The 57,671-nt window shown below is 36.7% G+C and carries 49 protein-coding genes and 6 tRNA genes (1 of these 55 running past the window's edge); 11 read left to right on the top strand and 44 right to left on the bottom strand.

The features are described 5' to 3' along the window. Positions 1 to 1,589: the 3' portion of a T9SS type A sorting domain-containing protein gene (locus tag E0946_RS03020; protein ID WP_133200992.1), read on the top strand. 301 nt of this gene lie to the left of the window's left edge; the window shows 1,589 of its 1,890 coding nt (coding positions 302-1,890); its start codon lies off the left edge, out of view; the stop codon is at positions 1,587 to 1,589. Between the two features lie 257 nt (positions 1,590 to 1,846). Here E0946_RS03020 and E0946_RS07440 read toward each other — a convergent pair whose 3' ends face one another. From E0946_RS07440 to E0946_RS02985, 8 genes are all read right to left on the bottom strand, one after another. Continuing rightward, the gene (locus tag E0946_RS07440) at positions 1,847 to 1,972 is read right to left on the bottom strand and encodes a hypothetical protein (RefSeq protein ID WP_277997828.1); all 126 of its coding nucleotides are present in this window, start codon (positions 1,970 to 1,972) and stop codon (positions 1,847 to 1,849) included. Between the two features lie 101 nt (positions 1,973 to 2,073). After that, positions 2,074 to 2,817, bottom strand: coding sequence for a glycosyltransferase (locus tag E0946_RS07375; protein ID WP_243713728.1), 744 nt, complete (start codon positions 2,815 to 2,817; stop codon positions 2,074 to 2,076). Continuing rightward, positions 2,807 to 4,018 (bottom strand): glycosyltransferase family 4 protein, encoded by a 1,212-nt coding sequence (locus E0946_RS03010; protein WP_133200991.1) that lies wholly within the window; start codon positions 4,016 to 4,018, stop codon positions 2,807 to 2,809. Before E0946_RS03010 ends, E0946_RS07375 begins: the two co-directional genes overlap by 11 nt. 139 nt (positions 4,019 to 4,157) lie before the next feature. Then, the gene (locus E0946_RS03005) at positions 4,158 to 5,072 is read right to left on the bottom strand and encodes a cation diffusion facilitator family transporter (RefSeq protein ID WP_133200990.1); all 915 of its coding nucleotides are present in this window, start codon (positions 5,070 to 5,072) and stop codon (positions 4,158 to 4,160) included. Next, complete coding sequence (locus E0946_RS03000) at positions 5,065 to 6,105, bottom strand: hypothetical protein (RefSeq protein WP_133200989.1); 1,041 nt, start codon at positions 6,103 to 6,105, stop codon at positions 5,065 to 5,067. The genes E0946_RS03005 and E0946_RS03000 overlap by 8 nt, the downstream gene beginning before the upstream one ends. Before the next feature lie 2 nt (positions 6,106 to 6,107). Further along, complete coding sequence (gene kamA, locus E0946_RS02995; protein WP_133200988.1) at positions 6,108 to 7,355, bottom strand: lysine 2,3-aminomutase; 1,248 nt, start codon at positions 7,353 to 7,355, stop codon at positions 6,108 to 6,110. A gap of 13 nt (positions 7,356 to 7,368) precedes the next feature. Beyond that, entirely contained in the window at positions 7,369 to 8,430 is a 1,062-nt protein-coding gene (gene kdd, locus E0946_RS02990) for an L-erythro-3,5-diaminohexanoate dehydrogenase (protein WP_133200987.1), read from the bottom strand. 99 nt (positions 8,431 to 8,529) lie between these two features. Further along, positions 8,530 to 9,045, bottom strand: coding sequence for a hypothetical protein (locus E0946_RS02985; protein WP_133200986.1), 516 nt, complete (start codon positions 9,043 to 9,045; stop codon positions 8,530 to 8,532). Between the two features lie 188 nt (positions 9,046 to 9,233). Between E0946_RS02985 and E0946_RS02980 the strand changes: the two genes are divergently transcribed. From E0946_RS02980 to E0946_RS02970, 3 genes are read left to right on the top strand one after another with little or no spacing between them, the layout of a single operon-like run. After that, positions 9,234 to 12,671 (top strand): DNA polymerase III subunit alpha, encoded by a 3,438-nt coding sequence (locus E0946_RS02980; RefSeq protein WP_133200985.1) that lies wholly within the window; start codon positions 9,234 to 9,236, stop codon positions 12,669 to 12,671. Beyond that, positions 12,655 to 13,770: a GWxTD domain-containing protein gene (locus tag E0946_RS02975; RefSeq protein ID WP_133200984.1), complete on the top strand. Its 1,116-nt coding sequence runs from the start codon at positions 12,655 to 12,657 to the stop codon at positions 13,768 to 13,770. The genes E0946_RS02980 and E0946_RS02975 overlap by 17 nt, the downstream gene beginning before the upstream one ends. A 19-nt stretch (positions 13,771 to 13,789) precedes the next feature. After that, a complete protein-coding gene (locus E0946_RS02970; RefSeq protein WP_207930816.1) occupies positions 13,790 to 15,091 on the top strand; it encodes a GWxTD domain-containing protein in 1,302 nt (433 codons plus the stop codon). A gap of 386 nt (positions 15,092 to 15,477) precedes the next feature. Here E0946_RS02970 and E0946_RS02965 read toward each other — a convergent pair. After that, positions 15,478 to 15,555: transfer RNA gene (locus E0946_RS02965), tRNA-Pro, on the bottom strand. A 139-nt stretch (positions 15,556 to 15,694) separates the two neighbouring features. On the opposite strand from E0946_RS02965, the gene E0946_RS02960 reads away from it, so the two are divergent. Continuing rightward, positions 15,695 to 16,369, top strand: coding sequence for a metal-dependent hydrolase (locus E0946_RS02960; protein ID WP_133200982.1), 675 nt, complete (start codon positions 15,695 to 15,697; stop codon positions 16,367 to 16,369). A 94-nt stretch (positions 16,370 to 16,463) separates the two neighbouring features. Here E0946_RS02960 and E0946_RS02955 read toward each other — a convergent pair whose 3' ends face one another. The 33 genes from E0946_RS02955 to E0946_RS02795 form a co-directional block, all read right to left on the bottom strand. Further along, positions 16,464 to 16,733: a hypothetical protein gene (locus E0946_RS02955; protein ID WP_133200981.1), complete on the bottom strand. Its 270-nt coding sequence runs from the start codon at positions 16,731 to 16,733 to the stop codon at positions 16,464 to 16,466. 12 nt (positions 16,734 to 16,745) lie between these two features. Then, on the bottom strand, positions 16,746 to 17,588 hold the full coding sequence (locus tag E0946_RS02950; RefSeq protein ID WP_133200980.1) for a PorV/PorQ family protein: 843 nt from the start codon (positions 17,586 to 17,588) through the stop codon (positions 16,746 to 16,748). Between the two features lie 18 nt (positions 17,589 to 17,606). Next, entirely contained in the window at positions 17,607 to 19,046 is a 1,440-nt protein-coding gene (locus tag E0946_RS02945) for a hypothetical protein (protein ID WP_133200979.1), read from the bottom strand. After that, the gene (lspA, locus tag E0946_RS02940) at positions 19,046 to 19,615 is read right to left on the bottom strand and encodes a signal peptidase II (protein ID WP_133200978.1); all 570 of its coding nucleotides are present in this window, start codon (positions 19,613 to 19,615) and stop codon (positions 19,046 to 19,048) included. The genes E0946_RS02945 and lspA overlap by 1 nt, the downstream gene beginning before the upstream one ends. A 3-nt stretch (positions 19,616 to 19,618) precedes the next feature. Then, complete coding sequence (locus E0946_RS02935) at positions 19,619 to 20,020, bottom strand: TraR/DksA family transcriptional regulator (protein WP_133200977.1); 402 nt, start codon at positions 20,018 to 20,020, stop codon at positions 19,619 to 19,621. 76 nt (positions 20,021 to 20,096) lie between these two features. After that, positions 20,097 to 20,918 carry a purine-nucleoside phosphorylase gene (locus E0946_RS02930; protein ID WP_133200976.1) on the bottom strand — a complete coding sequence of 274 codons (822 nt, stop codon included), beginning with the start codon at positions 20,916 to 20,918 and terminating at the stop codon, positions 20,097 to 20,099. Then, on the bottom strand, positions 20,918 to 21,499 hold the full coding sequence (locus tag E0946_RS02925) for a DivIVA domain-containing protein (protein ID WP_133200975.1): 582 nt from the start codon (positions 21,497 to 21,499) through the stop codon (positions 20,918 to 20,920). The genes E0946_RS02930 and E0946_RS02925 overlap by 1 nt, the downstream gene beginning before the upstream one ends. 16 nt (positions 21,500 to 21,515) lie before the next feature. After that, complete coding sequence (locus E0946_RS02920; protein WP_243713723.1) at positions 21,516 to 21,782, bottom strand: YggT family protein; 267 nt, start codon at positions 21,780 to 21,782, stop codon at positions 21,516 to 21,518. After that, positions 21,782 to 22,345 carry a thymidine kinase gene (locus tag E0946_RS02915; RefSeq protein WP_133200974.1) on the bottom strand — a complete coding sequence of 188 codons (564 nt, stop codon included), beginning with the start codon at positions 22,343 to 22,345 and terminating at the stop codon, positions 21,782 to 21,784. Before E0946_RS02915 ends, E0946_RS02920 begins: the two co-directional genes overlap by 1 nt. A gap of 50 nt (positions 22,346 to 22,395) precedes the next feature. Next, a complete protein-coding gene (locus E0946_RS02910; RefSeq protein ID WP_133200973.1) occupies positions 22,396 to 23,163 on the bottom strand; it encodes a TrmH family RNA methyltransferase in 768 nt (255 codons plus the stop codon). Between the two features lie 338 nt (positions 23,164 to 23,501). After that, complete coding sequence (gene buk, locus E0946_RS02905) at positions 23,502 to 24,578, bottom strand: butyrate kinase (RefSeq protein WP_133200972.1); 1,077 nt, start codon at positions 24,576 to 24,578, stop codon at positions 23,502 to 23,504. A gap of 681 nt (positions 24,579 to 25,259) precedes the next feature. Further along, complete coding sequence (locus tag E0946_RS02900) at positions 25,260 to 27,542, bottom strand: C10 family peptidase (RefSeq protein WP_133200971.1); 2,283 nt, start codon at positions 27,540 to 27,542, stop codon at positions 25,260 to 25,262. A gap of 175 nt (positions 27,543 to 27,717) precedes the next feature. Next, positions 27,718 to 28,188 (bottom strand): 30S ribosomal protein S7, encoded by a 471-nt coding sequence (gene rpsG, locus E0946_RS02895; RefSeq protein WP_133200970.1) that lies wholly within the window; start codon positions 28,186 to 28,188, stop codon positions 27,718 to 27,720. 18 nt (positions 28,189 to 28,206) lie between these two features. Continuing rightward, complete coding sequence (gene rpsL, locus E0946_RS02890; RefSeq protein WP_133200969.1) at positions 28,207 to 28,584, bottom strand: 30S ribosomal protein S12; 378 nt, start codon at positions 28,582 to 28,584, stop codon at positions 28,207 to 28,209. A 29-nt stretch (positions 28,585 to 28,613) separates the two neighbouring features. Continuing rightward, positions 28,614 to 33,092 carry a DNA-directed RNA polymerase subunit beta' gene (gene rpoC / locus E0946_RS02885; protein ID WP_133200968.1) on the bottom strand — a complete coding sequence of 1,493 codons (4,479 nt, stop codon included), beginning with the start codon at positions 33,090 to 33,092 and terminating at the stop codon, positions 28,614 to 28,616. A gap of 2 nt (positions 33,093 to 33,094) precedes the next feature. Continuing rightward, entirely contained in the window at positions 33,095 to 36,883 is a 3,789-nt protein-coding gene (rpoB, locus tag E0946_RS02880; RefSeq protein WP_133200967.1) for a DNA-directed RNA polymerase subunit beta, read from the bottom strand. Positions 36,884 to 37,070: 187 nt separating this feature from the next. Further along, complete coding sequence (gene rplL, locus E0946_RS02875; RefSeq protein WP_133200966.1) at positions 37,071 to 37,448, bottom strand: 50S ribosomal protein L7/L12; 378 nt, start codon at positions 37,446 to 37,448, stop codon at positions 37,071 to 37,073. A 24-nt stretch (positions 37,449 to 37,472) separates the two neighbouring features. Beyond that, positions 37,473 to 38,003, bottom strand: a complete 531-nt coding sequence (rplJ, locus tag E0946_RS02870; protein WP_133200965.1) for a 50S ribosomal protein L10 — start codon at positions 38,001 to 38,003, stop codon at positions 37,473 to 37,475. Between the two features lie 10 nt (positions 38,004 to 38,013). Beyond that, positions 38,014 to 38,718, bottom strand: coding sequence for a 50S ribosomal protein L1 (gene rplA / locus E0946_RS02865; RefSeq protein WP_133200964.1), 705 nt, complete (start codon positions 38,716 to 38,718; stop codon positions 38,014 to 38,016). Between the two features lie 42 nt (positions 38,719 to 38,760). Continuing rightward, a complete protein-coding gene (rplK, locus tag E0946_RS02860; protein WP_133200963.1) occupies positions 38,761 to 39,192 on the bottom strand; it encodes a 50S ribosomal protein L11 in 432 nt (143 codons plus the stop codon). Between the two features lie 15 nt (positions 39,193 to 39,207). Then, positions 39,208 to 39,744: a transcription termination/antitermination protein NusG gene (gene nusG / locus E0946_RS02855; protein WP_133200962.1), complete on the bottom strand. Its 537-nt coding sequence runs from the start codon at positions 39,742 to 39,744 to the stop codon at positions 39,208 to 39,210. Between the two features lie 19 nt (positions 39,745 to 39,763). Continuing rightward, positions 39,764 to 39,955, bottom strand: coding sequence for a preprotein translocase subunit SecE (gene secE, locus E0946_RS02850; RefSeq protein WP_243713721.1), 192 nt, complete (start codon positions 39,953 to 39,955; stop codon positions 39,764 to 39,766). A 35-nt stretch (positions 39,956 to 39,990) separates the two neighbouring features. Continuing rightward, a tRNA-Trp gene (locus E0946_RS02845) sits at positions 39,991 to 40,066 on the bottom strand. A 19-nt stretch (positions 40,067 to 40,085) separates the two neighbouring features. Then, positions 40,086 to 40,232, bottom strand: a complete 147-nt coding sequence (rpmG, locus tag E0946_RS02840) for a 50S ribosomal protein L33 (RefSeq protein WP_133200961.1) — start codon at positions 40,230 to 40,232, stop codon at positions 40,086 to 40,088. Positions 40,233 to 40,248: 16 nt separating this feature from the next. Continuing rightward, positions 40,249 to 41,433, bottom strand: coding sequence for an elongation factor Tu (tuf, locus tag E0946_RS02835; protein ID WP_133200960.1), 1,185 nt, complete (start codon positions 41,431 to 41,433; stop codon positions 40,249 to 40,251). 50 nt (positions 41,434 to 41,483) lie between these two features. Beyond that, a tRNA-Thr gene (locus tag E0946_RS02830) sits at positions 41,484 to 41,559 on the bottom strand. A 9-nt stretch (positions 41,560 to 41,568) separates the two neighbouring features. After that, a tRNA-Gly gene (locus tag E0946_RS02825) sits at positions 41,569 to 41,645 on the bottom strand. 6 nt (positions 41,646 to 41,651) lie between these two features. After that, positions 41,652 to 41,737, bottom strand: a tRNA-Tyr gene (locus tag E0946_RS02820). 8 nt (positions 41,738 to 41,745) lie between these two features. Then, positions 41,746 to 41,820, bottom strand: a tRNA-Thr gene (locus tag E0946_RS02815). Positions 41,821 to 41,950: 130 nt separating this feature from the next. Next, the gene (locus E0946_RS02810) at positions 41,951 to 42,730 is read right to left on the bottom strand and encodes a TSUP family transporter (RefSeq protein WP_133200959.1); all 780 of its coding nucleotides are present in this window, start codon (positions 42,728 to 42,730) and stop codon (positions 41,951 to 41,953) included. A gap of 21 nt (positions 42,731 to 42,751) precedes the next feature. Continuing rightward, complete coding sequence (locus E0946_RS02805; RefSeq protein WP_133200958.1) at positions 42,752 to 46,027, bottom strand: hypothetical protein; 3,276 nt, start codon at positions 46,025 to 46,027, stop codon at positions 42,752 to 42,754. A 3-nt stretch (positions 46,028 to 46,030) separates the two neighbouring features. Further along, a complete protein-coding gene (locus E0946_RS02800; protein WP_133200957.1) occupies positions 46,031 to 46,480 on the bottom strand; it encodes a LexA family protein in 450 nt (149 codons plus the stop codon). Positions 46,481 to 46,558: 78 nt separating this feature from the next. Then, positions 46,559 to 47,740: a tetratricopeptide repeat protein gene (locus E0946_RS02795; protein WP_133200956.1), complete on the bottom strand. Its 1,182-nt coding sequence runs from the start codon at positions 47,738 to 47,740 to the stop codon at positions 46,559 to 46,561. 166 nt (positions 47,741 to 47,906) lie between these two features. Here E0946_RS02795 and E0946_RS02790 point away from each other — a divergent pair, with 166 nt between their 5' ends. The 6 genes from E0946_RS02790 to E0946_RS07320 all read left to right on the top strand — a co-directional run bounded on the left by E0946_RS02790 (position 47,907) and on the right by E0946_RS07320 (position 53,556). Beyond that, on the top strand, positions 47,907 to 48,836 hold the full coding sequence (locus E0946_RS02790; RefSeq protein WP_207930815.1) for a hypothetical protein: 930 nt from the start codon (positions 47,907 to 47,909) through the stop codon (positions 48,834 to 48,836). Next, entirely contained in the window at positions 48,811 to 49,965 is a 1,155-nt protein-coding gene (locus E0946_RS02785; protein WP_133200954.1) for a divergent polysaccharide deacetylase family protein, read from the top strand. Before E0946_RS02790 ends, E0946_RS02785 begins: the two co-directional genes overlap by 26 nt. A gap of 7 nt (positions 49,966 to 49,972) precedes the next feature. Continuing rightward, positions 49,973 to 50,788, top strand: a complete 816-nt coding sequence (locus E0946_RS02780) for an undecaprenyl-diphosphate phosphatase (protein WP_133200953.1) — start codon at positions 49,973 to 49,975, stop codon at positions 50,786 to 50,788. Next, positions 50,788 to 51,789, top strand: a complete 1,002-nt coding sequence (gene holA / locus E0946_RS02775) for a DNA polymerase III subunit delta (protein WP_133200952.1) — start codon at positions 50,788 to 50,790, stop codon at positions 51,787 to 51,789. Before E0946_RS02780 ends, holA begins: the two co-directional genes overlap by 1 nt. Continuing rightward, positions 51,786 to 53,294, top strand: a complete 1,509-nt coding sequence (gene malQ, locus E0946_RS02770; protein WP_133200951.1) for a 4-alpha-glucanotransferase — start codon at positions 51,786 to 51,788, stop codon at positions 53,292 to 53,294. Before holA ends, malQ begins: the two co-directional genes overlap by 4 nt. 112 nt (positions 53,295 to 53,406) lie before the next feature. Then, entirely contained in the window at positions 53,407 to 53,556 is a 150-nt protein-coding gene (locus tag E0946_RS07320; RefSeq protein ID WP_207930814.1) for a hypothetical protein, read from the top strand. 317 nt (positions 53,557 to 53,873) lie between these two features. Here the strand turns inward: E0946_RS07320 and E0946_RS02765 are convergent, their stop codons facing one another. Beyond that, positions 53,874 to 55,364: a T9SS type A sorting domain-containing protein gene (locus tag E0946_RS02765; protein ID WP_165942065.1), complete on the bottom strand. Its 1,491-nt coding sequence runs from the start codon at positions 55,362 to 55,364 to the stop codon at positions 53,874 to 53,876. A gap of 578 nt (positions 55,365 to 55,942) precedes the next feature. After that, on the bottom strand, positions 55,943 to 56,797 hold the full coding sequence (locus E0946_RS02760; protein WP_133200949.1) for a hypothetical protein: 855 nt from the start codon (positions 56,795 to 56,797) through the stop codon (positions 55,943 to 55,945). Between the last annotated feature and the right edge of the window lie 874 nt (positions 56,798 to 57,671).

Here is a 57,671-nt window from a genome sequence, read left to right as displayed (position 1 = left end):
GCTCTATGTATTCAAACTATTTACCTAAGGTAAATGCACGGATGCAAGTTCCTTCACATTACACTATTTCTGCGGTGGGAACTCAATCTAATAATCAATTCCAGGTTACAGTTACAGTTACTAAACCTGAGGATGATACTAATACAAATATTAAATTGCATGCAGTCCTGACAGAATCAAATATCCCATTTGTATGGTTCAATCAAACTACAGTAGAGAATGTCAATCGTTTAATGATTCCCGACCAAAATGGCACACCAGTTAATTTAAATACCGGAGAATCTACAACTATCAATTTAACATTTACTCCTGATGCTTCTTGGAATATTGCTAATTGTGAAATGGTATTCTTCCTTCAGAATATGACCAGTAAGGAGATTTTACAGAGTGTGAAATATTCTCTTCCTGGCTTAGTTGGTGCTTATCCTGTATCGGTTGACCACATAGATTTTCCACAAACTTTTATTGGTGGAAGTTCCACTGTACCTATAACGATAACCAATTTTCTTGCTGAACCTGTAACTGGGACTATTTCTATAAATAATTTTGTCTTTAGCAGTAGTATCACCAATTTCACCATACCTGGAACTCAGTCCATAACGGTTGATGTGACCTTTACTCCTACTGCAGCAACAAGTTATACTGGAACTTTAACGATTACAAGTAATCTTTACAATCATCCAGTTATTAATATTCCCTTAACAGGGACAGGATTTTTAAACCATGCGCCAACCGCTACAAATGTGGTTATAACTGGTCCTCCAGTTATTTATCAACAGCTTACCGCATCATATACATTTTCGGATATAGATGGTGATGAAGAAGGTTCTTCAATTTATCAATGGTACAGAGTGATTGGTCAACCCCACCCTATTGAAGGAGCTAATCAACTTACTTATACTCCTACTGAAGAAGACCTGAATATACCTCTTGGCTTTAGAGTTGTGCCTGTAGATGAACACGGAATGAATGGTATTCCTGTAATGAGTGCTTTTACTATCCCTATCCAGGAACTTCCACCTCCAAGAAATCTTCATGGTACCTATATTCCACCCAATACTGTGCAATTAACTTGGGAACCTCCACTTTATTTTGATGTGAAAGGACTGGTTGGCTATAGGTTATTTAGAGATGAACTACCCATTTCTACCATAACTAATCCCAGTATATTAAGTTTTTCGGATGTGGGAGTGCCTAATGGAACTCATCAATATTGGGTTTGCACTTTATTTAACAATCCTATGATGCTATCAGGACCATCCAATGTGGTTACTATCGTAGTAGGTACTGCTATTGATGATCCTGCAGTTCCTGCTGTTACTTCAGTTAGTGTATATCCTAATCCCTGCATGGGAAATGTCTCTTTCTCTATTCAAACCAAAAGTAATGTACCTGCGCTTATGAGTGTTTACAATGTAAAAGGACAATTAGTGAAACAATTTAATACAATAACTGATGCCATAGGAAATGCTATCCTTTTCTGGGATGGTACAGATAATCAATGTAGGAAAGTTGATAGCGGAGTCTATTATTATCGTGTAGAAGCGGATAAAGATAGGATTAGTGGTAAATTGCTGATGATTAAATAAAAGAATATTCCAAAAATATAAGATAACCCCCCCGGAATTAATAAGTTCTGGGGGGATTCTTTTTATCTCCAGAGAAACGAAATGTATTTTCAGGAATCTGGATAAAGCGAGAGAAGTTTTTTGGTTAAGTACTCTCTGGAATGTTGTTCTATAACTTCCTTAGGTGGTGGAGGGTCATTTCTACGAGAATAGCAGATCCGTAAGGCTTCTGCAATAGCTTGAGGATCTTCTATATAGGCATGAACACCAGTTTGAGTTTAATTAACTAAATCTGATATAACTGAGCGTTGAGGTCCAACTGAAAGAATGGGTCTTCCGTCTCTTAATAGTTCAAAGATTTTGCCAGGTAGAACTTTTTGGGATTCCTCATTATTCTCTCTCATAACTAAATTAATATCAACACTACAAATATAATTTAATGCTTCTTTATGTGGTTTATAACCCTCATAAGAATAGAAATCAAATCCGGTTTGTTTGATTTTCTCTAATAAAAGAGAGTAGGATAAGAAAATTTAACCGGGTTGACATCCTTAAAATCTTCCTCATCATAACCATTGGTGATAGTGCACGATTTTGATTCTAACCAAGGATATTTTTGGGTATAATTATTTCGGTCTGAATCTGATACAAAAACTGCCATATCACAAGTTGTTAAAACTTTTTCATCCATTTTTTCAATATATCTTTGTCTGAAAGGAAGGATTTTTTTCTTCATATAAATTGCAAATTGCCAGGGATCACGGTAATCAGCAATCCAGAAAATTTTATTACCGAATTTCTTCTTGAGATGAATACCGGTCAAAAAAGAAGAATAGGGAGAAGCTGTTATATAGACATTTTTGATATTATGCTTTTTTATTAGCTGGATAGCTTTATGTGTAGCAAAAGGGACCCAGCCGATTTGTTTATCTATCGGGAAAAGAAGATCGTTAAAGAATTTTATTAGACGCCAAAACTGTCTTTCAATAGGATTTTGGGGAGTAGTTTCTTCAAAGCAAGTACTGGTAATTTTAGCATATTCAGGTGTTTTGATGCCCAACCCTCTAACTTTGTGGATATGAGCTTCTGCTGGTATTTCCGCTAAAAGACTATAGTCTATAATAGTATTAGTCGGTTTTTTAGGAACTATTGCATGTACTTCCCAACCCGCGTGACAGCTATATTTCAGAAATTTTAGGGGTCTTTGAACACCACTGCCACCACTTGGGGGAAAACTATTAATAATCATTAATAACTTTTGATTGTTCATATACTTCTCTAACTTTTTTTATAAGATCTGATAACATAAATTGTTCCCTTACTTTTTGTTGTCCAGCCTTGGCAATAGCTGCTGCTTTTTCAGGATGAGTTATGAGCCATTCTATTTTATTTGCAAGGTCTTCACTGTTACGAGGTTCTGCATATAGAGCCTCTTTATCCTCTTCAAATAGTCCATATATTCCTTCTCCTTTGATACCGATTACAGGTAAGCTTGCATACATTGCTTCTAAGAAGACAATACCAAATGTTTCACTATAGCTTGCAAGGACGAAAAGATCAAAAAGTGGATATATATTTCTCAGAATGCTATTTTCAATAGCACCAGTTAATAATACTCTGTCAGATAAATTTAAATTTTGTATTAGTTCTGTTAATCTTTGATGGTCTTTACCTTCTCCAACTATAACTAACTGTATATTTAAACCTTTCTGGAGAAGTTTATAGACTGCTAAAATAAGATAACCAAAACCTTTAGCTTCCAAAAGATTCCCTACAGAAATAATCTTATAAGCATCAGGAATACAGAGATTTCGGATAAATAAAAGTTCTTCTGGTTGAATGGGTGGAGTTGGAGATATTCCATTTCCTGTTACTGTGATTTTATTCTCTGGTATATAGGGAAGAATCCAATTTTTTAAGCGAGGATTAACAGTAAAGATATGATCCCAGTTACGAAAGGCTTTTGATAAAGTTTTCCGATAAAAGGGGATGAGACGGTTACCTTTTAATCTATCAGGATGAGAGCGAATATTATGAAGATATAAGTAAATATGAAAGTTAGTATGATCCAGCCAGGTCTTTAACCAGAAAAGCTCTGGGATATGATGATAATCGTGAACCTGTATTATATCAGGATTCCAAGATTTTATAATGTTCTTAACTTTAGGCAAAGCAAATAGGGGATATGTGATAAAAGAAGTAACAAATATTGATTTTATTGAAGGAAAGAAAATATGAGTAATCTCAATATCTTTCTCTTGTTTATGCTCAGTTTTCAGGGGATAAGGAAAAGATGTTGCAATTACTTTAATCTGATAATATTTTGATAATTCATTTGCATGTTCTTTTACAAAAACACCACATACGGGATTATAACGATGAGGATATAAATCTGTTATTAGTAATAGCTTTTTTTTACGGTTTGGTTGCTCTTCTCTGGACTTATTCATTTAGTTTATACACCTCAAAAAAAAAGAAGTCCAGTTAAAATAAGATTATTTCCCATAAATGTTATACATGTCGGATGTAGTGATATCATTTAAATATGCTATCTTTATTATTGGTCATTATTCCTGTGAAAGCTATGAATCAAGATACTTTGAAAAATGGACCCTTATTTGAGGAAGCTGGATGAAAATGTATGGTTACCCTCCTAAGACTATCATGGAAATGATTCATAAGCCTTTCTTCAACCTTATGTGAAATTTTATTCCCTTCATCCACAGTGATATTTCCATCTACTCCGATAATCATCTCAATAGTATATGAAGGACCAAATCTATGAACTCCTAAGTCTTCAATATCTCGCACTCCTTCCACAGACAAGGTTAATTCTCTCACTATATTTCCAAATTCTTTGTCTGGAACCGCATCCATAAGCTCTGAAGCAGATTGGAAAATGATAGAAATTCCTGTACGAACAATAAATATTGCTACAATTGCACCAGCAGCAGGGTCCATCCATAAGATTCCAAATTTAGCCATTATTACACCAACTATCACTGCTCCAGAAGCCATAATATCATTTAAATGGTCTTTAGCTAAGGCGAGAAGGGTAGGGTTTTTAGTTAAGGTAAAGTTCTTCTTAGTATAATAATATAAATAAATCTTCAGCATCAGAGTCAAGAAAGCGATTAATACCACAAAGGTTGAAGCAGATTGAAAGGGTTCTACTCCAGTCACAAGATCAAAGATTTTATTGAGGGATTGCCAGAAGATAGCGATACCCGTTGTAAGAATAAAAGCTCCAACCACTATAGCTGAAATACTTTCTAATTGTCTATGTCCATAGGGATGTTCAGAGTCAGCTGGTTTATTTGCCTGTCGCATAAAGAACTTTACTGCAAGATAATATACCACATCAGAAGTGGAATTGATACCATCGGCTAATAATGCTTGAGAATGACCAATAATTCCCACTATAGATTTTATAATGGCTAATCCTACATTGCAGAACAGACCAAGATTAACGGTTTTTCCGGTTATCTTATCTCTATCACTCATATCCTAATTCCATCACATCAACAAAATTAAGGTCAGGAAATTGAGCACGCAAGTAAGCTCTAAATTCTTGTGCTTCAATATCGGAAAATCCTAAACCCATAGAATTAAGAGCCCAGTTTCTAATGCGAAAAGGAATCAAAGCCGTAGGATGATGTTGAGTATAAAAAAATTCCAGTCTTTTTAAACGGATTTTCAGGCAATTAGGATGACGAACAATTAATTGAGCTCCGCTCTGAGATAATATATTTTTTATATCCTGGTAGACCATATCAGTAATAGCACCTGGAATATAAATAGCTTCAGTATTCTTGGAAATCATTTGCCTAAGTGGTTTAATATTACCTATGAGAGAGACTAATCCACTGGGTTTCCAGTTCCTTTCTTCATAAAGACAAATCTCCTCTGAATCAAGTAGAAACTTATATTCAGGAGAATTTGGAGTTACCAAAGTACTTTGTGGAATAGAATTTAAGATTTTTAATCTATTAACCTCATCCGTAATTTCATCTAAAGTGCCAAAATTGGCACCAATGACCATAATTACTGCATCAATATATTCTGATTGAGCTATGGATTTTCGGTCTATAGAACCATCTATTAGCACTTTTTCTGCCCCATAATTCTGGATTAATTTTAGAGTTTGAATCTGTTCTTTGACAGTAGAAGGTCCCGTTATCTCAGTTTGCAGAGGAATAAGAGTTTTTGCCATCCACAAAGGACGGTCTACTGAGAAAGGAAGTTTTGACAGCACGACTATCTGACAACCTAATTCATCTAATGTTGAGGTATCACAGCAAAATATGAAGTCTTTATCAAGAATTACAGGAGGTTTAGGAATACGAAACAAGAAATCAGTCTCTTCACCATCTATTCCCGTACTAAAAACTCCCCAGGTTCCTTTCTTTCTAAGGGAAATCAAATGATTGAGGAGGGTTGTTTTCCCTGCATTTTTGCAGATACCGACAATAGTAATCGCTTTAATACTTTCCTCTTCCAGCCAATTAAAATGAGAGGAACCAGCAAATTCAGCCATAATTAAGATTTCCGACGTTTCATCCGTGCTGTATCTGAGGGACCTATAAAGACTTTTTTACCTCTCAACAGAGCCATTACTCCTTCAGTGGATTGATATTCCGGAGCGCAAAGTGATTGATATTTGTTATCATCTGCAGCCACAAAATCTGGTTCAGTATAGGATATTATCATTCCCTCATAATTACGCAGAATAACTCGTCCGGGCATTTGAGAAATAACATAATTTGGCATAACGGGAATCTTTCCACCACCACCAGGGACATCAACTACATAAGTGGGAACACATAATCCAGAAGTATGACCACGTAATGATTCCATAATTTCTATACCCTTTGAGATGGGAGTGCGGAAATGGGAGATGCCTTCAGATAAATCACATTGATATATGTAATAAGGACGCACTCTGTTCTTTACCAAACCATGCACCAGAGCTTTCATCACATCTACATTATCGTTAATTCCTTTTAATAAAACAGACTGGTTTCCCAATACAATTCCTGCTTCAGCAAGTTTGGCTAAGGCAGCACTGGATTCATTGGTTAATTCATGAGGATGATTGAAATGAGTATTCAACCAGAGGAACTTATATTTTTTGAAAATGGATATTAAGCTATCAGTTATTCGTTGAGGTAAAACGACAGGTAGTCTTGTTCCGATTCTAACTATATCAATATGGTCTATCTTTGCTAAGCGGTCTAAAACACTATCAAGACGCTCATCACTCAGAGTTAGAGGGTCGCCTCCAGAAAGGATTACATCTCGCACTTCTTTGTGTTCTGTGATATACTGAATGGCTTTTTCCACATTTTCTTTGGGCATAGGAGCATCAGTCTCTCCAGCTTTACGACGACGAGTGCAATGACGACAATACATTCCGCATTGATCAGTCAAAAGAAGCAATACTCTATCCGGATAGCGATGTGTCATACCTGGCACAGGAGCATCTGCATCTTCTTCTAAAGGGTCTCTCAAATCAGTGGGAGCGATATAACTCTCCTGTATCCGAGGAATACATTGCAGTCTTATTGGGTCCAAAGGATTATCAGGATTGATTAGTGATAAATAATAGGGAGTTATAGCCATCCTAAAAGAGAAAGTTTTGGATTGGGTAACGGCTTCTTCTTCAGGTTGCAATTTTATATATTTTCTTAAGGTCTCAAAATCGGTTATGCGATTTCTTATTTGCCAATGCCAATCATTCCATTCATCTTGAGTTGCTATAGAACGGATATTAATTGTATTAGTCATTTCTACTTTCTCCTTAATTTTCTCCATAGCGTTCTTTGAAGATACGCATTAAAACAGGATTCCTACGAAGTAAATCCAGAGCAATCTCTGAATGATGATGAGCATATCCATTTCCTATCATCATATCCACATCAGCGCCAATTCCTTCAGCGCCAAGAGCTGCTTTGGTGAAAGAAGTAGCCATAGAAAAGAAATAGACAATACCACGATCTTTACATGCCATTATTGAAGGCAGTTCTGTATCTTCAATATTTACAACATTAATAACCACATCTGCCATTTTGCCGTTAGTTAGACGAGAAACTTCTTTTTGGATAGTTAGCGCATCTGTCGCATTAGCAATAATGACTTCATTACAACCTGTTTCTTTGCAGGTTGGTATATAATTAGGATTACGAACCACACCTATAACTTTTCCGGTGATTCCAGCTCTTTCGCGGGCAACCGCATTACATAAAATTCCACTTTTCCCATTTGCACCTAATATTACAACTGTATCACCAGGTTTAACCAAACGTTCCACTTGAGCTGGTGCTCCTGCAACATCAAAAACTGCAAGAGCCAGGGTTTCATCCATATCATCAGGTAATTTAGCATAAACACCACTGCTGAAAAGGATAGCCTGTCCTTCAACTTCAATCTGGTCTTTATCTAAAAGAACTCTTTTTACTTTATCTATTTTTAATGGAGTTAAGGAAAGAGAGACCAGAGTAGCTATCTTATCTCCTACTTTTATCTCTTCTTTCATCTCAAATTTATCACCTATTTGTGCTACTGTTCCAATAAGCATACCACCTGAACCAGTATCCTCATTCATATGTTTACCAGTGCGATTTACCAGGTCTATTGTGTGTTCTGCAAAAGCTTTCTCCAAGTCAGTATGTCCCTGTTCTTCCAATTTCTTTTTTATTTGGTGGAATGAAGCAGAATCAATATTTAATCTCGTTACATTAATGAGCAACTCATTATCCCAGATTTCACTCATATCGTTATCAAGCACTCTGGCTGGTTGTGGAAGCACCCCTTTAGGTTCCAAAACCCGATGTGTTCCATAACGACATCCTCCCGTTTTCATAATTAGCTCCTTTATTATTGATTTTTTTCTTTATTCAAGATTTTTAGCTTATCTTTAAATGTCAAGCAGAACAACAGGTTATAACTTCAAAGAATGGTATCAGGGTTGGGAAATATCAGGGGGGTTATTCTTTATTTTTTGCTCAACCGTTGGTGGAAGTTGAAATAGTTCTGGATAGGAAAAATCGTAATAATAGATACAAAGGTTTCCAGAAGGTGCATATCCATAGATTGCAACACGATGTTCATCAAAAATCCAGCAAATTTTTTCTCGCTCTTGGTCTAAATATACCGCTTTTCCATGTATCTTTTCCAGTTGTTCCAGCACATATTCATCCTGTTCCTGAGTATTATCCTTATTATAGCTTACAAACCATCCTACAACAATTTCTTTTATCGGATCAACAATTAAAATGATTGCATCTACGAAATTATTATAATCTGAACGGTAAGTGATTAGATTGCCTTCGATTTCAGATGCTAAAAACCCTTGATAACATAACAGCGAGTCTGCTGTGTTAAGAGGGGCATCATAAGCAATGCCAAAAAGCCCTCTTTGAGCATTTAGACCGATAGCTAACAGTACGAGCAACATTAATAAATATAATCTTTTCATAATTTTTCCTTATATTTTAATCTCAATTCTTCGTCAATTAAAATCAGCTATCTAACCTCATAAAACAGTTAGATTTTACTTTTATCAATCCAAAATAATGTAAGTAGAACTAAATTGATAGTTTGAATTTATACTTTGACAAATCGAGCCTTCTTTTTAATATTTGTCCATAAGAGGAAAAGATAATTATGACTTTCGTACATTTACATAATCACACTCAATATAGTCTACTTGATGGAGCTTGTAGAGTAGACCGTATGGTTAAATTGGCTAAAGAATATGGAATGCCAGCTGTAGCTATCACTGACCATGGTAATCTTTATGGAGCAATAGACTTTTACTTAACGGCAAAAAATGAAGGTATAAAGCCAATTATTGGGATGGAAGCTTATATTATAAACGGTGAATTGGATGATGAACATAGTAAATATGACCCCCGTTATCATCTTATCCTTATTGCCAAGGACTATACAGGTTACAAGAATCTTATTAAATTATCTTCTATCTCTTTTATTGATGGCTTCTACTATAAGCCTCGTATAAGTAAGTCCATATTGAAGCAACATAATGAGGGGCTTATCTGTTTAAGTGGATGTATCAAAGGAGAAATTGCCAGCTTAATAGCACAGCATAAAATGGCTGAGGCACGTGAAACAATTGAATGGTATCAATCTGTCTTTGGAGACCACTATTTCATAGAAATTCAGAATCATGGTCTGGATGAGGAAAAGAGTGTTATGCCAGCTCTGATTTCTTTAGCAAAAGAAATGCATCAACCTATGGTTTTAACTAATGATTGCCACTATTTGCATAAAGAAGACTATGAGGCACATGACATCCTTCTCTGCATCCAGACAGGTAAAAGCTTAAACGATCCCAATCGTATGCGTTATGAGACAAATCAACTCTATTTTAAGACTCCTGAAGAAATGAAAACCATTTTCCCGGAGGAGGAAGAAGCTTATACCAATACCTTGAAAATTGCGGATATGGTTGATTTGGAACTTCGCTATGACAAATTTATGCTACCTAAAATTGAAACTCCCTCAGAATATAAAGATATGGGAGAATATTTACGTGCTCTTTGTGAAGAGGGATTGAAGCTAAAGTATCCTGAACCGAACAAAGAAATTCTGGATAGAATGAATTTTGAACTGGATGTGATTCATCGGATGGGCTTTGATGGCTATTTTTTAGTGGTTAAAGATTTGATAGATAATGCTCGTAAACAAGGAGTTCCAGTAGGTCCTGGACGTGGCTCTGGAGCTGGAAGTATTGTAGCTTATCTGCTGAATATAACCCAAATTGACCCCATTAAGTATGGCTTATTATTTGAGCGGTTCTTAAATCCTGACCGGGTAAGTATGCCGGATATAGATATTGATTTTTGTGCGCAAGGACGAAGTAAAGTTATTGATTATCTCATCCAAAAATATGGTCGGAATAGTGTCACTCAGATTGTCACTTTTAGCACCTTGCAAGCCAAGTCTGTATTTAAAGATGTAGCGAGAGTGCTGATGCTTCCAGCCAGTGAAGCTAATAATATTACCAAGACTATTCCTTTCGGAAAAAGTCTGGAAGAAGCCTATCAGGATTCTCCTGATTTTAGACATCTTATTGATAATAATGAAATATATCAGAGCATCTATAAGCATAGTCTCGTGCTGGAAGGACTTATTCGTCAAACCGGCATTCATCCTGCGGGTGTAGTCATTGCTCCTGGTGATTTAAAAGAATATGTCCCTCTAACTCGTAGTACACAAAAGGGTGCAGAGAATAACATTCTCGTCCAGTACGAGGGAAAGTGGTTGGGTGAACTGAAATTCTTGAAGATGGATGTTCTTGGTTTAAAGACTCTCACTTTAATTCAGAAAACCATTGATATGGTAAAAGAATCACAGAATATAGATATTGATATTGATAATCTACCTCTCACGGATAAAAAAGTCTATCAGCTTTTAAGTAGAGGAGATACCGATGGAATATTTCAGTTTGAATCGGAAGGTATGCGTAAGTATCTGATAGATTTAAAACCTAATATGTTTGAAGATTTGATTGCTATGGTGGCTCTTTATCGTCCTGGTCCAATGAAATTTATTGATACTTACATTGCTCGTAAACATAAAAGAGAGAAGGTCACTTACGACCATCCTATAATGGAAGCAACTTTAAAAGAGACCTATGGAGTTACGGTCTATCAAGAACAGGTTATGCGCATTTCTATGGAGATGGCAAATTTCACCAGGGGTGAAGCAGATTCTCTTAGAAAAGCAATGAGCAAAAAGAGTCTTGACCTCTTGATGCAATTTCAAGAAAAATTTATTCAGGGTGCAATTAGTAATGGTGTTCCTGAAAATGTAGCGGCTAAAATCTGGAATGATTGGTTAGATTTTGCTCAATATGCTTTTAATAAAAGTCATGCCACTTGTTATGCCCTGGTCGCTTATAGAACTGCATGGCTGAAAGCGCATTATCCAGTTGAATTTATGGCAGCATTACTTTCTTTAGAGGATGACCCAGTCAAGATTCCAGTAAAGATTGAAGTATGCAAGTCAATGGGTATTAAGATACTACCTCCAAACATAAATAAAAGTGAAAGGGAATTCAGTGTTCATGGAAAGGAGGTATTGTTCGGATTGAAGGCTATCAAAAATCTGGGTGAAGCTGCTATAAATGCCATCGTTGAAGAACGGCAGAAAAATGGTCCTTTTACCAATATCTATAATTTCTGTTCCCGTTTGGATAGCACAGCAGTAAATAAGACGGTACTGGAAAGCTTAATAGCCAGTGGTGCAATGGATGAACTTGAAGGAACGCGTGCTCAGAAATGGGCAGTTATAGAAGAGGCTCTATCTTATAATACGGGTGAACAAAGAGATAAACGAGTAGGTCAAACCTCACTCTTTGATATAATTAGTGAGGATGATGAATCAGAAGATTATCCACCATTACCGGAGGTAGAAAAATGGAGCTATTCCTATCAATTGGAAAAAGAAAAGGAAGTCCTCGGATTTTACTTAGGTGGTCATCCGCTTTATGAGTATCGTCACCTTATTCAATATTTATCTAATGCCAATTCTAAATCAACCAGAGAACTGGAATCTAAGAATCTTCGCTTGGTGGGGATAATTACTTCTATTAACAGGAAAAGGGATAATAAGGGTAATCTCTATGCTTTTGTTGAGTTTGAAGATTTATCTGGACCCTTTGAAGTGGCTCTCTTCAATAAAGATTATGAAACTTTTTATCCTCTGCTGGTTACAGGCAAAATATATTTCATTTCAGGAACTAAATCAGGTTATACAGGCAATGATGAGAGTCTTTTACGGATAAGTCCACAAAAAATTGTTCCTCTGGAAGATTGGAATAACATTTTGAAGGGTGAACTTAGGTTGAATTTACCTCTGGAAAAATTATCTACGCGTTTTCTGGAAGAGTTCGCTAAATTGGTAAATAATAACGAAGGCAATTTCGCACTTAAAACTATTATCTATACTGATGATGGGGATAATTATAAACTGGAAGCAGCAAAACACATTTTTCCCTCTAATGCTTTGCTGGAATTACTGGTAAATAATAGATTAGACTTCAATCTGAGGCTATTTGAAGATGAAAAAAGCGGCTAAGCTCGCACTTTTATTTATTTTAATTAGCAGCTCTTTATTAGCTCAGGAAGTTATATATGAGCATTATGCTGATGGAGTAGATTTTTGGGTGCTTATTCCTTATAATTCTCTGGTTTTTAAGCATAACACCAATTCCGCAGTATATAATTTAAGCGTTGAAATTAAGAATAAAAAGACAAAAGATAAATTTAATTACGAAGAGACTATTTCTGTTCCCAGACGAGAATGGTTACAAGATACCGCCATTCCCATACATTTTCAAGCTGAGTTAGCTCCGGGGAAGTATGAAACTTTGTTGAGGTTTAAGAACTTGAATTTGGGGAATAAAACTGATTTGAAAAGAAACTTTATCCTGGATAATAAATATACTTCCATTGGTCAGCCATTTATATTTGTTTTTAAAGAGGGTATTCAGTTTCAGCCATCAGATTTAACACGATTACCATCTGAGGTAGATAGCTGTATCCTTCAGCAAAAATTTAGTGTTTTACCTGATAGTATTCAAGTATTTTCATCGCTTCATTCTCAAATTTTTGATTATCCGAGAGGCAAGTATCAATGTGACCTAACTTTATGGGTTAATCAAGATAATATGGATTTCCTAAAGATTGTCTTCTTTGAGGATAATGTTTTTTATGAAATGGAACCTTTTTACTACAGTCCCTGGTTCTATTTTAATGCGATTTATAGCTATGAAGATCAAATCCAGCAAATTCGTTATATTGCAAATCAAAATGAATGGAATAAAATCAGAAAGGCTTCACCAGAGGAATACCCAGAAATTATAGAGCAATTTTGGCAAAATCATGACCCCAGTCCAGGAACAACAAGAAATGAGTTCCGTGAAAGCTTTTATCAAAGAGTTAGAATTGCCGATGAAAGATTTACTGTTCATAAAAAATTGAAGGGTTGGAAGTCCGATCGTGGTAGAATATATATTAAGTATGGCGAACCAGATGAAGTTTATAGTGAAGTTCACCCTTTAGACCTTAAACCCTATATCGTTTGGGTATACTACAAACCCAATCGGGTATTTGTGTTTATGGATAGGGGTGGTTATGGCCAATATGAATTAAGGAATAAAGATGAAGAGTTTTAAATTATTTATATTGATAATCTTGTTAGTTGCATGCGCAGGACCGATATTTGCCCAGTCTCTTACTATTCATATCAGTCCTCACAGGTATTTGAGTAAGGATAAAGCTACTATCGTTAATCTGGATTATCAAGTTCCCTATAATAATCTTAAGTTTGTTAAACATAAAAATGGCTATTATGCTGAATTAGATATTAATATAGAGGTATTGAAGAATGATTCTCTTATCTTTCAGAAAAATATTAGGGATAATATAGGTATTTCCAATCAATTTGATGCTAAGTCGGATAAAGCTTATTTGAACCGAGTTAGTTTTAGTCTGGATCCAGGTTCCTATATTTTTCGGGTTAATGCCTTAGATATAAATTCTAAAAGAAGTTCCACTTATTCTTTTCCTATTGAAACTCTCTCACCCGAGACGATTTTAAGTGATATAGAATTGTGCAGTGTAGTGCGTCCTGATAGCAGTGCCTTTTTAGAAAAATTTCATAGGGGAAAGACCCTTTATCAGAGTCAACCCTCTCTTATTTTTGAAAAGAGGGATAATCCTTATGTTTATCTCAGTTTTGAAGTATACACCAATGAATCTATGCGTCAGGATGTGGGAATTTTAATTCTAACTGTGCAAAAGGATAGTATCTTAATCGTTGATGATATGATAGATTTTATCGCCCATAGCGATAACGAAAGAATCACTTTAACTATACCACTAACAGATATTGAAGCGGGAAAATATAACGGAAACATTACCTTACAGATTGGCGAACTTAGTGAAGAACGAAATTTTGAATTCTTTGTTACTGAACCTAAAATTCAATATTATTATGTTTTTGTAAATCCTGATGATGATTATAAACTACTTAGATACTTTATGGGTGAAAGTGCTCCTGGAAACTGGAAAACTTATTCCTATGATGCAAAAAAACAGTATGTGAACCGTTGCTGGGTTAAACTGGCTAATGCGAATCAGGTAAGCCCTGAATCTTTTATCCAGACTATTCGTGATAGAGTTGATTACGCTAATAAACATTTCAGCCATTTTAGCGATGGATGGACTACAGATATTGGTAGGATATATATTAGACACGGTGAACCGGATGATGTGGAAAAAGGCACTACCCTGGATGATACTCGTTTCGTGCGTAAAGATTTTCAAATCTGGAAATATAGAAGTAGATTCAATGCTGTATACCTTTTCTTAGATATCCAGATGAATGGTAATTATAAACTAATTTATGTGAATGGAGATGAACGGGAAAGTTCTAATCCTAACTATATGTATTATCTCGGTGATGATTTTGATACCTCTCTACTTAGGAACTGATATCCTGATAAATTAAGAGTTTTTCTCTCCAGGTTTCAGAAATAGAAGTTATTAAAGTCTTCCTAAAATAATAATATAAAAGCATAATACTCATTATTACCAATAGATACCTCAAGTGAGTAGAAAAGTCACTTTATATCACTATAACTTATTCTTTATATAAGTTATGATTACACCTCATTCTATTCTTATTCCTTGCTTGTTCTTAGGTCTTTCTTAATTAAAGAGCCAAGAGAGAGCTAAGAAAGAGCTAAGATAGAGTTTGGAAAATATTGAATGACAGATAAATAAGAAAATAGCAATTTGGAAGGAAATACACACTATTTCAAATATAGATAGCGATAGCCTTTTGAGGGTTTATATAGAGGTTATCTGGCAAAAATTAATGGTCGGGATGACAGGATTTGAACCTGCGACCACTTGAACCCCATTCAAGTACGCTAGCCGGACTGCGCTACATCCCGAACCATAAAAAACACAAAACTAAAACTAAGGTTTTTTGACAAGGGAAAAGTGCAACTTAATTTAGTTTCTTTTCTAAAAGATTAGAAAATCCTTGACTTTTTTACTATAAAATTCAATATAATAGTAAGGAGGTGAAAAATGAAGATTAAATATTACGGTCATTCAGCTTTTGAAATTACCAGTAATGCAGGGCAAAAAATCCTTATTGACCCCTTTTTAGAGGGGAATCCACTTTCATCGGTAAGAGCTGACTCGGTTAAAGCAGATTTTATAATTCTTTCTCATGCTCATAGTGACCATTTAGGTGATACTATCAGGATTGCCAAAAGAAATGATGCGATAGTTATAGCAATAGCAGAATTAGCAGCATATTTAGCGGGTAAGGGATTAAAAACACATGGTATGCAAACTGGCGGAAGTCATATTTTCCCGTTTGGTAAGGTAAAGTTCACCCTTGCTTTGCATGGAAGTAACACTCCTGATGGACATTATGCAGGACCAGCTGCAGGCGTTTTATTATGGGTAGATGATTCCTGTATCTATCATTGTGGAGATACCGGTCTTTTTGGTGATATGAAATTGATTGGGGAAATGAATTCTGTAGATTATATGCTGGTTCCGATAGGAGATAACTTTACTATGGGTCCTGAAGATGCTATCAAAGCAGTAGAATTTGTATCACCTAAGATTATAATTCCAATACATTACAATACCTGGCCTCTTATTCAGGTTGATGCTGAAGCCTTTTCCGAAAAAGTAAAAGCCCTGGGAAAAGAATGTATTCTACTTAAACCAGGAGAAGAGATACCCTGATCAAAAAAAGAGATTTAGAAAACTATTAAAAAGAAAAAAATACCCCCTTCTTTTTCTTTCATCTAAATAAGAAAAGAAGGGGGTAATATTTTAATTAAAAGAATAGAAGCTTCACCAATATTGCAACTAAAAGAGCGGAATTTATAGTAGACCACACAATAATTAGTTTTCTTAGTTTATAAACCTGCAGACGATTTTCTTGCACTTTTCTTTCCATACGAACTAATAGATTTTCCAGTGTTGAAATTGTGTCATTGCTCTTAGTCTTTACGGGTGCAGTTATATTTGGTATTAAATAACGACTCACTTCTATAAATAAAGGTAGAATGAGCGGGAATATCTTTTTAAAATTAAATTTAGCCATAGAGCGTACTCCTTAAAATTTATATCCTAAGTTACCATAAAGTGTTCCACCCAGAACAGCATGAGTAGAATATGATAGGTCTAAGTTAAGTCCCTTAAGATCAAATCCCACTCCAGCATTCCAGGTAGCTGGATTGGAATGCACTCCAAACCTAATTGCTAAAGGTTCCAGCAGGCGGACTTCCACTCCTCCCATAAATTCAGTCTCTTTGGCAAAATCCTTTTTTACTTCAATTGTGGTAATCACCTGATTATATGGGATATAAGAAAGTCCAAGAGCTAAACGACTCGGTAATTCATTTTGATTGGTATCACCCATAACTGCTTGATTGATATTGCTCACACTAAAACCAAGTTTAGTTCTTTGATGAAGTATAGCCGTAGCTCCCAGGTCTAAACCAAAAGCATCATCAGCTTCTTCTTCAGAAAAATCCAGACGATAATAATTAAGGGCATAACCCACACTTATCTGTGAATGAACATCACTTTGAAGAATGAAAGAATGACCAGCAGACCAGATTTGTTCGCTCATCAAGTTCTCATCTTCAAAATTGACATCAAACAGTCTTGCTCCAAAAGCTACGGTTCCCAGTTTCTTGGGAAGCTTAACACCTGCAGCTACTGTTTTATACTCTGAAAATTTTTGATTGTAGAGACGACTGAATCCTGCTTGAGCTTCATAATTAACATTAATCAAACCTGCTGGATTGAAAAATAGAGAATTAACATCATCTGCTACTCCAGTATAAGCTCCACCAAGAGCACGAGCCCGAGCAGAAGGAATATAATCATCAAATACGGCAAGCAGCAAAGCTGTCTGCATCAGAATAAAAGCAAGAATTAGTATTTTTTTCATTTTCATTTCTCCCCGAGCTTATTTCATTATAGATTTAACCACAATGGGTTGAACAGTTTCCTCTTTGTGTCCCGTGCTACGTTCAATTATTTCTAAATGACAATAATAAAGACCAATAGGAACTCTTCTCATCATATAATCACGACCATCCCATTGAAAACTTTCAATTCCCAAAGGACTACTGATATTTTTATTAATTGGAGTAGCAACTAAACGTCCTTGTGCATCATAAATCCGAACAATAGCTTTAACATTTATGCCAGAGCTTGAGCTTTTGCAACCGTATTCTATGGTAAGTTTTTCATTTAGCTCTGGATTGAAGATATTTTTATTGGAACTCGGATTTTTAATATTTAGCCAGGCTATACTTTTACGGATAGGCACAAGAATTTTTCCATCAGTTAGAGCCTGAATCTGAGTATTATCATAGAAGAAAGAAACGAGGTCTATGACGGATTCACCATAGTCTACTGGTTTAAGACATAATTTAAATAACACATCTTCATCTGCTGTAGAAGTAATAGGTTCCATTGACTGATAGCTGATATGAATCAAGGAGCCATCTTCTGATAATTCTACGGTTGGCTCTTGAGCAGTCATCGTTCCTGTTCCATATTTTACACTGATAAACTTAACCTTACTGGCATCAATTTTAATATTTGTCGTATAGGAACTAACGAACCATTCTGGTTTTATTCTTGAAGTCAAGATGGGAATATCTGTTTCTGTATTAATGTCTGCAGTAGTTGTTTGAACTTTGATCATAGCATTTGAGACATTATCCTCTTTCACTATATCATTCATATCACGAGGATTGATGGCATAATTACTAAAAGAATAATCTACCACTCCTTGAATACGAGCCCAGCGTTCTCCCACAGTCATTTGGGGCCAGGAAAATCCAGTTCTGGGAAAACATTGATCGTCAATCTGGCATTGTCCCGTTCCATCATTCACATAAAACTCATTATAACTTGTAGGTAGAGAAACAATAGTTACATTCTCCACTTTTACAAAAACACCTTCCCATTGCTCAGCTGTAGAGCTGGAAGATAAGTCACCAGTATTTATTAGAGTTGGTGGAGGAATGGGATTTCCCTGACTTATTACCCGGTAACCTGTGGTAGGTGACATCTCAGTAAAATTATAATATTCAGTAATCGTACCTGTAACTTCAACTTCATCTCCTCGTTGAGGATGAAATTGATTGGTATAAATCAATAAACCACTCCAGGGACCTCCTTCAGGATCAGAGATAAAAAAACCAATATTACTGGTATTTGTTCCAGTATAGAATAGCTCTACTACAACAATACCTCTAACTGTGACAGTTCTCCCTACATAAGGAGAATCACCAGAGGCAGAAGTAGTGTATTGAATATCGTGACAGGTGTAAACCTGAGCAAAGAGTCCCAATGCTGTGGTTAATACCAGAGCACAAAGTAAAATTTTTTTCATTATAGCTCCTTATCTAAGATTTTATCATTAGTCTCAAGAAGTGGTTCAGCCTCTTTCCTTTCTACCTTCTTTCCACTAATAAAGATTAAATCATAAATTAATAGACACATTCCAATAAAGATTGCACTGTCTGCCACATTAAAGACAGGAAATCTATCCATTCCTTTGATTATGTTAGGAATATCAACGCTTATAAAATCAGTTACCGCACCAAAAATTGGTCGGTCAATAAGATTATTACCTATAGCACCACCAAGCACCAATCCAAATGCTATAACCTGAATTCTGTTCGTGGATTGATATAATAGCCAGATAATGAAGATAATGGCTATCACCGATACAGCTATGAAAAAACCTTTATTCCATAAAGGATTGGGCAAGGATAGACTAAAAGCTGCTCCACTATTTTGCAAGTGAAAAATCTGGAAGGTATCTCCGAACCATTTTTCACCAACATTTATCCAGCTATAAAGCGGTAGCTTATTTCGGACCACCGCTTTAGTTACCTGGTCCAGAATAATGACCAGAGACATAACAAGATAAGCCGGATAAGTCTTAACTTTAGCCATTAGCTATTTTCTTTGTTTACGCTTCTTTTCTTCCATCTTTTCCATACAGTTAACGCAATAATGAGCATAAGGAATGATTTCTAATCTGGATTCGCTAATATTTTTCCCGCACATTTCACAGATGCCATAAGTTCCATCATAGATTTTCTGTAGAGCTTCTTTCAGTAAACGAACTTTTTCTCGTTCTTGTTCCATAAGCATTACAGATTGTTCCATTAAATGTGTATCTGAACCCTGGTCAGCCTGATGAAAGGCATAGGAAGAAAGATCACCACTGCTTTCTTTAGCGCCTAAACTCTGACCTTTACTAACCTCTTCAATATAAGCAATACTTTCTTTTAATTCTTGCTGAATGAGTTCCTCAAATTTCTTCAACTTCTCTGGAGACATTGATTTCGCAGCCATCTTTCACTCCTGTGCTAAATAAAATATTTAAAGTTCCTTCAATCCTATATACTAAGTTATGTCAATGAAAATATACTTATGAAAAATGTATATTTTGGACAAATTCAGCGATTATGGGCAGTAAATTAGCAGAAGCCTTTTCTGCATTATGACGAATTTCTTCCTGACTATGAGCCTGATTGTGGAATAGATTACTATAATTAGTTACAATAGAAAAACCAAGTACTCGCATTTGAGAATGACGAGCCACAATAACTTCTGGAACTGTGGACATACCTACTAAGTCAGCACCCCAGCTGGCAAAAGCAGCACATTCTGCTTTAGTCTCAAGACTGGGACCGCTTACTGCTATATATACACCTTTATGAAGGGGAATACCTTTGTGCTGTGCTATCTTTTCACATTGCTCAAGATATTGCTGATCATAAGGATTATTCATACTGGGGAATCTTTCACCAAGTGAATCATCATTGGTTCCAATTAAAGGATTAGTTCCCATAAAGTTGATATGGTCAGTAATGAGTACCAGTGAAGCGGGAGAGAGATTTTCACGTAAACTTCCTGAAGCATTGGTTACAATTAGAGTTCTTATTCCGAGAGCAGCTAAAACGCGAGTGGGGAAGACCACCATTGGCATCGGATAACCTTCATAATAATGAAAGCGTCCTTGTAAAAATATCATAGGAATACCTTTTAGTTCTCCCAGAATAAGATTGCCTTTATGTTCTGGTGCAGTAGTAGAAACAAAACCGGGGATTTCAGCATAGGGGATTTGAGCTCTGATTTCACTTTGTTCTGCAATTGCATTTAATCCTGTTCCCAGAATCATAGCCACAGAAGGGATTTGTGGTAGTTGTTCTTTCAACCAACTTGCTGTATATTGATAATCCAGATTCATTAGTTTTTATTATCCTCCACAGTGGGTTTACGGGTTGGACTAATCTCCTCTTTAATCTGTTTAAAATCTGCATCCAGAAGAGGTTCTCGCTCCTTTGCCAGGAGAGGGTCTTTTTCAATGCGTTCCTTGAATGTATTTAGTTCACTTCTAAATTGCATTAAGAACTGTCGTTTTTCCTCTTTCAACTGAATATATTGTTGTTCCAGCACAGCTAGATATTGTTTCGCTTCCTGTATAGCACGGGTAGCTTTAAGTTCAGCTTCATGAATAATATTTTCTGCTTCTTTTCTTGCATTAGCAATGATATCTGCCTTTGTTTTTTCAGCAAAGACCAGCGTGCGACTGATTAATTCTTCCCTTCTTTTCAATTCTTCCACTGCACTACTTGCTTGAAAGGCTTCCTGTTGAACTTCCACTTGCATTTGTTCTCTACGTTGCAGTTCTTTTTCCTGTCGCCTTTGATAATCTTCCAGTTCATTAGCAAGTTGTTCCAGAAATTCTTTTACTTCCTTTTTGCTATAACCAAACATAGTGGTGGAAAATTCCTGATGCCGTATATCAGTTGGAAACAAGGTCATCATACCTCCTTAAAAAAACTCATCTTATACGATTTAAGATACTGATAATTATTTGAATAAGAATTATAGCTATCACGGGTGAGAAGTCAACTCTCATTCTGGGTAGTATTCGTCTTATAGGACCTAAAACAGGTTCCGTGATACGAACAAGAAAATAATAAAATTTGCTCTGATGATAAAGCATAAACCAGCTCATCAAGGCTCGGATAAGGATAATCAGGATATAAATATCCAGCAAACTGGCTATAAATCCTGCGATGTCACCTAAAATAGTTCTTCCCATCATCAATCTAAGACCTTATGACAGTTACGACAGCGGGGTTCATAGGCTTCACTGCTTCCAACCAGAATCTGGTCATCTTGGGGAACCGTGCGTTGAGTCCGATTAGCTGGATTTCCACATTTGACACAGATAGCCAGAACTTTTGTCACATATTCGGCAATTGCCATCAGCTGTGGCATACTATTGAAAGGTTTTCCGCGGTAATCCTGATCTAATCCTGCAACTATCACACGATAACCTTTATCTGCTAAATCATTACATACATCCACAATGCTTTCATCAAAGAATTGAGCCTCATCTATAGCTACTATTGTTATATCGTCGGTTAGATATTGATAGATTTCTTCTGGCTTCACAATAGGAAGAGAAGGAGCACGCATTTGAGAATGGGACACGATGTCAGTTGCATCATAACGATTATCAATAGAAGCTTTAAAGACCATAACTTTTTGTTTTGCATATTCAGCACGACGAATACGACGAATGAGTTCTTCTGTCTTACCACTAAACATACTTCCACAGATAACTTCTATCCAACCAGTCTTATTATTATTAATTATATTCACTATAGCTCCTTAGAGATTAAAACCTTATTTATCCTTTATGGAATAGACCTTTATTTTGTCAAATTATTAGTGTTTCTCTGGATGAAAAGATGATATGCTATTATAGCGGCAGAAATTGAAACATTTAAGGATTCTATGGCGGAGCTCATTTCTATATGTAAGGCTTCATTGGTTAGTGAAGAAACCTCTGAAGATATCCCATGAGCTTCTGAACCGAGTACAATAATTAATTTTTCCTCTGGCTGGAAGTTAAATTTGCTTAAAGCTTGTCCTTTATGGGCATCAGCAAGAATAATTCTTCCCTTCAGTGCTTTTAATTCTGAAATATTGGCTTGTTGGAAAGGAACTTTATAAACACTACCAGAAGAGGAACGAATGACTTTAGGTGATGAAACCTCTACGCAATCAGGAGATAGTAAAAGTGTACCAATTGAAAATGCAGCAGCAATGCGGAAAATACTTCCCAGGTTACCAGGATCACTGATTCTATCTAAGTAAAAAGCACAATTAAAGTTGACTTTCTGTGCCTGAGGAATAGGGAAAAGTGCTGCAAAACCAGAAGGATGTTCACTGTCACAAATTTTATGCATATCCCATTCGCTTATGTAATAAACTGGAATATTATCCCAAATTGGTATTGGTTGCATTCCCTCAAGTAAATATTGCTCCAGAGGGTTGATACCATAAAACTTTATCTGCTCAAGTGTGCGAAATCCATCCACTACAACCAGTTTTTCTTGCAATCGGTTGTCTTTTTGTTTTAATCTTGCAAGTTCTTTAATCCGGTTTTTGCTTAAAAAAGAGGGTTCTGTATTCACTTTCTAACTACCTTATTATGCTAATAATTATGGAGTTATCCACAAAAAGTGTGGATTATATATTTCTTATAACATATTGTTTTACAGGAAGTTAAGGCAGAGTCATATTTTTCTGCACAATTTATCCACAACTTATCCACATTCCTTTATTCCTTGTTATTCATTAAATTATAGTATTGATTATAAGAAACTGCACTTTAAAAAAATCAGGAAATAAGACTCAATTTCCATTTCTTGATGCAATCAATAATCTTGATAATTAGATAATCAGAAAAGATGGTATTAACACATTTTACCATCAGGGAAAATAAGAGCTGAGTGAATAATTATTATTAAGTTCAGGAATATTCTTGAGCTTCTTCAAGACCTCTGAGCACTCTTAATCCACCTTGAGCGAGAGCTTCCATTTCTTTTTCTCCCGGATATAAATAGATAGGAGCCAGGAATTGGATTCTGGATTTAATTTGTTCAACGATATATTCATTAAAAGAGAGACCACCGCTAAAGAAAATAGCATCAACCTTGCCCTCTAAAACAGCAGCACATCCACCTATTTCTTTAGCCACTTTATAGCACATAGCATCGGTAATCAATTTTGCATAAGCATCACCATTTTTAATACGATTATAAACTTCAATTCCATTATCTGTTCCGAGATATGCCATCCATCCGGCATTTTTAGATAGATATTTTACCAGTTCAGAGTGAGAATATTTTCCGCTGAAAGCAAGTTCTACCAAATCACCAATAGGTAGAGTACCAGCTCTTTGAGGAGAAAAAGGTCCATCACCGAGAAGTGCATTATTAACGTCCACCACTCTTCCATTTTTAATAGCGGCGACAGATATACCACCTCCCATATGTACTCCTATAAAGTTTGATTCCTCAAGGGTTTGATTGAGTTCTCTGGCTAAAAGTCTGGAGATATATCTGATATTAAGAGCGTGAAAAAGGGAGTTTCTTTTTATCTCTGGAATTCCTGAGATGCGGGCAATATCTTCAAATTCATCTACTACTACGGGATCTACAATAAACCCAGGAATATTATATTCCTTAGCAATGGAATCAGCAATAAAAGCACCAAGATTGGATGCATGAACTCTACCCCATAAATTAGGATTGCGAAGATCTCGTTTCATTGCTTCATTAATCTTAAAAGTGCCTCCGGGAACAGGTTTTATTAAACCTCCTCTTCCGACGACAGCACTAAGAGTTTCAGGTGCAATATTTCCTTCTGCCAGTGCTTCTAAAACTATTTTTTTGCGGAATTCATACTGGTCAATGATGTCCGGAAAAGGAGCAAGTTCTTCTGGGCTATGACGCAAGGTTTTTTCTAAAATGGGTTGGTCATCTTCATATACGGCAATTTTAGTGGAAGTAGAACCAGGATTAATAGCGAGAATACGATAGGACATATATCCTCCTAAAAGTTTTAGTTTATTAAACTTCCTTCTTTATTGGTGGCTTTCTTTTGTCAATCTTTTCCTCAGGGAAGTTTATATATAAAAAGCAAAATCTATATGCTATTATAGAATAGCTTATAATCTCCATAAATAGACCTTGTTTCCTATTGGAAGTTGAGGGTAGATAAGAATATTGACAGAAGAATAATTAAAATAATCAATTCAAGCCTATATCCCGTAAAATTTCTCTGCCTATAGATGGGTAGCTTATGTCCAGCTTATGTCCAACTCATGTCCAGCTTATGTCCGAATGGGACGAAAGTTAGAGATAAGTTTGAGATAGTTTCTACATTAAAGGGCGAAATAAAGATAGAGTATTTATTAAATAATTTTAAAGATTTATTCTTTATAACATTATCCATAAAATGAGGATGTATTTTATCCCATCACTTCACCTGATAGTTCAAAGTATATTTGGTCTATAGCTTTTTTCGATAGCATCAATATTAAGTTGAATTTCCAAGAGTGGTGTACAATCAAACTCATTGATTTGGATTTTATTTAGTAATATGCTTATCTTTACCTTGCTTTGGTATTATAAAAACAAATATAGAAGGAAAAAGAAAGGAGAGCCATTTTGACTCTCCTATCTAAGTTATGTTTTATTTATGTGACTAAGGTGTAGGTGAAGGTTTATTTAAAATATAAGAGTTTTGCGGTTCCTTTTTCTTTGCCCTGTTCCCAAGAAAGCAAATAAACTCCTGTAGGTAGTGGTTTACCCATCATATCCTTGGGAATCCAGGTAAAAGTTTTTGGAGAATCAGTAATAACTAACGAGCTAACTTTCTGACCTTTAAGATTATATATAGTAAATTGTACCGGTTCACTGGATTTACTATTTAATTTAATCTGGGTGCTGTTAATGAAAGGATTAGGGAAAATTTGTAGAGAAGTAATTTCAGGAGCTAATTCATCATCATTTGCAGTATAAGCAGATAAGATAAAGTTAGCGGAACCAAGATTAAAGATTTGAGTATCATTGTAGAAGAAGTTAGCAGGTGAAACCTGAGTAATACTAACAGTTGGACCATTACCTATGGCTTTAAAATGGAACTTTAATAGGGCTCCATCACCAGTGAAACGATTATTACTATCACAGCTAATGGATATAGAACCGGGATTATTTATTACCACAGAAGGTTCGCAACCAGCGCTAATAGTTCCAGCAGTATCTATTCCCATAAATTGTAATTTACTTGGGTCGTAGTTCAAATCAAATTGATAATGAGTAACATTCCAGGAAGGGAGCAAGTAACTGGTTCGGATTTCGGTAGTTCCAATTTGATTATAATCTAAATGCATAACATTTACCATTGAAATAGAACTTTCTGCCAGATTCGTTATTGGAGGAATTACATCAATCATTATGAAAGAAGTTGTGGTTATAGGAGTATTATTATAGGACATTCCTACTATATCAAAAAGATATTGACCAGTATCAAGGGGGAGAAAGGAAAAAGTAATCAAATCTCCACTTCCGATAATATTAGAATTGCCATTCCAGCTAACTTGTAGATAACCAGGTTCAGTTTCAGTAACAGAAAGGTTTCCATCGGAAGCGATACCATTAGCAATGGAAGCACCATTAAAAGTTAAGTTATCGCTGTCGTAAATAAGGGTAAATTCAAAATGATTCACATTCCAGGAACCCAGTACAGGAAAAGTGGAAACAGTTAAATTAAAATTGGTTCCCACAGTTGCACCAAAGGCATTCATATTTATTCTAACCTGGTTGATATTATAATTTTGAGGAATACTATTAGCGATAACGGAATTCCAACTATTAAAATCATATCCTCCGGGATTTATATTATTTATATAATAATATCCGTTTGAACTTCCACTCCAGCCGAAATTAAAATGATAATATCCAGGTGTTTGATATCCATCAATTACAAAAGCATGTCCTCCTCCTGAACCAGAACCGGAATAATACATAGGGCAACCATTATCTAATTGAGTTTGCAAGAGATTATTCCATTGAGTATCGGACATTCCCATTTTATTCTGTAAAACAGCATTTGGATAGCGGAAATAATTGACCAGAGCATTAGCTGCATCGTTGCTTTGAGCTCCAGAACCGTCAACAGAATAGCCCATATTAACAGCCACTCCACAATGATAAAGCAATGTAGCAATAGGGATACAGGAAGTAGATATGGAGTTTGGCATTTCATCCCATAAATAAGTTGTAGCTCCAAAATTGGCAGATTGATATCCGTAACCTGGGCAATAATAGGAATGAGAACCCACACCAGTGGTTGGATGACTCCAATATTTCATTACCATACCCATAGCAGTAGCTACACAACCTGCATAAACATGACCTCCTGGTCCATTTGGGTCAGCAGGACAAAGTTCATTATATGGCCAACCTTGATCCCAATTAGTAACAATAAGAGGACGTACCGCACGGTCTTGTCTGAAATTAGCTGGTAGATTACCTCTAAATAAACTCTGCCAGAGTTGTGCATTCTCAGGAATAACAGTTTTTTCATCTCTTATTTGTCTGATTTGAACTGCATAGTTTTCCACCCATTCCAGAAAAGCTGGTGGATAGGAATTGATATTACAACTGGAATCAGAGGAATAAGCCAGAACCGGGATAGAATTATCTTCAGCAGAAATCAATACGAAGCCGTTGTTATGAAATAGAATCAAATAAAGAGGAGGAAGATTTTCATCTGTGAGCTCATATTTGGATTGGGATAGAGTAAAATTGTTATCCCTGTATTCCAAGACTTGCTGAATATTCAACTCGGAATAGTTCTTTCCCTCTATAAGATTTAACCAGGTTTGAGCTATAATTTTTGCCTCTTGGGGTTGGACAAATTCAGCAAAAACCGGAAGAGAAAGAGAAAATATTAAAAGAGCTAATAGAATTATATGTATTCGGGAAAACATAGATGTATTCATTGGTCCTCGCAAAAAATAATTTATTGATATATAAAGCAAGTGGCATTCCACACTGTGGAATATTTTAAGATTATATCAATGGGGAAGCTTATCATATTATAAAAATAACAAAACCCTTAAAGCATGAGCTCATCAATACTTTAAGGGTTTTAATTAACATCTTTAATAGGGTATCTTAGAATCTCAGATGGGCAAAAGCTTTGTTTGCTTCAGCCATTTTATGAGTGTCCTCACGTTTTTTAATTGAGGCACCTTCATTTTTGGAAGCAGCAATAAGTTCAGCTGCTAATTTTTCATCCATACTTTTTTCATTTCTGGCACGAGCATAAGTTATAATCCAGCGAAAGGCAAGTGCCTGTCCGTTCTTTTCAGAAACTTCCATAGGAATTTGATAGTTTGAACCACCAACTCTGCGGGAGACAACTTTAAGTTGCGGGCGAACATTGTTTATAGCGGTTTTAAAAACTTCCAGCGGGGGTTGTTTTGTTTTTTCTTCAATAATATCAAAGGCACCGTAAACGATTTTTTCTGCGATACTTTTTTTGCCTTTTTTCATAAGACAATTTATAAATTTGGAGAGGACAACATCCTGATAAATAGGATCAGGGAGAACTTCACGAATGACTGCTTTTTTCTTTCTTGGCATAGTTTAATCTCCCTTTAATTAAGCTTTTTTAGGACGTTTGGTGCCATATTTAGAACGAGAATTAACTCTTTTTTCCACTCCAGCAGCATCCATAGCACCACGAACAATATGATAGCGGACGCCAGGTAGATCTTTAACACGACCACCCCTAACTAATACTATGCTATGTTCCTGTAGATTATGTCCTTCTCCACCTATATAGGCAGTAACTTCAAAACCGTTAGTTAAACGAACACGAGCAACTTTACGTAGAGCTGAATTAGGTTTTTTGGGCGTTGTTGTATAAACACGAGTACAAACTCCGCGCCTTTGCGGACATCCCATAAGCGCCCTATTTTTCTTTTTCTTTTCAATCTTAGTTCGTCCATTTCGGACTAATTGATTAATGGTTGGCACTAAGTACCTCCTTATCTACTAATTTATTATTAGAAATTATATATATCTTCACTTTCTTCTTCTTTTTTAGGATGAGCAAATCGGTCAATAATTTCTGCTACCGTTGCACCTGAGTTCACAGCTTCTTCAATCATCTTGTTATAGATTTTAGTTCCTGTTCCCACGGGAATTCTATGACCGATAATAACACTTTCTTTTAATCCTTCTAATTTATCAACTCTTCCTTCTATAGCTGCTTTTGTCAATACATTTGTTGTTTCCTGGAAAGAAGCAGCAGATAACCAGCTATCAGTTAGTAAGGAAACCTTGGTAATTCCTAAGAGCAATTGTTCAAATTGAGCGGGTGTTTTTCCATATTTCTGGACTTCTTTATTTTCTTTTTCTACCAAAGTCTTATCTACAATATCACCTTCAAGGAAAGAGGTGCTTCCGCTATCAGTGATGCGCACTTTTTTGAACATTTGCCGTATGATTACACTAATATGTTTATCGTCAATTTTCACACCCTGTTTGCGGTAGATTTCTTGAACTTCATTTAATATCATCATCTGAGCTTCAATAACACCTTTTACTAACATATCATGAGGATCAAGAGGTCCATCAGATAAAGCATCACCACTTTCAACATAGTCACCCTGGTGAACGATAATCCGTTTTCCTGAAGGAATGATATACTTTCTACCGGTTAAGGGTTGTCCTTTTTTAACTGTATCACCAGTGCTAACAATGCTTTCCTGTAGAGGAGGGATTTCCAGTATCTTACCGCAAAGAGGAGCTCCTACCTTAACATTATCACCTTCATTAACAATAATATGCAATCCACGAGGAATTTCATAAACTTGAGGTTTCTGATTCCGTTTGGCAATAGCTACTTTTTTCTTTTTATTCTCTTCAATAATGCTCACTTTACCATCATTATTCGCATAGACAGTTTTATCGGTTAGAAGAATAATTCTATTAACATATTCATCAGACTGGACAATCACCTTTCCATCATCTGGAGCCATTAATCCATTGGGAGGAGTAACAAATATTTCACGTCCATTTTTCTTTAAACCACCTATGGTAACTATTCCATCAATATCAGAGATACAAGCTTTATCCTTGGGGACTCGTGCTTCAAATAAATCTTGAACACGAGGAAGTCCACCAGTTATATCACGCTGTTTAATAGTCATACGGGAGGTCTGTCCTAAAATATCACCTGGATGGACAAAGCTTCCGTCTTCCACTTTGACTATAAGTCCTGTAGGTAATGGTACTTGGACAGAAGTTCCATCTTCACTAACAATCCTGAATTGAGGTTGTTTTTTACGGTCTTTTGATTCTATAATAGTGATATCTCGGGAGAAGGTTATATCGTTAAATTCTTCTTTATAGGTTATATCTTTAATAAAGTTTTCATAGTGCAATTGACCTTTAGCAGTAGAAATCAAAGGATTATTGAATTGATCCCAACTCATCAACTTGGTATTCATTGCAATCTTTTGTCCGTCCCGAACATGGATAGTAGCACCATACTCCACTCTATATTCTTCCAGAATTTTACTGGGGTCATTCTCATCACAGATTAATATCTTACCCAGGTGGCTGACAGAAATAAGCTGATTATTCACATTGGTCACAGTATTCATACGGTCAAATTTAACGATTCCGTCGTGTGCAGAGACAACTTCAGCCAATTCAGTAGCAGTTGATGCTGCACCACCAATATGGAAAGTTCTAAGAGTAAGCTGAGTTCCGGGTTCTCCAATACTTTGTGCCGCTATAATACCCACGGGGTCTCCGATAACTGCAGGTTTCTGAGTTGCTAAATTACGACCATAACACTTAGCACAGATTCCATGTTCGGCTTCACAAGTGAGAACAGAGCGCACCTTTACTTTAATAACTCCATGATTCTGGATAGTGCGTGCCATTTTATTGGATATTTCTTCTCCGCTATGGACCAGGATATTTCCCGTTACCGGGTCAATTACATCTTCCAGAGCGACTCTTCCTTGAATTCTATCTGCCAGAGTAGCGACAACTTCATTTCCTTCTTTCAAGACTGACATATCTACGCCCTTGGTAGTTCCACAATCATCTATAGTAATAATAGCATTTTGTGCCACATCAACTAAACGGCGGGTTAGATATCCAGCATCGGCTGTTTTCAAAGCAGTGTCAGCGAGTCCTTTACGAGCACCATGAGTGGAAATAAAGTATTCCAGCACAGTCAATCCATCACGGAAATTAGATTTAATGGGAGTTTCTATTACGTCCACACCACCGGTAGAACCAATTTTAGCAGGTTTATCCATCAGACCGCGCATTCCGCCAACCTGTTTAATCTGGTCTTTGCTTCCACGGGCACCGGATTTATACATCATATAAATGGAGTTTAAGCCATTACGATTTTTGGCTAATTCTTCCATCATTTCATCGGTAACACGAACAGTAGTCTTTTTCCATAAATCTACAATTCTGCCAAAGCGTTCATTTTCAGTAATTCCACCTTTCATATGGAGGTCCATAACCTTTTTAACTTCCTCTTCAGCTTCAGCGATAATTTCATCTTTTCGCTTTGGAACAACGATGTCACTGAGACTGAAAGTTACTCCAGCATGGGTTGAATAATGGAAGCCAAGTTCTTTGAGATTATCCAGGAATTGTGCGGTTTTCCATTGTCCCACGGCATCATAGCAAAGCATAGCCAGGTCGTTGATTTTACCTTTATCAAATACACTGTTTTGAAAGCCTACTTCTTCAGGTATTATTTGGTTAAAGATAACTCTACCAACGGTAGTAACGATGTAATTATTCTTTATCTTCACTCTAATCCAGGTGTGGAGATTTAAAGACCCTTCCTCTTCTACTTCACCTTTAACGGAGAAAAGTTGTTCTTCAGCTTCAAAAGCAGCGATTACTTCGTCGGTGCTATAAAAATGACGCAAGGTGGTAATATCTTCTGGTTCAGGAAACTCTTCCATCGTGAGATAATAACAACCCAAGACGATATCCTGATTTGCTGCCATAGCTAAGCGTCCATTTGAAGGCAAAAGCAGATTACGGGTAGAAAGCATCAAAGTTCTGGCTTCAATCTGTGCTTCATAGGAAAGAGGTATATACACACCCATCTGGTCTCCATCAAAGTCTGCATTAAAAGGCACACAGACCATAGGATGCAATTGAATAGCTTTATTATCTGTGAGAACAGGCATAAAAGCTTCAATACCTAAACGATGAAGAGTTGGTGCACGATTTAAAAGGACAGGATAATCTTTGATTACTTCTTCCAATATAGACCAGATTTCTGGTTGTTTCTTTTCTATAAGTTTCTTTGCATTTTTTACTTTATCAGCTTCACCTAACTTTTGCAATCTTTCAATTAAATAGGGTTTAAATAGTTCCACTGCCATATCTTTAGGTAGACCGCATTCATATAGTTTTAATTCAGGACCCACAGTTATAACGGAACGTCCAGAATAATCCACTCGTTTACCCAGAAGATTTTGACGAAATCTGCCCTGTTTACCCTTTAATTGGTCACTCAAAGATTTGAGAGGACGATTTCCTCTACCTTTTATGGGACGAGCCTTACGAGAGTTATCAATTAAAGCATCAACCGCTTCCTGTAACATACGTTTTTCATTACGAAGAATGACCTCAGGTGAGCGGATTTCCATAAGATATTTTAACCGATTATTACGAGTAATAACTCGGCGATAGAGCTCATTAAAATCAGCGGTAGCAAATCTTCCACCTTCTAAGGGCACCAGAGGTCTAAGAGTTGGAGGAAGAACAGGAAGCGCAAGTAGAATCATATCTTCTGGTTTATTACCGGATTTTAGGAAAGCATCCACAATCTTAAGCTTATTAATTAATTTCTGCTTGTATAAAGTAGATTTTTCCATTTTTAAGCGAGAGCGGATATTTAAAGCTTCATTATTTAAATCCAATCTGGAGAGGAGCTCACGAATTGCTTCAGCCCCCATCATAGCCAGGAAATTATCACCTACTTTATCCTTTATTTCGGAATATTCATCAATATCAATAAGTTCATATTTTTCATAAGGACTATCACCAGGGTCTACCACTATATATGATTCGTAGTAGATTACTCGTTCTAAATCCTTAACGGTCATATCCAGTAAAGTACCAATTTTACTGGGCGTACTTTTAACAAACCAGATATGAGCAATAGGCACAGCCAGGGAGATATGTCCCATCCGAGTTCTGCGTACTCGGGAAGTGGTTACTAAAACACCGCAACGGTCACAAACGACATTCTGAAAGCGTTTCTTTTTATATTTTCCGCAGGCACATTCATAATCTCTTTCGGGACCAAAAATCCTTTCACAGAATAGTCCATCCTTTTCTGGTTTAAGGGTTCTATAATTAAGCGTATCCGGTTTGGTTACTTCACCATGAGACCATTCATTAATGATAGTTTCTGGAGAAGCGATTTTAATACGCACAAAGTCAAAGTCGTTTGGTTTTATTTCATGTGGGTTATCTTTTAACATTTTTACTTCTCCTCATTCAATTCGTGTTCTTTGAGGAACTCAATATCAAATCCGAGGGATTTAAGTTCACTCACGAGCACATTAAAAGATTCTGGGACACCCGAAGGAGGGGGATTTTCTCCCCTGGTTATAGCTTTAAAAGCTTCATTTCTGCCATCCACATCATCGGATTTAATGGTTAGCATTTCTTCCAGATTATGCGCAGCACCATAAGCTTCCAGAGCCCATACTTCCATTTCTCCCAATCGTTGACCGCCATGTTGCGCTTTTCCTCCCAGAGGCTGTTGTGTTATCAAAGAATAGGGACCAGTTGAACGAGCATGCATCTTATCAGCTACCAGATGATTCAATTTCATCATATAGATAATACCAACTGTCACTCGTTCTTTATATGGTTCTCCAGTCTTACCATCATATAACCTCTGTTTACCATCGGTTGGAAGTCCAGCTTCTTGTAAAGCAGCTTCAATATCCTGGACAGTTGCTCCGTCAAAGATAGGGGTTTCAATCTCGTATCCTAAGGTTTTAACCGCCATACCAAGGTGGGTTTCCATAATTTGTCCAATATTCATACGCGAAGGGACACCTAAAGGATTCAAGATAATATCAACAGGAGTTCCATCTTCTAAGAAGGGCATATCTTCAATGGGTGCAATAATAGAGATAACACCTTTATTACCATGCCGTCCAGCCATTTTATCGCCTACCTCAATTTTGCGCTTTTTTGCCACATAGACTTTAACCATTTTGCGAACTCCATATTGAAGTTCATCACCATGTTTAAGCCTTTCTAAGGATTTGCGATAAATGTTCTCACTCTGTTCCATTGATTGTTTTATTTTCAAGATGATGTCTTGGTATATTTTCTCATTTTTTTCCGGGTCTTCCACGAGCTGCGCATCCAAATCCAACTTCTTGAAATTAATACGAGCAAGATCACTTTTTGTTATCTTTTTTCCCGGTGCAATGAAATAGACATTGGTTTTTTCGTCCCAGATAGTATGTGCAACCTCACCTAACAATGCAGCGGAGAGTTTTTCTTTTTTGAATTCTTCAATCTTTTGTCTGCGCAGGTTGAGGTCATTTCTAAGTTTGGCTTTCTTCTCTTCCTGGTCTTCTTCCTCTTCAATGCCTTCTTCTAAACGAGAGAAGACTTTAACATCAATCACCACACCTTCCATACCCGGTTTAGCTTTTAAGGAGCTATTGGTGAAATCTCCTGCTCTATCTCCAAAAAGAGCACGCATCAGGTTTTCTTCTGGAGATGGCTCTATTTCCACACTCTTGGGTGTTATTTTGCCAACTATAATATCACCTGCATGAATCACTGAGCCCACACGGATAATTCCTGTTTTATCCAGATTACGCAAAGCATAAGCAGGAACATTGGGAATATCATAAGCTAATTCTTCTTTACCATTTTTCACATTACGCACCAAGACTTCCATTTCTTCAATGTAAATAGAAGTAAGAATGTCATCACGAGCAACTTTTTCACTCAGGATGATAGCATCCTCATAGTTATAACCGTACCAAGGCAGAAAAGCTACCATCATATTAGTGCCCAGTGCTAAACGATTATCTTCCACGCAAGCACCATCAGAGATGGGTTGTCCCTTACGGACTGTATCTCCAATGCGAACAATAGGTCTTTGATTATTGCAGGTATCCTGATTAGTTCGCACAAACTTCTTTAATTCAATTCTATTACCCAATCCCAGATATAGAGCTTCATCTTCTTCGTGGAGGGGTTTTATTTCAATATATGAAGAAGTTACATTAGTGACCAATCCATCATAAGGTGCCACAGCAATGTTGGAAGTATCCATAGTAGCGATTTTTTCCATCCCCGTTCCAACAATTGGTGCTACAGGATTTATCAAAGGCACTGCTTGCCGTTGCATGTTTGAGCCCATTAAAGCACGATTAGCATCATCATGTTCCAAGAAAGGAATAAGAGCAGCGGAAACAGATACCATCTGTTGAGGTGAAACATCCATAAACTGAACATTTTTAGGGTCAACAGAGATAAAATCGCCTTTATAACGAGCGAACACAGATTCGTCTGTAATATGTCTCTTTTCATCAAGATTCACATTACATTGAGCAATAATATATTTTGCTTCTTGCGAAGCATCCAAATATTCATATTCATCGGTAACATATCCATCTACCACCTTTCTATAGGGGGTTTCTATGAAACCGAACCGATTAATCCTGGAATAGATAGTTGGTGAAACAATCAATCCAATATTAGGTCCTTCAGGAGTCTCAATAGGACATACTCTTCCATAGTGAGAAGGATGCACATCTCGTACTTCAAACCCTGCCCGTTCACGAGTTAATCCGCCTGGTCCTAAAGCTGATAAGGCTCTTTTGTGTCTGAGAGCGGCAAGAGGATTAGTTTGTTCCATAAATTGAGATAATTGACCGGTTAGGAAAAATGATTGTACTGCAGCAACCAGTGCATTACTATTAACCAGGTCATGGATAGTTACTTCATCAATATTAGAGATAGACATTCTTTCCTGGATAATACGAGCTACATTAGATAGACCGATTTTATATTGGTCTTGTAATAACTCACCAACAGTTCGCACTCTACGATTAGAGAGGTCATCTATGTCATCAATATCATCTTTATCATTGTAGATATTTACCAGAGTTTTGAAGATATGGACAAAATCTTCTACTGTGAGAGTTAAACACTTGGGGTCTACATTAATTCCTAAGCGTTCATTTATCTTATACCGACCCACTTCAGCAAGATTATAGCGTTTCTCATTGAAGAACATTCTCTCCACCAGATTTTTTGCTGCCTCTAAGGGTGCTTCTTCACCTGGTCTCATTAGGGTATAAATCTTCTTAAGAGCTTCTTCCTGATTATTCGTAGGGTCCTTAGCAATAGTATTTTCCAGGACTTTACGTGCTATTTCATAATCCGGATCTATTACTTCTACGGTTTTAATTTTAAACTGTTCCAGCTGTTTTATTAAAGTATCTGTTATCTGTTCATTAGCAAAAGCAACCGGTTCTTTACTTCCTTCAACTATAATATCTTTAAAGAGATAACAGCCCTTAGCCTCTTTTAACTTCAAGGTCTTTGTTTCGTAGAATGCTCTTCTCAATTCTTCATTAGTAGATATTCCGATGGCACGAAGCAGAGTAGTTACTGGTAATTTTCTTCTTTTATCAATATGCACGAACATAACATCATGGATATCAATATCAAAATCTAACCAGGAACCGGTATATGGAATAACTTTAGCAGCATAAAGAGTTTTACCGCTTGGATGTTTTTCTTCAGAGAAGTAGACTCCTGGGGAACGTTGTAACTGCGAGATAACCACTCTTTCTGCACCATTAATGATAAAGGTACCCTGTTCAGTGATTAAAGGTATTTCTCCTAAGAAAACATCCTGTTCTATAGTATCTCTATGTTCGCGTGTACCTTCTTTTTGTTCATAAATGCTAAGTCTCAACTTAGCCTTTAGTGGAGCCTGATAGGTTAAATTTCTTTCCCGACATTCATCAATAGAGTATTTCTCTTGCAACACATTATATTCTTCAAATTCAAGCAAGAAATTACCCTTGTTATCTTCAATAGGAAAGACAGACTCAAAAACTTCCTGCAAACCTCGTTTTTCTCTTCTTTTTGGATGGACATCCTTTTGCAAGAAGTCATTGAAAGAATCCACTTGCATAGCAAGTAGATTTGGTATTTCAACTTCCGAGATTCCCAATTCGGCAAATCTTTCGGAAATTCTGGAATAACTCTTGATCTTTCTCAAAAGCTCACTCCTTTTTGATTGTTAAACATAGTATATTAATTATTGCTTATGACCTCAATAAAATGCCCGTGAATTTGCCCTAAGTTCACAAGATAATATACGAAAGGGGAGAGTAATAAGCACAATTGGTCCAAAAAAAGTCCCGTAGGACTTTTTTTGGACATTAACAAGATATTGCGCCACTACTCTATTTGATTTCGACAGAGGCACCGACTTCTTCTAACTTCTTTTTGATAGATTCAGCTTCTTCTTTACTGATTTTCTCTGCGACTACTTTAGGAGCTCCATCTACCAGGTCTTTTGCTTCCTTTAGCCCCAGCTTTGTAATCTCACGAACTACCTTGATAACATTGATTTTCTTTTCACCTGCACTGTTCAGAACCACATCAAATTCAGTTTTTTCTTCCTGAGTTTCAGTTGTTCCAGCAGCAGGGGCAGCTGCAACAGTCATTGGAGCAGCGGCAGATACTCCAAATCTTTCTTCCATTTCTTTGACAAGTTCAGAGAGTTCAAGCACGGTCATCTCGGAAATCAGATCAATAACTTGGTTTGTTTTATCGGACATTTTTCCTCCAGGGATGATTTTTATTTAGCTCGCCTTTTGTTTTGCTAAAGCATCAACGGCATAGACAAATTTGCGAATGATGCCTTGCGAAACATTTACAAAGTTGCTGAGTGGAGCTTTCATACTTCCCATTAATCTTGCCAGCAATTCTTCTCGTGAAGGCAATTGGGCAATTTCTTGAAGCTCGGATTGATTCATAACTTTCCCTGAAATCAATCCACCTTTAAATTTTGGGAAGTCTGCTTCTTCCATCACATCTTTGACAAATTTGACAAGGACCTTGGCGGGAGCGACCTCATCATTTTTACTGATAGCCACTGCAGTGGGACCTTGAAGATAAACATCCAGGTCATTTATACCCAGCTCATTCAGTGCTATCTTAATCAGTGTATTTTTCTGGACCAGATAATCCACTTGCGCTTCTCTAAACAGATTACGTAGCTTATTTACCTGTTCCACATTGATTCCCTTGTAATCTACCAGTATAATCGCTTTAGCGCCTGCTAATCTTTCTTTTAAATTTTCTACTGTGTTTTGTTTTTTGTGTTGAATCATTTTAGCTCCTTCAGCTTCTCGCTTCTTGAACAGCGCTTGCGACATTTAGTTTAATACCAGGACCCATTGTAGTGCAGAGAGTGATGCTCTTAATATAGACGCCCTTCAGTGATGTAGGACGGTCTTTTAATACAGCGGCAATAATAGTTTTAATGTTTTCTTTAAGTTGTTCAGGAGTAAAACTCAATTTTCCAGCAATAATATGTAAATTGCCGAATTTGTCTACTCTGTAGGTAATTTTGCCGCTTTTAGCTTCTTGCACTGCTTTTGCAATGTCCATGGTTACAGTGCCAACCTTGGGATTAGGCATAAGACCTCTTGGTCCTAAAACCCTGCCCAATTTGCCTATGCGTCCCATCATTGTTGGTGTGGTGATTACGATATCAAAGTCAAACCATCCATTCATAATTTTTTCTATCAAATCATCCGAACCAACATAATCGGCTCCTGCCTTTTTTGCTTCTTCCGCTTTTTCGCCTTCGGCAAAGACAAGCACACGTGGATTCTTACCAGTTCCATGTGGTAGAACGATAGAATTCCGAATCTGCTGATCTGCTTTACGGGGATCAACGCCAAGATTGAAATGAAGCTCAACGGTCTCATCAAATTTCGGAGAGGGAAGAGATTTGAGGATGTTTATAGCTTCATCAAGTTCATAACGTTTGCGGCGGTCGTATTGTGCATAGGCAGCCTTATACCGTTTACTATGTTTCATTGATTCTCCTTATGAATATTATCTCCTGCATAGGCGGGTTCATTAGTCTTCAATGACCACACCCATACTCCTTGCAGTACCAGCGATCATACTCATAGCAGATTCAAGGGTATTACAATTCATATCTTGCATCTTTAATTGAGCAATGGACCGCAATTGTTCATTGCTTATTTTTCCAACTTTTACCTTATTAGGTGTAGCAGAACCTTTTGCTAAGCCTGCTTCTTTTTTAATTAATACGGAAGCAGGTGGAGTTTTTATTTCAAAAGTAAAAGATTTATTTTTTGCTACATAAATAACAACCGGGAAAACCATTCCTGGTTGATCAGCTGTCTTTTCATTAAATTGACGGCAAAATTCTGGAATATTTACTCCCACCTGACCTAATGCTGGTCCAACAGGTGGAGCTGGAGTAGCTTTTCCAGCGGGAAGTTGAAGTTTTACAATAGCCATTACATCTTTTGGTTTTGCCATTATATTCCTCGTCGCTTATTTCTTTACTATTTCTATTTGCTCAGAATTTAGTTCTACGGGAGTTTTACGTCCAAAAACAGTTACCTCTATCACTGCCTTAGTACCGTCATCGGCAACTTTTTGGACTACCCCTTCAAAATCAGTGAAAGGTCCACTGTTAATCCTTACCATATCTCCGGGCATAAAATTGAAAATCTTTCCTGGTTCTTTTTCTCTATCCGATATTCCCAATAATCTATTAATTTCTTCTTCATCTAATGGAATAGGGTCTTTATGAGTTTTGCTTTGTCCGAGAAATTTGGTAACTCCTGGAATGTTTAAAATATAGGTGCGTAACTCAGGTGTGAGATCCGCTTCTATTATCACATAACTGGTAAATAGTTTTTTTTCTCGTTCTATCTTTTTTCCATCACGGATGATATAGGATTTTCGTACTGGTACTAAAATTTGCCCCACATATTCTCGGAGCTTTGTTCCCTCCAAACCTTTTTCAATCGCTTGTTTAACCTTATTCTCGTATGAAGAATAGGTATGAATCACATACCATTGCATTGCCACGATAAGATTCCCCCTAAAAGATAAGCGTCATCAAGCGACCGAAAACAAAGTCTACTAAACTTAAAAAGATAGCTACAATCATAGAAACTACGATTACAACTATAGTGCCTTCCTTAATATCTTCTTTGGTCGGAAAGGACACAGCCTTTAATTCGTTCGCTACATCTTTGAAAAAATGGCCAACTTTGCCAAAATTTATTTTCATTTTTTCACCAGTATTTATTTTTCAATTTTAAATTGTGGCAGGACAGGCAGGAATCGAACCCGCAACCCCCGGTTTTGGAGACCGGTGCTCTACCAGTTGAACTACTGTCCTGCAACATATTATACAATTATTAGCGTTGTTTGTGTAGGGTATGTTTCCGGCAAGTGGGACAGTATTTCTTTATTGCTAATCTATCCGGATGCTTACGTTTATTCCGTGTAGTAGTGTAGTTACGGTTCTTACATTCTTCGCAAGCAAGAATAATTATATCTCTCATCTCTCCGCTTCTATCTCTATTCTAATATTTTTGTGACAACACCGCTACCAATAGTCCGACCACCTTCGCGAATAGCAAAGCGTAGTCCTTGCTCCAAAGCAATAGGAGTTATCAGTTCAGCAATTATTTCTACATTATCACCGGGCATAACCATTTCAACACCTTCGGGAAGAGTGATAGTTCCGGTCACATCGGTGGTGCGGAAGTAAAATTGAGGACGATATCCTGTTCTAAAGGGTTTCTTACGTCCACCTTCTTCTTCTTTTAGAATATAAGTTTGACCAACGAACTTAGTGTGTGGAGTGATAGATTTGGGCTTGGCAAGAACCATACCGCGTTCTACATCATCTTTGGCAAAACCGCGTAAGAGCACACCAATGTTATCTCCTGCTTGCGCTTCATCCAATAATTTACGGAACATTTCCACGCCTGTGCAGGTGGTTTCAACTGTTTCTTTGATACCTACACGCTCAACTTTATCTCCAACTCTGATGGTACCACGCTCTACACGACCGGTAGCCACAGTTCCACGACCTGGAATTGAAAATACATCTTCAACTGGCATTAAGAAAGGCTTATCGATTTCACGTACGGGCTCTGGGATGTAGTTATCCAGAGCATCAAGTAATTCTTGGATAGCCTTTTCCGCTTCCGGATCGCCATTTAAAGCTTTCAGAGCGGAACCACGAATAACGGGTACTTCACTTCCCGGAAATTCATATTTTTCTAATAATTCACGAACTTCCATTTCCACTAAATCAAGTAACTCTGGGTCGTCAACTAAATCACATTTGTTCATAAATACCACAATTGCTGGAACGCCAACCTGACGAGCAAGCAAGATATGTTCACGAGTTTGCGGCATAGGACCATCCGCTGCGCTAACAACAAGGATTGCTCCGTCCATTTGAGCTGCACCAGTAATCATATTTTTGATATAATCAGCATGACCGGGACAATCCACATGGGCATAGTGTCGCTTTTCGGTTTCATATTCTACATGAGAAGTAGCGATAGTAATACCACGGGCTTTTTCTTCAGGTGCATTATCTATACTATCAAAAGAACGAAATTGAGCTTTACCTTTCTTGCTCAGATATAAAGTTATCGCTGCAGTGAGCGTTGTTTTTCCATGGTCAATATGACCTATTGTACCGACATTAACATGCGGCTTAGTGCGCACATATTTCTCTTTTGCCATTTTTCCTCCTGGTATCTGTTTCTGTATTCTATAATCATTTTTATTTTAAATGGAGCTCAAGATCGGACTTGAACCGATGACCTCCTCCTTACCAAGGAGGTGCTCTACCGACTGAGCTACTTGAGCTTTTATCACTGGAGCGGGAAACGGGGTTCGAACCCGCGACCCTCAGCTTGGAAGGCTGATGCTCTAGCCAACTGAGCTATTCCCGCTATAAATGGTGGACAGGGAAGGATTCGAACCTCCGTAGACTTTCGTCGCTGGGTTTACAGCCCAGTGCCATTAACCACTCGACCACCTGTCCAAAATTTCTGGAGCCGATGAAGGGAGTTGAACCCCCAACCTATTGATTACAAATCAATTGCTCTTCCATTGAGCTACATCGGCACTATATTTTTCCACTTAATTTTATTGCCTTTTTTTTGTCAATATCTTTAATACAGTTTTCTGGGTTAGCACTTCATCTTTTTAGAAAAGATAACTTAAAGAATTCTCCAACACTTTATGGTGTCCTATATTAATATCTCAATAAATCGTATACTACTCTACCTAATAATAAGATTAGAGCTATAATGAAGACTGGTCTAATTAGTTTATTGCCTCTAAGGATAACTAATTTTGAACCGAGGATATTACCTGCTATACCACAAATAGCTGAGGGAATTGCCAGTGGAAAATATACCTTACCTGCAATCAAGAAAGTTATCAATGCAGTAATATTGGAAGTCAAATTGACTACCTTGGTATTTCCATTAGCGACCATAAAATCATAGTGCATAATCGTAGTATAAATTAAAATGAGAAAAGTTCCTGTACCAGGACCAAAAAAACCATCCCAGAATCCAATTATTAAACCGGCAATAGCTCCTAAGAATAAGCGAATACCCAATTTCATCTCTGTAGACCTATTTTTACTGCCAATATCTTTATGGATAAAGGTTAAAATAGTGATGATTGGAATAATAAAAATAAGCAGGTAGCGAAGAGGTTCGGGAGAAAGTTTGAGCACTGTTCTTGTTCCCAGATAAGCACCAACCAGAGCTAATAGAGCACTTATCAAAGCCACTGGAAGGTCTATAACTTTTGAATGTAGATAGTTTGCGGTACTAAAAGCTGTTCCACAAGCTGAAGAAAATTTATTTGTAGCCAGAGCTGTGTGCATTGGCAATCCAGCTGCAACATAAGCTGGAAGAGAAATCAATCCTCCTCCTCCAGCAATAGAATCAATCAATCCAGCTAAGAAAATAAAAGGAAGAACGAAAAGATAATCCAGAACCCTTAAAGAAATCAATTCCATTAAGATTTATTCTCCATAGTATTATAACTCAGCCTTAAATTCCATCTTCAGAGTATGTCTCACTTTATCTTGAGGATAGGAATTACCATTATATTCCAGAGTTATAGAACAGAAATTATTTAAACGATAGATGGTAGAAGTGCCCCAGTTTAATAATAATCCTTCTCTTTTTTCAGGTAAAAAAGTTAGAAATTCACTTCCAGAACGCTGATTATAGCGAATACCAACTGAGGCAGATACACGACCCTTTCTGCCCCAACTTCCTCTAAAACCAGGTTCAAGACCCAGACCTTGAAGTTTATAATTGTTTGAGCTTGATTGTTGTGCACCACTTTCAGAAAAGCCGGAAAGATTTAGGGTTCCTATTGTATTTGGTGAATAGTTGTGCTGAATTAAAACATTAAGGGCATTAACTGTGATATCAGACATATAGCGAGTATCTTTTTCTTTACTAAGTTCATATTTAAGATTATAATTATTGGGTCCAAATTGTTTTAAATCCATTTCTGCTCCGAAGATGGATTCCGTAGTACGAGCTATAGTTTGATAGCGTTTATCCAGAGTTCGGTTATATTGATAATTCAAGTTTCCTAAAATCCGATTTGGTATAATATCCATCCAGATAGTGGGAGCAATACTTTGTTTTCCGAAGATAGTGGTATCTTTGTCAAAGACATAGCCGGGAAGAAATAGATAGCTTTGCCAATGTTTCATCTCTGGATTTTGTTCGGTAGCTTGCAGAATAATATCACTATGTATCCGATTCCATTTAGGGAAATAATTTCCCGGTTTGAAATAAAAGCTCAGTTGTCCATTAATTTCTGTACTCAAGGTTCCTTTATCACTGGTGATATACACATAATCCCAATCTCCATCAGGAGTGTAGACTCCTGTGCTATCATATAGGCCTAAACCACTACCCACATATTCCAATTCTCTAATTTTTGGAAAGAATTCTGTTTGATTGAGCTGATAATTTCCCAAAATCATAATAGCCTGTTTAAAAAAGGAATTGGAATTGCGTAAATTTATGAGGTCATATTTGCTTTTGGGATTATCCATTTCATTTTTTTTATCTACATTACGATGAGTAAATTCCAGATTAATTGTATGATTAAGAGTGGAAGTGCTATGCTTTAAGCTATAAGTTTGTGAGGTAGAAACAGAATGCCAGAAATTTTCTTTCATATCGATAGCATCCCTCATATAACCAAGCTGCGTCAAGCTTATTTTTGCATCTCCCAAAGTTAATTGAGGGTTAATTTTATAATAGCGAGTGCTGATATATAAGGGAGAGTTATCTTCATAATCCAGGCTATTATAGTTCATTATAAGTTTAGTTTGTACCCAGCGGGAAATCCTTTCGGAGCTAAAATCATGGTATTGCATAACACTTGAGGGAATAGAAATATCATCATAATCCTGTAAAGAGACAGTTGAATGTATGTTCAATCCTGGTATTATGCCTTTTGCGGTGGAGCGGGAAATAAATCTTAATGCTCTCTGAGTAAATAGGTCTTGCACTTGTCTATAACGCAGCATTAATTCGGGATTCCACCAGTTCAAAGCCCTACTTCCTAAGGTTAAATTGATTTGGTATTGACTAAGGGAATCAGCTTGTTCCAGCAAAGCAAAATCGTAATTCTGAGATATATCGGTATCCTGTGAAAAGAGAAAACTATTAGCCCAACGCTTCTCAAAATCTAATCCAGCATAATTTTCCTTGCCCATATCTCCTTTTTTAAGATTTCCATAGGCATACAGTAGACCGCTTTGATTGTCATTATCATTTAAAGAAGAAAAGGTATTTTTATCATTAAGGGTGAAGATGCCTTCCACTCCTAATTCTACGGAATCGTTAACATAGCTAAGTAATAGGTCTGCATTAGTTCTTTTTACCGGAGGTATCAATCTTTTTTGCGGAAGCCACGCACCCATTCCGGTTCCAATATATCTAAACTTACCACTGGAAAATTCTTCATAATCCCCATTACCAGAACCCACATAACTAAAGGTTACATTATAGCAGGCTAAGCTATCATAGGGTGCGTATTCATAATAGATTAATCCATCGGTATTTATTCTTTGAATATAGCTTCCGGTTCCACTTTCAACTTCCACGATTCCATTACCCCAAACCACATTATCTCCAGCTTTTCTTAAAGAATCAAGGTCTGCAGCAGTAAATTCATATAGTAAAGGATGGTCTTTAGCATCTACTTGATGGATAAAATGATGGGATAAAGAGAAACCAGGCAAAAGATTAAAGGTGGAAGAATTGAAGTAAGTAGATTGATTGTAAAACTCATCTGCGTATTGAAAATATGCATTAATCCGATTACTTGATACTACCATAGTCCGAAACATTACTGACCCTTCAGAGTAATCTATATAATAATCTGTTCCTCGTTCTAATAATTTTCCATCGCAATAGATTTTTTCACTTCCTGCAATAATTAGATAAGTGCTCTGATATCCAGTAGGATTAAGATAATAGGGTCCTTGTTTCCCTTCTATTATATTAACCTTTACTGAAGCAGGTTTCCCAGAAGAAGCGGTATAACCAGCCTGAATAAAATGTCTTTTCCCATACCAAGCATTCAAACCCTCAATAGTAGTCTTGTAATTAATGTAACGAGTCCCATCAAACTGCCAATCCAGGTCTCCCATAGCAATTTCATATTGTTTCCCATAGACGCGGATAAAAACTTTATCAAGATTGCTAAGTTCCTTAGAGTCACCTTCTGGAGTAAGTTTTGATTGACTATCAGAAAGTTGGGCAGCAATATTAACATTTTGCCCCAATTCACCATTTAAATTAACATACAACGATTGTTTCAGGTCAAAAGCTTCTTCCTCAGAGAAAGTTAGGGCAAAAGTCTTAGAGCCAGAAACCAGAAGATTACTATCCGTTGATTGCCAGAGAGGTTTTGGTGGAGTTATAGAAGTAAATAAGCTGTCCGAGGGCTCTCTAACTTCATATAGATAGTATTTTTGAGTTAGAGAAGAGGGCATTAAAATATAATCTACTCTTAAAGACGAGGCTTCAGGGAAATTCTTTAATTTTAGAATACCTCGTTTATAATCTATCTGATAGTCTTTTCCTGGAAGAAGGAGAAGAGAATCTGCATAGACATTTTCTGAACCATTTATTATGGGTGAAGAAGAAATATGATATTCCCAGCATTCAGGTTGTAAATCTATATTGGTGCTAACAACCAGACCTTGTGCAAAGATTAGAGAGGCAGGGAACAGAGAAAATAGAGTCAGCAGGGCAAATAATTTGCGATTACGCACACTTTATACTTGATGAATTACAAAAGTAACTATACCCCAAACAAAGAAATCTAACTCTTTGTTAACCTCTATAACTGGATAAGAATCGTTCTCTGAAACAAGATAATATTTGTCATTTTCTATGCGTAATCTTTTTAGAGTTAGTTCTCCATCATATACTGCAACGACAATTTTATTGTTAGTAGCTTCTAAGGAACGGTCAACTATGACAATATCTTCTGGATAAATGCCAGCTCCTATCATAGAATCGCCTCCTACTCTCATAAAAAAGGTAGAAGCAGGATGCGCTATAAGATATTTATTTAGATCTAAGGTCCCTTCCAGATAATCACTTGCTGGTGAAGGAAAACCAGCAGGGACTTTTGTACCAAGTAAGGGTCTACTTAATTTACTCTCGGTACTTACTTTATAAATAGCCGTTATAGAACCATCACTTTTAATTTTATTCTTCATAGATAAAATAAAAACAGTCAACCGAATTCATCTTTAAGGTGTGCAAGATAAGACGGTTGACTGTTAAATACCGTATTATTATTTAATTTTTTTAAGGATATCAGAGGCACTCTTGCCATAGGTTGGATCATTCTGGATCCGTTGCAGGTCTGCTTTAGCAGCAGCATAATTCTTTTTCATATAGTAAGCATTACCTCTTAGAAGATAAGCTGCTGCATTTGATGGATTGGCATTGATTGCTTTGGTGGCATAAGTTATAACTTTATCCCAGTTCTTCTGTTTGTTCCAGTGGTCTGCTAAAATCAATGCGATTTCAGCACTTTCTTCATATTTAAGGGAATTGTCATATGCTTCAATCCTCTTTGCCGTATTTCCTAATTTAGCATAGTTATCCGCCAGTACCCGGTAAGCAAGAGCTAAGGTAGACTTATCTGTTGTGCTGGCAATAAGTTTTGTAAGAATCTCATTGGATTTAGTATAATTTTTAATCTCACGATAAAAATCTGCTACCCTCGCGTAAACATCAGGATTATTTCCCAATTCCATTGCCTTCAGATAATATTGTTCCGCCGTAGCATTATCACCACTATCTTTATAAGCCGCAGCAAGAATCAAATAGGCTTGGTAGTCCTGAGAAGCTTCAGCATAATCTTTCAGTACCTTATAAGCTCTAGCCTGGTCTTTAATATCATCTTTCAGGATGTGATATTGGATATTAAGGATTTCTTCATTTCCTGGCTCATAGGTGAGAACCATATCATAATATAGCAAGGCTTGTTCAAATTTTTTTGCATTTTGAGCAGTGATTGCCATATTACGATAAAGCTTGGCGAGATAATCATCTCTTTCTGCAGGTGTAATGGTAAGTGGTTTCAGGCTCTTGTAAATATTAGCGGCATTCTGATAAGCGGTCAAAGCATCATCATAGAACCCCAGACTTGCATCTTCATTTCCTTGATTTACATAGCTGAGAGCAATATTAAGGTCGATTCGTTCAATATTTACTTCAATTGAATCAGTAGGTGAAGCTGTCGGTGCTGCTTCTTCATAATACTCTCTTGATTTACTAAAATACTTTATTGCAGATAGATAATCTTCAGCGGTAAAAGCAGTTGCTCCACTATCAGCATAAGCATGAGCTAATTGTAAAGGTGAAGGTGGGGGTGGAGCTTCAACTGTTACACTCTTATTGGAACTGCAAGCCGCTATAAGCAATAATATTGCCATAAGGGTCAGTAAGAGACATTGTCTGTTTTTCATTGGTACCTCCCTTTCTTTTTTTTCTTAATTACAATCTCCATATTTTTGCTGATTTGTCAATATAAAATCCATTTGATCCCATAAAATTGATAGAAATAATGCCCCTTTTTAGCATTTTTTCTTGAGAAAAATAGAAAGAGGCATTAATTTTGGCGAAACATTGGCATTGACAAAAAGAAGTTCTTTGAACATTGGTAAAAAGAACGATAAAAAATCAACGATTAAAAAGAATATGAACAAATTACAAAAGTTTATGATACAGATATTTAGTCTACTTTTTGGAGATTTTAATGGAGTTCAGGTATTCCTGTATCCTATGACTCTTTTTTGTTGGGTAGATACTAATAGTTTTCTTTATGCTGCTACAGGTTTATTAACCACACAAAAACATTTCTTTCCATTGGCAGTTTTTTTATTGATATTCATTTTTATACTATTTTTAGTTTTGAAAAATGTTAGTGGTATATTTGATGCTATCTATCCTCTACAGGAAGGAGATAAAGCAGTATTTAGGCAGGTGGTAATAAATCTTCATAAATTCCTGCTGATAGTTATAATTGCAGCTGCTCTTCTTTATGTGGTATCTGTATTTTTAAAATATTATTACGATATAAGAATACCTTTAAAAAGTATCTATCCTGTAGCTATAAGATTTTTAGGCATTTTTCTGCTTCTGTTCTATGGTTTGAGATTCATCTGGATAAAACCATTCAGAGAAAATGAAATTGATACGCAAAAAGCCTATATTAAACTGCGTATGGATTATAAGGCACATAGGAATCTTTATTCTGCCCATGCCCTGTTCTATGTATTGATGGTAATAGTTGGTGCATTTATCTATAATATCTTAATACTGGATGTCTTATACAGGATTTTTGGCTGGCTGAACTTTTCCCCTAATCTTTATTTTACGCCTCCAGCAAGCATTCTTGCACTACTTTACAACATTTTTATAATAGCTATAGCTCTGCTTCTTTCCAATCTTTTATTTTCGCCTCTGGTTAAAGCTATCACCCATATTGCCGAAAAGTTACATCCTCATTTATATTTAGCTAAAGCTGCAGTTGATAATGACGAAACAGACCAAATATGCTAGTCGCCATAAAATAAAAAAGGACGTTCCGGTAGGTCTATATCTACTTATCCTTTTACTTTGTGGAGCTATTATCTTTGTTATAGTGTATAAAGGAAAGGGAGAGGAAATAGCTTCTGAATTTAAAGAACCTTCAACTAAACAATTTAGCTCTTCCGAGCTCTTACAAACACTGGAGAATAAGTTTGGACTGGCGGATGGTTCTTTGCAGATAAAAACTATAAATCATAAAAAACAATTAGACATTCCGGTAAATCCGAATAAAATGGACCTCACTTTTGCCAATATGATAGTCAAAGGTGAGTTTGAGACTCGTGGAGGAAAGCTCATTTCTGGTATAGTTGAAGATGGTGGACAGCATCTAACTTTTAATGTTGGAACAGATACCTATGAAGTGAAATTATATTACAAGAAACCTGTTTCAATACCAAGAAAATCTCCAAGATATATTGCCATTGTAGTTGACGATTTCGGTGGCATCGGAGGAGATTTATTGCAAGGTTTTTTGAATTTACCCGTTGAAATAGATTTTGCTATTCTTCCTGGGATGCCATATAGTGAAGAAACGATGAATAAAGCCTATGAACAGGGACGAGAAACCTTAGTGCATTTACCTATGGAACCTTTGGATTATCCTCGTCAGAATCCAGGGAAGGAGGCTATTTTAGTTCAAATGGATAAATCAGAAGTGGAAAAGATAGTCCTAAAACATTTGAATTCTTTGCCCTTATGTAGTGGAGTAAACAATCATATGGGCAGTCTTGCTACAACCGATAAAGAGATTATGAGCTATGTTATGGAAGTCCTGCGTAAAAAAGGAAAATTCTTTCTGGATAGCCGCACTTCTGCAGTTTCTGTTGCTTATCAAATTGCGCAAAAGGCTCATATTTTAGCTTTCCGAAACGACCTCTTTCTGGATTCTCCAGATATAAGCAATGCTACTATGGAAAGCAAAATTGAGAGAATAAAACAAATTTCCCAGAACAGAAATTATGTTATAGCTATCACGCATTGTCATTCAGCAGAAAAGTTAAAATATTTACAGGATTTTATATCCCGCATCCAGAAAGAAGGATTTGTCCTTAAAAGGCTTTCTGAACTGAAAGAACAAGAAGTGCCTGCTATAATATGAGGAAAGTATGAGTTTTTTAAATGCTATATTGATGGGAATTTTACAAGGATTAACGGAATTTTTACCAGTTAGTAGTTCGGGTCATCTGGTTCTGGCACAGCATTTTTTAGGTGTAAAAGAAAGTGGAAATATATTATTTGAAGTATTTCTCCATCTTGGAACCTTACTTGCGGTGATTATCTTTTTTCGCAAGCGTATCTGGGGATTGATTCTCTCTCTCTTAGGAAAAAAGGAATACAGAAGCAGGGATACCGCTCATAATGACCGTATGATTATTCTATATTTGATTATTGCGACAGCAGTTACTGGTTTAGTGTATCAGATCTTGGGGAAACCTATAGAATCTCTTTATCATAAACCATTAGTTGTGGCTTTTATGTTAATTATCACGGGTATTATAGTTTTTGCTTCTGATTATGTTAAAAAAGGAAATATTTCAGCTGCAAAGATGGGGTTACCAAGAAGCCTATTTATAGGGTTAACTCAGGGTATGGCTATTATTCCTGGAATTTCACGCTCAGGTTCAACTATTGCTGCTTCTATTTTTAGTGGTATTAAGCGTGAAGAAGCAGCAGAATTCTCATTCCTTTTGAGCATACCAGCAATCCTGGGGGCAAATCTGGTTAGTTTTAAACAGTTTATTAACCTCAATATCAATCAATTACTTGTTTATTTAGCTGGATTTTTAGCAGCTTTTGTGGCTGGATATCTGGTGATTGGTTTCTTACTCAAACTAATTACCAAGGCTAAACTTAAATTTTTTGCTTACTGGTGCTGGGCTATAGCTTTAATCAGTATCATTTTTCTTTTGTTGGAAAGATAATGAATGAAATAAATGCTCTGGAAATTGATAAATTGAAACCTAAATTAGGGGAAAACTTTCTGCTTGTGGGTGGAGATGCTTATCTAACTGATTTAGCTATTGACCATATTAGAAAGCACTTGAAATCCAAAGCAAAAGTAGACCTGGTTATTATCTATGGAGATGAAGCTAAAGTCCCCGAAATCAATGAACTGCTGGATTCTTATTCGGTTTTTTCCAGCGCAAAACTTGTCCTCTTCCGGAATACAGACCAATTGAGAAAAAAGGAATTGGATACTTTAGCTGATTATTTTCGTGAACCTTCAGAACAACAAAGTATAATCCTGACAGCAGAAAAAATTGATAATAAAACCGCGGGATGGAAAATCATTAGTAAGGCTTGCATTCACATTCTTTGTAATCCGCCAAACTACGGTGGAGCTCTTTCACCCTGGCTGGATAAAGCACTTACCCAGTTAGGATTAACTATGTCCTTTAAAGCCAGACAAGCTTTCATTAGTCGGGTAGAATTGGATTATGCTAATGCTAATAATGAGTTGCAAAAACTGGCTCTTCTGGTTGGAGATAAAAAAGAAATTACGGAAAGCGATGTGATTCGTAGCATTGGTTCTTCACGAGTGGGAACTCAGATTGACTTTTATCGTGCACTGGGTAACAGGCAAGTGAAAGAGGCTATGCAACTGCTGGAAAGGATGCTAAATTCTGAATTTAAAGCTCTGCAGGTGCTATTCTACCTTATTAAATTTTATGATACTATATATTATATCCTCCTACTAAAAAAAGCATATATCAGCGCCCCTGAAATTATGAATATACACCTTCCTAATCTTTACCCTTCTCAAAGAAGAGAATTTATGGATTTCTCTAATAATTACACTTTACTTCAATTAGAACGAATTTTCAATATTTTACTGGATACAGATACAAAAATTAAATCCAGTTCTGCAAGTGACGCTGTCTTGCTTACCAATTGTATATTTGAGATTATGGAATCCCTATGAAGAAAAATGGTATGCTTTTACATATTAGCTCCTTACCATCTGATTTTGGTATTGGAGATTTTGGACCAAATGCTTATCAATTCGTTGATTATTTGAATGATAAAAAATTCTGCTACTGGCAGATTTTACCACTTTATCAGCCAGGTTATGGGAATTCACCTTATAATCCAGTTTCTGCCTTTGCTTTAAATCCTTATCTGATTAGTCCGGAACTTCTTTATGAGGATGGATTGATTGATTTACCTGATATGGAAGAGGCAAAACTACCCTCATCTAATCAAATACCCTATGAAGCAGTTTATCGTTTGAAGGATAATTTACTCAAAAAAGCAGCTAATAACTATCTATCAGACATTGAAATATATGAATACATAGAAAGTAATGCTTTTTATTTAAAACCATATCTTGCTTATTTAACATTATGTAAGCTTTACGGGGATGATGATTGGCATAACTTCCGTCCAGAACACAGACATTACTCTGATAAACTTTATGACACTCTATTTAAGAATTACGGAAGTCAAATCCTGAGAATGGCAAGTATCCAAGCTCTGGCAAAGGACCAGCTTTTGAGATTGAAGGATTATATGAATTCTCAGGGTATACAACTTATAGGGGATATGCCACTTTATCTTTCCTATCATAGTGCTGATGTCTGGGCTAATCAACATTTATTTGACCTGGATGAAAATGGAAATCGTCTGAATGTGGCAGGAGTTCCACCCGATGCCTTTAGTCAAGATGGACAACTCTGGGGCAATCCTATTTATAAATGGGATAAAATGAAGGAAGATGGATTTCAGCTTTTTATCAATAGAATAAAAAATGCCCTGAACTATCTGGATAAACTTCGGTTAGACCATTTTATTGGTTATATTAATTTTTGGTGTATTCCCTGTTCTCATGATGAGAAGACAGGAGAACCTATTTTACCAGAGAATGCCTTAAAGGGAGAATGGAAAAAGGCAGCCCCAGAGGACTTTTTTCCCGTGATAATGAATACTTTTTCTCCAGAAGTGTTCATTGTTGAGGACCTGGGTATTCTGAATGATGAGGTTTGTTATTATCGTGATTATTATAAATTGCCCGGTATGATTATCCTGCAGTTCTGCTTTGAAGAACAGGTTCCCGAGATTAGAAAATTTCCTCCAGAACGATATATCTATACCGGGACTCATGACAATCCGACCACACAGGAATGGTATGCAAATCTAAGTGATGATTCACCCAGTAAGATTAATTTGCTGCGATTTATTAATGAGCATCCGCTTCTCTTCTCTGGATTAGGTCTGGAAACAGAGGAGGACATCAAGCATTCTATCCACCTTATAATGTGCATCATAGCTGAAGCTTCAGGTTGTCAGAATGTAGTTTTACCGGTACAGGATATTCTAGGTCTGGACGCTTCTGGCAGAATGAATGTTCCGGGCACCGCTTTAGGTAACTGGCAATGGAGATTGGAAAGTTTTGATGATTTATTTAGTAAATCTTTACCCTGGGAGTGAAATTCATTATTTTGATTAGTAAGTGGAAGAGGAATCTCCCTACCCGGAGATCATAAATATAACCCAAAGAAAGCTTATAAAGAAGAAAATGATAAAGCTTGTTAAACTATGTTTGATACGTTATAGGAATATGCATGGTATTATGGGTAATAATCGCAACAAATCTATGAGCTCAGAGGCTTCGGGTATCATCAAACAAATGATAGGGGATATGTTAAAGACTAGTTTGACCCAAGACGAGTTAGATGAACTACTTGGCTAAAATGTAAATCGATTAAAAAAGTATATTCGGAAAACCAATGCCAGGTACTGGCTTCCTAAGATAAGATATATTCCCTAAACGTTGCCCTGGAAGTGATAGACAACCTTATAGCTCTGGACATCAAGTCCAATAGCCTGGACGATACATGGAAATACATCAAAGCCTTTGTACCATGGATCAAAGACGAGCAGATTGGATACGATACAAAAATGAGCCCGGTAGGTATATTCGGAATACATACTTCCTTTCCGCTTTTTCATTGGAAGTGTAGGACAACGACTATTTTATCTATATGATTGGTAATTACATCATTAAGGTCATCTGAAAAGAGTAACCTTTTTACTCAAGCATCGTTTACCATTAACCGACAAGTTGAGAAAGTATATACCACTGGAACACTGCTTGCCATCAGCATCTCTGCCATCCCAATTGGTTAATTGCTCACTTACTTTATTGGGATCAAGAGAAATGTTTTTCACTTTCTGCCCTTTGATATTATAGATGTCGATGCTTGCGGTTGTTACTCTTGGCAGAGAGTTATCCTGATTTGCGGGTAAAATAACCTTTAGGTTTGTGAAAGCTGTAAATGGATTGGGATAAGCAGATAAAAGCCCATTCTGCAAAGCTGGGGTCGTCGGATCATCAATACCTACATAGTTACCGTTTGAATCTATTCTAACCAGTGCAAGCTGTTTAGGTTGATAACCAACAGTTGCGCAATAAAGTAAATCTCCATTCCCGAGCTCAATCAAGGGGTGATTTCCAATCCCGATTCTCTCATTTTGAAGGGCGTTACTGCTCCAAATCAAATTAAAATTACTGTCAAATTTGAAAATCTCTCCACCAGGAGTGGAAACAGCCAAAATAATGCAATTATCCGATGTCTTTATCACACTGAATAATTCACTCAACCAATACAAATTACTATTAAGTAAATGATAGGTGGGTATGACTAAAATCGGATCTCCCGGGTTTTCATTTTCAAAATCAACGCCAAAATCATAGACTCGCAGTTCTCCTGTGTTGATGTCTACCGAATCGTAGATAAAACCATAAAAATTATTGTTGATTTCTATAAAAGATTCAACTCCATAGTCTTGAAGTTGCTTTGTCCAAATCGTATCTCCCATTGAAGATATTTTCATAACTTGATAATGAGGACTGTACCACGACATGTTAACAAAAGCCCCATCACCTAGTTTCTTTAGGCATATTTGCGTATGAGCAGTAAATGGCGTACTCCATAAGCAAGTGAGGTCATAACTGAACTTTGCTATAACGTAACCTCCTGAGTTTGCTACTACTACAAACCCATTATCTTCACTAATCAAGTCCAAGATACACCCGGGAGTCCCATTAAAATACAATAATGGAACCCATTCAACAAATTGCAAATCACTATTCAATCTATGAATCTTGTGCTCAAACATATCCAAAGCCAAGTATCCGCCATATCCATCCTTGATGATATGCGAATAATATCCAAATAACAGACCGTCATCATTAAAGGGCCCGAAGGTAGTATTTATGTACTCTCCCCTCCGATTGTATGTGGCAACTGGTGACTGGGGAAATATCAATTCAGGAGGGGGAGTATGGTATGTAGATAATATCTGCATTCCGAAATTACCGTCATATTTTTCAAACACATTGGCAGCATCGGTAAAGGATGTAGGGAATGAATACCAATAGGGATGAGTTTCATAGGTTGGGCTATAGTAACGTACAAATGTACTGTCAACTTGAGCAAACAAACCCAATGCAAGACACAAAATAAACAAAACACCGCCGAGCTTTTTTACACTCATCCTCATATTATCTCCTCTTCATCACAACATTCTTAATATTCTATTTAGACATATTAGCTGTTATATTGATAAAAACAAATTCTTTTTTATCCTTATGCATCAGTATTTATGTTAATTCAGGATCATGGCATCCTTATTCCAGAGATAGTATCCAATACTATTTATAAGGAGATACGATGGAAGCTACGCTGTTTGAACACATCAAAGAACAATTAGTTAGACTTGAGGGTCTGCGGCTGAAGTCATAACGCTTTACTGCAAGCAAACTGACTATCGGTATTGGCTCCAATCTGGATATTTGCATTATTTCACGCAAAAAAGCCTATACGATGCTGGAGCGAGATATCTTATTTAATACCGATATCCAAAAGATCCTGCACTGTTTTTACACTGAAGGCAAGGGCAGAGACCCCATACTGCACTTTTATGAGACTTCCCGTAGTGAATACGACCCCAAACTAAGAGAAAAAAGGGTGTCTATTATACTTCTGAACCTGTGGTACGCTATATTGGGCGCAGCATCCACAGCATCCTGAAAAGCCACTTCGGGAAAGCAGATGGGCTTGCCTCAGAGGATGTTACGATACTTGATCCAGCAGCCGGAACCCTCCTGCAGCAAGCTTTAGAAAGTTTAGTGGTGGAGGTAAGAACGAATCGTTCTTTGGAGCAATTACCCCAGAATTGCGATTAAAGCGATTCTTCCAAAATTCAGATTCAACCTTACCTTGAATCCCAAAGCCGCTTAGTTGATCATAGTAGAACTTACCTGAACTGTGAAGGTGCACATTTTCTCCTTTATCAATTTCAGCAACCCTAACAACTTCAAAAGAAAACCTTGGTGGTCCACTATGTTTGCATGATTTAGCGTATGTAGTATCAATTGGTGTTAATGAGATAAAACTTCCCTCGTTATCCTCAATTACTTTTGGCTTTTCCTTGTAACTTAATAACTGAAGTATAAATTCACCCTTTAAATTACGATCATCAGTAATTACTTCCAAAGTGTCAATATCAGATTTAACAATAAACCAGTAATTATCATCACCATCCCCTTTGATTTGATAACCAGTAACGTAAGGGGATAGCAAATAATATGTTCTGTTAGGTTTGTAACCACGAGAAGTTGTATCTACCCGGAAATCATATTTTACTGTGACAATCTCACCATGAGTATAGTGTAATTTATCAGGAAAGTATTCATACTCTGATTTTATGGCTACAACCTTGTCATCGCTTACCCATCGGAGATCTATGTAACCTGATTCTGGTCCTAATATTTCGCCAGGCTCACTAGCTATAAGTGGTGATATAGTTACCAATAAGCTAAATAAAGGCACTATCAAAACAAAAGGCATTAGCTTTGAATAGCGGAACAAATAATTATCATCATTTCCATTTTTTGACATCGTCACTGAAAATGTCTTTATTCTCATTCTTTTCTCCCCTTTGTAACAATTAGTTTTGTAGCGTAAGTTGGTTTTGATCCAACTCAATTTTCTAATTTACTGTGAAATCCTGCAACAATGGGTACGCCAGTCACCTTCAATCTACTGCTTTGTTCTTAAGATAAGGATTCCACCGATAAAACACCTAAATAATTCTAAATCTTAGTCACTTAAAAACACACATTATAGCCACTACAAATCTCACAAACTCCATAAAGAATATTCTGATTTCAATGTCAAGAACTGTTTTTCTGTCACATCCTTACGCATTCTTATTTTCAGTATACAGGGTAGTGCTTTCCTGGCTCTGGATCAATGATCACATCTAAAACAAGGAGATAGAATAACCGAAGCGTTGATGAACCGAATCAAAGCTCAGTTAGTCTAGACATGAGGGTCTGCGACTGAAGCCATACCGCTGTATTGCGGGTTATGTCATTGCTGAAGTCAAGACGCAGTACTCGATATGTGGTGCTTTCCAGACTGAGACTAAACTACCGATCAGTAACTATGAGTTATGATTCTTCTTGTATTTCCTCGTAGGATATGACGGCATTATCACCATATACTTCTTTCATTCAGCCGGGATAATGCCAAATACTATATTAAAGGCCTCGCACCTTGGATCAAGGACAAGCAGATCGGATACGATACAAAAATGAACCCGGAAGATGTATTCGGAACGCATACTCCGTTTCCACCGTTTCATTGGAAGTGTAGGATGAAAACAATCATAGTTTGATAATAGTTATCTTAATAGTATTTCCTAATCGGTCTGCTAGGACCTTAACTATGTATGTCCCTGACGCAAGCGGTCTGTTGTTATTATAGGTTACATTTCAGATAGTTGAATAGATTTCCC

The sequence above is a fragment of the Candidatus Syntrophosphaera thermopropionivorans genome (assembly GCF_004353895.1).
Lineage (GTDB): Bacteria > Cloacimonadota > Cloacimonadia > Cloacimonadales > Cloacimonadaceae > Syntrophosphaera > Syntrophosphaera thermopropionivorans.
This window is presented reverse-complemented; position numbering and strand designations above follow the sequence as displayed.

Bases quoted from the DNA above. Each gene is read 5' to 3' on its own strand.
- E0946_RS07440 (WP_277997828.1), bottom strand. From the start codon at position 1,972: ATGAGAGAGAATAATGAGGAATCCCAAAAAGTTCTACCTGGCAAAATC.
- E0946_RS07375 (WP_243713728.1), bottom strand. From the start codon at position 2,817: ATGATTATTAATAGTTTTCCCCCAAGTGGTGGCAGTGGTGTTCAAAGA.
- E0946_RS03010 (WP_133200991.1), bottom strand. From the start codon at position 4,018: ATGAATAAGTCCAGAGAAGAGCAACCAAACCGTAAAAAAAAGCTATTA.
- E0946_RS03005 (WP_133200990.1), bottom strand. From the start codon at position 5,072: ATGAGTGATAGAGATAAGATAACCGGAAAAACCGTTAATCTTGGTCTG.
- E0946_RS03000 (WP_133200989.1), bottom strand. From the start codon at position 6,105: ATGGCTGAATTTGCTGGTTCCTCTCATTTTAATTGGCTGGAAGAGGAA.
- kamA (WP_133200988.1), bottom strand. From the start codon at position 7,355: ATGACTAATACAATTAATATCCGTTCTATAGCAACTCAAGATGAATGG.
- kdd (WP_133200987.1), bottom strand. From the start codon at position 8,430: ATGAAAACGGGAGGATGTCGTTATGGAACACATCGGGTTTTGGAACCT.
- E0946_RS02985 (WP_133200986.1), bottom strand. From the start codon at position 9,045: ATGAAAAGATTATATTTATTAATGTTGCTCGTACTGTTAGCTATCGGT.
- E0946_RS02980 (WP_133200985.1), top strand. From the start codon at position 9,234: ATGACTTTCGTACATTTACATAATCACACTCAATATAGTCTACTTGAT.
- E0946_RS02975 (WP_133200984.1), top strand. From the start codon at position 12,655: ATGAAAAAAGCGGCTAAGCTCGCACTTTTATTTATTTTAATTAGCAGC.
- E0946_RS02960 (WP_133200982.1), top strand. From the start codon at position 15,695: ATGAAGATTAAATATTACGGTCATTCAGCTTTTGAAATTACCAGTAAT.
- E0946_RS02955 (WP_133200981.1), bottom strand. From the start codon at position 16,733: ATGGCTAAATTTAATTTTAAAAAGATATTCCCGCTCATTCTACCTTTA.
- E0946_RS02950 (WP_133200980.1), bottom strand. From the start codon at position 17,588: ATGAAAAAAATACTAATTCTTGCTTTTATTCTGATGCAGACAGCTTTG.
- E0946_RS02945 (WP_133200979.1), bottom strand. From the start codon at position 19,046: ATGAAAAAAATTTTACTTTGTGCTCTGGTATTAACCACAGCATTGGGA.
- lspA (WP_133200978.1), bottom strand. From the start codon at position 19,615: ATGGCTAAAGTTAAGACTTATCCGGCTTATCTTGTTATGTCTCTGGTC.
- E0946_RS02935 (WP_133200977.1), bottom strand. From the start codon at position 20,020: ATGGCTGCGAAATCAATGTCTCCAGAGAAGTTGAAGAAATTTGAGGAA.
- E0946_RS02930 (WP_133200976.1), bottom strand. From the start codon at position 20,918: ATGAATCTGGATTATCAATATACAGCAAGTTGGTTGAAAGAACAACTA.
- E0946_RS02925 (WP_133200975.1), bottom strand. From the start codon at position 21,499: ATGATGACCTTGTTTCCAACTGATATACGGCATCAGGAATTTTCCACC.
- E0946_RS02920 (WP_243713723.1), bottom strand. From the start codon at position 21,782: ATGATGGGAAGAACTATTTTAGGTGACATCGCAGGATTTATAGCCAGT.
- buk (WP_133200972.1), bottom strand. From the start codon at position 24,578: ATGTCCTATCGTATTCTCGCTATTAATCCTGGTTCTACTTCCACTAAA.
- E0946_RS02900 (WP_133200971.1), bottom strand. From the start codon at position 27,542: ATGAATACATCTATGTTTTCCCGAATACATATAATTCTATTAGCTCTT.
- rpsG (WP_133200970.1), bottom strand. From the start codon at position 28,188: ATGCCAAGAAAGAAAAAAGCAGTCATTCGTGAAGTTCTCCCTGATCCT.
- rpoC (WP_133200968.1), bottom strand. From the start codon at position 33,092: ATGTTAAAAGATAACCCACATGAAATAAAACCAAACGACTTTGACTTT.
- rplL (WP_133200966.1), bottom strand. From the start codon at position 37,448: ATGTCCGATAAAACAAACCAAGTTATTGATCTGATTTCCGAGATGACC.
- rplJ (WP_133200965.1), bottom strand. From the start codon at position 38,003: ATGATTCAACACAAAAAACAAAACACAGTAGAAAATTTAAAAGAAAGA.
- rplA (WP_133200964.1), bottom strand. From the start codon at position 38,718: ATGAAACATAGTAAACGGTATAAGGCTGCCTATGCACAATACGACCGC.
- rplK (WP_133200963.1), bottom strand. From the start codon at position 39,192: ATGGCAAAACCAAAAGATGTAATGGCTATTGTAAAACTTCAACTTCCC.
- nusG (WP_133200962.1), bottom strand. From the start codon at position 39,744: ATGCAATGGTATGTGATTCATACCTATTCTTCATACGAGAATAAGGTT.
- secE (WP_243713721.1), bottom strand. From the start codon at position 39,955: ATGAAAATAAATTTTGGCAAAGTTGGCCATTTTTTCAAAGATGTAGCG.
- rpmG (WP_133200961.1), bottom strand. From the start codon at position 40,232: ATGAGAGATATAATTATTCTTGCTTGCGAAGAATGTAAGAACCGTAAC.
- tuf (WP_133200960.1), bottom strand. From the start codon at position 41,433: ATGGCAAAAGAGAAATATGTGCGCACTAAGCCGCATGTTAATGTCGGT.
- E0946_RS02810 (WP_133200959.1), bottom strand. From the start codon at position 42,730: ATGGAATTGATTTCTTTAAGGGTTCTGGATTATCTTTTCGTTCTTCCT.
- E0946_RS02800 (WP_133200957.1), bottom strand. From the start codon at position 46,480: ATGAAGAATAAAATTAAAAGTGATGGTTCTATAACGGCTATTTATAAA.
- E0946_RS02795 (WP_133200956.1), bottom strand. From the start codon at position 47,740: ATGAAAAACAGACAATGTCTCTTACTGACCCTTATGGCAATATTATTG.
- E0946_RS02785 (WP_133200954.1), top strand. From the start codon at position 48,811: ATGACGAAACAGACCAAATATGCTAGTCGCCATAAAATAAAAAAGGAC.
- E0946_RS02780 (WP_133200953.1), top strand. From the start codon at position 49,973: ATGAGTTTTTTAAATGCTATATTGATGGGAATTTTACAAGGATTAACG.
- holA (WP_133200952.1), top strand. From the start codon at position 50,788: ATGAATGAAATAAATGCTCTGGAAATTGATAAATTGAAACCTAAATTA.
- malQ (WP_133200951.1), top strand. From the start codon at position 51,786: ATGAAGAAAAATGGTATGCTTTTACATATTAGCTCCTTACCATCTGAT.
- E0946_RS02765 (WP_165942065.1), bottom strand. From the start codon at position 55,364: ATGAGTGTAAAAAAGCTCGGCGGTGTTTTGTTTATTTTGTGTCTTGCA.
- E0946_RS02760 (WP_133200949.1), bottom strand. From the start codon at position 56,797: ATGAGAATAAAGACATTTTCAGTGACGATGTCAAAAAATGGAAATGAT.